The following is a 57309-nucleotide window of genomic DNA, read 5'->3' as shown; positions in this document are numbered from 1 at the left end:
GCGACAACGCAGCGCGAAGAAGCGCTCGCCATCGCTGCCCGGTTTCGGAAAGCCGCAGACGAAGGCCTGACCTGTGCTCTTATCACACCTGACCGGATGCTATCCAGGCAAGTCACCGCCGCCTTGGATCGGTGGGACATTGTACCGGACGACAGCGCTGGGCAACCCCTTCAGCTTTCGCCGCCAGGCCGATTTTTGCGCCATGTTGTGGCTCTATTTCACCAGAAACTGACCTCTGAAGCCCTCCTGACGCTCCTGAAACACCCCCTCGCCCACAGCGGCGAAAATCGTGGTGATCATCTCAAATACACGCGCGATTTGGAACTCTGGATACGAAGACTGGGCGTTACGTACCCTAACGCCGATGACATGCGTGCATGGGCCGCTGCTCGTGACGATAAAATGGCCGAGTGGATGACATGGCTTACCAGCAACTTCTGCGCCGCAATCCAACCAAACGACGATGTGACCACCCTCTTGGAGACCCACATTACGCTTGCCGAAAGGATTGCACAGGGATCGGGAGAAGGCAGCGGCGGACTTTGGGATCAAGCTGCAGGGCGATCTGCGGCGCGACTCGTCGCAGAGGTCAGAGATCACGCGCAAGTGGTCGGCACGATTTCGCCTTCAGACTATGCTGATCTGTTTGGAGCTATTCTTTCCCGCGCCGAAGTCCGTGACCGCGACACAGGTCATCCAAACCTTCTAATTTGGGGAACGCTGGAAGCTCGGGTCCAAGGGGCAGACCTTGTGATCCTCGGTGGACTAAATGAAGCAAGCTGGCCGGAATCTCCGAGCCCAGACCCTTGGCTCAACCGCAAACTCAGACATGATGCTGGTCTTTTGTTGCCAGAACGTCGCATCGGCTTGTCCGCACATGACTTTCAGCAGGCCATTGGTGCACCTGAGGTTTGGATCACCCGTTCGGTGCGGTCCGACGAAGCTGAAACCGTGCCATCGCGCTGGATCAACCGCCTGACCAATCTGCTCAGCGGTTTGCCGGACCAACATGGCCCCGAAGCATTACAGGACATGAAGGCGCGCGGGGACACATGGTTGTCCTACGTGCGTGCCATAGAAACTGTTCCATTGGTGCCCGCTGCCACGCGCCCCTCACCAACGCCCCCTCCAGAAGCGCGCCCACGCCAACTGTCCGTGACTGAAATCAAACGCCTGATCCGGGATCCTTATGCGATTTACGCCAAACACGTGCTGCGCCTACGTCCGCTCAATCCTTTGATGCGCACACCAGACGCCTTACTACGCGGCATTGTTATACACGACGTATTGGAGCAGTTGATCAAAACCTCTGTGGCCGAGGACACTCCGGTTACCCGAGAGCAGATACTCGCTGTGTCAGAGACTGTTCTTGCCAAAAACGTGCCTTGGGCAACCGCCCGTGCCTTGTGGCAAGCGCGTCTCGATCGCGTGGCCGATCACATCGTTCATGGAGAGGAAGCCCGACGCAAACGTGGCAAACCCCTGGCATTTGAAACCTCTGCCGAGGGCCTGATCCCGGAGCTTGGGTTCCGACTGACTGCCAAAGCGGATCGAATTGACCAAACAGACTCCGGTGCTCTGATCCTGTACGACTACAAAACCGGGTCGCCGCCGTCCAAAGACGAACAAACCTATTTTGACAAACAGCTGTTGTTGGAAGCGGCGATGGCGGAACAGGGCGGTTTCAAAGACATTGACCCCTCCGACGTGGCAGATGCCATCTACATTGGCCTTGGCACATCACCCAAGGACCAACCAGCGCCACTCTTGGAAACGCCTCCCACGACAGTGTGGGAAGAGTTCACCACGTTGATCCAACACTATGTCGCTGACGGAAAAGGTTTCACCTCCCGCCGAGCGATGCGCGCAGAGCGAGACGAGGGTGATTTTGATCAGCTGGCTCGATTTGGCGAATGGGATGCCACAGACGAACCTGCGCCGGAGACCCTGTCATGACCCAACCGATAAATGACGCCACCCGCCGCCAAATTGCGGCCGCCCGTCCGAATGCCAGCACGTGGCTGTCTGCAAACGCTGGCTCTGGCAAAACCCGCGTGTTGACCGATCGCGTTGCGCGCCTTTTGCTTGAAGGCGTTCTGCCACAACACATCTTGTGCCTGACCTATACCAAGGCCGCCGCCAGCGAGATGCAGAACCGACTGTTCCAACGTTTGGGCAGCTGGGCCATGAAATCTGACGACGCATTGCAAACCGAACTCAATGACCTCGGCGTTGTCGGTAAATCCGCCTCTGAAGACCTCAAGAACGCTCGCACGCTCTTTGCCCGCGCCATTGAAACCCCTGGTGGGTTAAAAATCCAAACCATCCACTCGTTTTGCGCCTCCATGCTGCGCCGCTTCCCCTTAGAAGCCGGTGTTTCGCCGCTGTTCCGCGAGATGGAAGATCGCGCCGCAGTCCTTTTGCGTGAAGAAATTGTCGAGCAGATGGCAGAAGGATCGGACGCGCAATTGATCCACGATTTGGCAGTGCATTTCACGGGGGCATCTCTGGAAGATCTGACAGCGGACATCTGCCGCAATGCCGACAAACTGCGCCAGCCAATGTCCGAAATCGAGTTATGCGCGCTGCTTGACCTGCCGGAAGGGTATGATCATTCCACCGTGCAAACAGATGTGTTTCTCGGCGGTGAATGGGACCTCATCCAACAGTTGATTTCTGTTCTGCTGACCGGCGGAAAAACCGACGCTGGTGCGGCGGCCAAACTGGGCCGCATCTCTTCGATGGACAGTGCCGCATTGCCAGTTCTGGAATCCGTGTTTCTCACTGGTAAGGGTGCAAAAGAGCCGTTTTGCGCCAAGTTAGACACTTTCCCCACCAAAGCACTGCGCGTTGCCCATGCAGATCTCATAGAGCGTCTAAGGCCCTTTATGCTGCGAGTTGAGGACACACGTGCCCGCCGCTTAGCGTTGCAAGCAAAAGACCGCAGTTCCGCGCTACATGCCTTTGCCTCAAATTTCCTCACCCGCTACGACGTCGCCAAACAACATCGCGGGTGGCTCGATTTTGACGACCTGATCCTGCGCGCGCGTAACCTGCTTAACGAACCGTCAGTGGCAGAATGGGTGCTCTATCGCCTGGACGGCGGGATTGACCATATCCTTGTGGACGAAGCACAGGACACCAGTCCGGTACAGTGGCAGGTGATTGAACGACTGGCCCAAGAATTCACCTCTGGCTCTGGCGCACGGGATGATGACACGCGCACCATATTTGTTGTGGGCGATAAAAAGCAGTCGATTTACAGCTTCCAAGGTGCCGATCCAGCAGAGTTTGATCGTATGCGCGATGAGTTTGCCGCGCGATTAATGCCCACCGAACGCCAGCTGCAAGATCTGAGCTTGGAGTATTCCTTCCGCTCTTCACCTGCCGTTCTCGACCTTGTCGACACGTGCTTTGAAAACCACTCCGATGCGGGTTTCCCAACGGGCAATCGCCACATCGCGTTTAATGACGACATGCCAGGCCGCGTCGACCTCTGGCCTGTTGTGGAACCCGTTGCCAAAGCAGAAAAAGACGAATGGTTTGATCCTGTGGACCGGCTAGGAGACACCCACCAGACAGTTATTCTGGCAGACCGGATCGCTGCACAAATTGCGCGCATGATCAAACAGGACACCATTGCTGACAAACGCGGCCCGGATGGTGCTTATAGGCAGCGCAAAATTGAGCCCGGTGATTTTCTTATACTTGTTCAACGCCGCTCGGACCTGTTTCATGAAATCATCCGCGCCTGTAAATTACACGGCTTGCCTATCGCCGGTGCAGACCGCTTGAAGGTGGGTGGCGAAATGGCTGTGCGTGACCTTGGGGCGCTGCTGTCTTTCCTCGCCACGCCTGAAGATGACCTATCTCTGGCAACGATCTTACGATCACCGCTGTTTGGATGGTCTGAACAGGCGTTGTTCGATTTGGCGCACAGACGTGCACCAAAGACCTACCTTTGGGCCACGCTACGCGAACGTGGCGAGGAATACCCCAAAACCATGACTATCCTGAATGACCTGCGCGCCAATACGGATTTCTTGCGCCCCTATGATCTCATTGAAAGGGTACTCACCCGTCACAACGGCCGCCATGCCTTTCTCGCCCGCCTAGGAGCGGAAGCGGAAGACGGCATCAACGCGCTGCTGTCTCAGGCCTTGGCTTACGAAAAATCCTCCGTGCCTAGCCTCACCGGCTTCTTACAGTGGATGCAAACTGACGATCTGGAAATCAAGCGCCAGATGGACAACGCGACCAACCGTATCCGTGTGATGACGGTGCATGGCTCCAAAGGTCTCGAAGCCCCCATCGTCATCATGCCGGATACCGGAAAGCGACTGATCAAAACGGATGCGCCTATTATTCCCGTTGGAAGCACCGCGCTTTGGAATATGCCCGCAGATACTGCCCCCGTGCCACTGGCCTCCGCACGGGAAGCCATGGCTGAAGCACAAGCTGCGGAGCGGATGCGCCTGCTTTATGTGGCCATGACCCGCGCCGAGAAATGGCTGATCGTTGCGGCAGCGGGTGATTTGGGCAAAGACGGCAAAAGCTGGTATGACACCATCCGCGCAGCCATGATCGCTTCAGACGCTGCGCCGTGTCAGTTTGAAGGTGGCGAAGGTCTGCGTATCGACCACGGCAATTGGGCTGGAACCGTCACTAATTCACCAAAAACCGCAAGTTCACCCAAAACAAACGTCCCAGAATTTCTCAAAACCTCAACCACGGCACCACTTCCTCACTCCACCACGCTAAGCCCGTCGGATTTGGGTGGTGCCAAAGCTCTTGGCGGTGCGCAGGGGTTGGACCAAGACGCCGCCATGCAACGCGGCACATGGCTGCATCTGCTTCTCGAACACCTGCCAACCTATCCACAATCCAAATGGGAAGACATTGCCACATCCTTATTGCAGGACGATCTTGTCGATATGCCCGTTGGTCAACTTTCAGACCTTCTAGCCGAAGCCACACACGCCCTAACCAAACCAGAACTTACGTGGATATTTGATCCGACAGCGCTTGCCGAAGTTCCTGTCACCGCTGATCTTGGCGCGAGCCGTCTTCATGGCATCATCGACCGCTTGGTCGTTCAGGACGATTGCGTCTGGGCAATTGATTTCAAAACAAATGCCACGGTTCCAAGCTCTGCAACAGCAACACCAGACGGCATTCTGCGGCAAATGGGGGCATACACCCATGCTTTGGAACAGATTTTTGACACGCCCATCAGAACCGCCATCCTTTGGACGGCCACAGCTGAGTTGATGGAACTGCCACACGATCTTGTGACAAAATCGCTTGCAGCCACACCATATCTTGACGACCCCGCTTCGCAAACCTAGGTTCCCTCGAACCAACACTTACCAGCACCCTCTTTCAGGAGACCTCCAAATGGCAACCGTCGCTGTCACCGATGCCACCTTTGACGAAGAAGTAAAAAACGCCGACGTGCCTGTCGTCGTGGATTTCTGGGCCGAATGGTGTGGCCCTTGTAAACAAATCGGCCCAGCGCTCGAAGAGCTCTCCGCCGAAATGGACGGCAAGATCAAAATTGCCAAAGTTGATGTGGACAGCAACCCGGGCGCAGCCGCTGCTCTGGGTGTGCGTGGCATTCCTGCGCTGTTCATCTTCAAAGACGGTCAGGTGATCTCCAACCGTGCAGGCGCCGCCCCTAAGGCTGCTCTGCAAAGCTGGATCGAAGACGCCCTCTGATCCGGTCAAAATACCGATTTCGAAAGGCGCTCCAATGGGGGCGCCTTTTTTGCTCTAAAGGTCAAGACACAGGCCACCCAAGCCCTGCCAATCGCGCCCTGATTTTGTCTTCTGCTTCCGGCCGTCCCGCATTGATCGACATCTGCTGAAGGAACCACCACAGATATTGAGGGTAGGGTGGTTTCATACCGCGCACTGCCTCGAAAGCTCTGTCGACACCCAAAACACCAACATTGGCCGCAATGTGGTGGAAATCGATGCCAGCAAACAGCACACTTGGTTTTTTCAGGAAATACCCGGCAAAAGCCACGCTGGAATTCATCGTCACCACGTAGGCGCATTTTGGCAAAAGCTCTTCCATGCCGCCGGCACGCAAAGACAGGCGCGCATACTTCGCAACCATGTTATCCAAAACTAACAGCTCTTCATCTGAGTAGCTCTCCCCAGGGTGCAGTGTGAGACAAATCTCCCGATCAGGCTCCTGTTCCAAGACGTGCTGCACCATCTCAACCGGGCTGCAGTGCTGAAAATAGCGTTTCTCAAGCAACTTCCCCTGCAGCGGCACATAGACAAAATCACCTTTCTCAACGGACTTCAGCAAAGGCTCATAAATCCGTCGTCGCCAAGCCTGAAAGAATTTTCGCGCTTCCGCTTCATCAATCTTTGACGGATCAAAAGCCGTTTGCGCAACTTCCCAGTGCCACCGTTCATTGGTGTGCTCGATATGCCAAAACGGGTAGTGGTAGGCTTTCCTCAAAGTCACCGAATTGCGCACAAACGGATCGCGCATATAGAACACGGAATATCCGCCAAGACGTGGGTCAGCCTCCTTAGGATCGACATAACTGACCTGCATGCCCGCAGAGCGGGCCACATCGGCCACCTTGTTGATAAAATTGTGATCCCCGGCTTCCGCGCGCTGTCTATGTGGCCACGGAATGTAAAAACGGGCCTGTGTTTCACTGCTCATAGGGCGGACGCTAAGCCCTTGCAATCACGCCCGCAAGCCATACCCTTGTGCCTTTCTTGCCGCAGGCTCATATAGAGCGAAGGATAGAAGGAGCATTTGGATGTCTGAGGACCAATTCCCCGGCTGGCACGGCACTACCATCATTGGTGTGAAGAAGGGTGACGAAGTTGTGATTGCCGGAGACGGACAGGTCTCTCTGGGCCAAACAGTGATCAAAGGCACCGCGCGCAAGGTCCGCCGTCTGAGTCCAGGTGGATATGACATCGTTGCTGGATTTGCAGGCTCCACCGCCGACGCCTTCACGCTTCTGGAGCGCCTAGAAGCCAAGCTCGAAGCCACCCCAGGCCAGCTGGCCCGCGCTTCTGTCGAACTCGCCAAAGACTGGCGCACAGACAAATACCTGCAAAAGCTCGAAGCAATGCTGATTGTCTCCGACGGCACCGATATCTTTGTGATCACCGGGGCAGGGGACGTGCTGGAACCTGAGCACGACGTCACCGCCATCGGCTCGGGCGGCAACTACGCTTTGGCCGCAGGGCGCGCGCTCATGGACACTGACTTGTCCGCTGAGGAAGTAGCCCGCAAGGCCATGGCCATCGCAAGCGATATTTGCGTCTATACCAATGGCAATCTCACCGTGGAGAAAATCTCCAAATGAGTGATATGACCTATACACGCATGGGCAACTCCGGGCTTGTGGTGTCCCGCTTGGCGCTTGGCACCATGACCTTCACCCACGGCTCCGACTGGATCCCCGGTGTCGCCAAAGTCGGTCTGGAAGATGCCCAGAACATGGTTGATCTAGCGCTTGACTGTGGCATCAACTTCTTTGATGCGGCAGATGGATATTCCAGTGGCGAAGCTGAAGACATCCTTGGCAAAACCCTCAAAGGCAAGCGCAACGATGCGGTGATCTGCACTAAACTTGGGTTCCGCCAAAGCGATCGCGTCACTGACGCAGGCCTGTCACGAGGCCATATTCTGTCGTCCGTCGACAGCTGCCTAAAACGGCTGAACACTGATTGGATCGACCTTCTGGTTCTGCACAAAACCGACTTCACCACCCCGATGGAAGAGACCTTGGCAACCCTGCAAACCGTGATCGACGCGGGCAAGGTCCGCCACATCGGTGTCTCCAACTGGCCCGCATGGAAAGTTGCGCAAGCGGTGCAATTCCAGCGTGACAACAGAATGAGCCAGTTTGTGGCAGGACAATATCTCTACAACGCTGTAGGCCGTGACATCGAAATGGATGTCCTGCGCATGAGTGAAGAGTTTGGCCTCGGTTTGATGGCGTGGTCCCCGCTCGCTGGCGGTCTTTTGACGGGCAAATACGACCTCAACAAGCTGGAAGACAGCGATGGTCGTCTGGCTGAAGGTGACTTCCTGCAAGTCTCCAAGGATCAAGCCATCGCCGCGATCTCTGCGCTGACATCAGCCGCTGAGACGCACAACGCCACACCGGCCCAAATTGCCCAAGCCTGGATCTTGAACAAACGCCGCGATCACACTGTCATCATCGGCGCGTCCAAGCTGAGCCAGCTTGAAAGTGGCATCGCCGCCGCCAATATCGCGCTCAGCGAAGATGAGATGGCCGCGCTGGATGACGCAGCAGTCCCAGGCCGTCGTTATCCCGAGTGGTTTGATGACATGATGAAAGACGAGTTGTTTAGCAAAGTGCTCGCGTAACGAGAGACCCACACGTCATGATTAACAAAGATGATCTTCGCGCCGCGGTTGGCTCTGGCCTGCTGAATGAACAACAGGCCGCGTCCCTGGCTGCGCTAGCAGACAGTCGCCGTGGCGCACGTGAAGAGCTCGCCGTTGGCGACGAACCGTTTGAGCTGTTCAAAGGCTTCAACGAGATTTTTATCGTTGTTGGCCTGTTGATCCTCGCCAGCGGATGGGCCGCGGTGAACGGTATCGCCATGGCCACTGAGATTGTAAATTACAAAGCCAAAATTGTAAGCATGACTGCCATCTCGGCTGGGGTCATCTGGGTGTTGTCAGAGTACTTCATCCGCCGCCGCCGCATGGTGGCCCCGGCCATCGCCCTATCCATCCTCTGGGCCATCAACGCAGGCTCCGGCATCACCGCTTATTTCGCGCAGCCATTCATGCTGGCTCAGGAAGACTTCTCAAGCCTGCCGCTGCCGCTCGCGCTCACCACCCTGGCGACGCTCATCTTCTGGCTGCGCTTCCGCGTGCCTTTTGCCATGGCGCTGATCGCGCTTGGCGTTTTTGGCATCGCGCTGATGCTTGGCGCCAACCAATCCGGCACCCCGACCAGCCCTCAAGACCTGTTCTTGCTCTCTGCAGGCGGACCTTTTGCCTTTATCACGTTGGGCGTTGGCATTGCCGTGTTCGCCGTCGCCATGTTTTTCGACATGTCCGACCCGCACCGTGTCACCCGTCGCAGTGCGCAAGGCTTCTGGCTACACGTTGTCGCCGCACCAGCCCTGATCAATACAGTCGCTCTGACGCTTCTCGAAGCTGGCGGCAACAGCGCCCACATGGCACTCATGCTCTTCCTGCTTGGCTTTGCCGCCATCGCTATCATCATCGACCGCCGCTCCTTCCTGATTGCGGCCATCGGCTACACCGTTGCCCTGGCCAGCATCGTCTTTGACGGCGAGGGCGCAGCGTTCACCATCCTCTTCCTCGGCATCTTCTTGGTGGTGCTCGGCGCGTTCTGGTCCCGCTTCCGCGCGGCCCTTCTTGCGCCTTTGTCCGGCATTCTGCCGCTGCACCGCCTACCGCCCTCTCACTGATTGGACACCCCTATGACTGATCTCACGCCTCGTGAAATTGTTTCCGAACTTGACCGATTCATCATTGGCCAAAACGACGCAAAACGCGCCGTGGCCGTGGCTCTGCGCAATCGCTGGCGCCGCAAACAGCTGTCTGATGACATCCGTGATGAAGTCTATCCCAAGAACATCCTGATGATTGGCCCCACCGGAGTGGGCAAAACCGAGATCTCCCGCCGTCTGGCCAAACTCGCCCGCGCCCCATTTATCAAAGTTGAGGCCACCAAGTTCACTGAGGTCGGCTACGTCGGCCGCGATGTGGAGCAAATCATCCGTGATCTGGTCGATGCCGCCATCATCCAAACCCGAGAACACATGCGCGAAGACGTGAAGGTCAAAGCCCACGCCGCCGCCGAAGAGCGCGTGATCGAGGCCATTGCTGGCACAGAGGCCCGCGAAGCCACCCGGGAAATGTTCCGGAAAAAACTCAAAGACGGTCTGCTGGATGATACGATCATTGAACTTGAAGTTGCGGACAGCTCCAACCCATTGGGCGGCATGTTCGACGTGCCCGGCCAACCCGGTGGGCAGATGGGTATGATGAACCTCGGTGATATCTTTGGCAAAGCCATGGGCGGCCGTACCACCAAGAAACGCATGACCGTTTCTGAAAGCTACGAAGTGTTGATCTCTGACGAAGCAGACAAACTTCTGGACGATGAAACCGTCAACGCGGCTGCGCTTCAATCCGTGGAGCAAAACGGTATCGTGTTCTTGGACGAAATCGACAAGGTCTGTGCCCGTCAGGAAGCCCGGGGTGGTGACGTGTCCCGCGAAGGTGTGCAACGCGATCTGCTGCCCCTGATCGAAGGCACCACAGTCTCCACCAAACACGGCCCTGTAAAAACTGACCACATCCTCTTCATTGCCTCCGGCGCTTTCCACATCGCCAAACCATCTGACCTTCTGCCAGAATTGCAAGGTCGCTTGCCAATCCGAGTAGAATTGCGCGCGCTGACCGAAGAAGACTTCGTGCGCATCCTCACCGAAACTGACAATGCCCTGACCCGCCAATACACTGCACTGATGGGCACCGAAGAAGTTACCGTCACCTTCACCGAAGATGGCATCGCAGCCCTGGCCAAAATTGCAGCAGACGTAAACCAATCGATTGAAAACATCGGTGCGCGCCGCCTTTACACAGTTATGGAACGCGTTTTTGAGGAGTTGAGCTTCACCGCCCCGGACCGCTCTGGCGATGAAATCACAGTCGATTCCGCCTTTGTAGACACGAATCTGGGCGAGCTTTCAAAATCTATGGACGTCAGCCGCTACGTGCTCTGATTTCCCCTAGCAGCTTTTATCGTTCCTCGGCATAGTCCCGGCAACTTAGCATTGCCGGGATTTTTTTGTGCGCCGCCTTATTATCATACTCACGTGTTGCCTTGTGTCCGCCTGCGCAGATCGTATCACGGCGCCAGTTCAACCTGAGGCATTAGCTTCCCCCAACACACGCCAGATTTTTGTTGTCACCAACCGACAGCAAAACGCGCAGGGGTATCTGGCAAACACGCGTAATTCAGAGCTGACTTTCCTGGACACAACAGTGTCTATTCCACCTGAACACTCAGCCGGCGAAGCGCCTACGTTCCATGCCCGCCCGGATCCACAAAAGCACTTTGTAATCGCAAAAGAAGCTCAAATTGCCTCCCTGCCTGAGCTGGCAAAGAGGGTGTCTTCCAGCCTATCGGACCAACTCCGGCGCAATCGCGAAGTCACCGTTTTTGTGCATGGGTACTACAACACCTACCAAGATAGCCTGTTCCGCATTGCCCAGCTTCAGACCGATTTTAATATGCCTGGCACCGTGGTAAATTTCGCCTGGGCCAGCGCGGGCAGTCCCTTGGGATATGCGCACGACCGGGAAAGCGCCTTGTTCTCACGCGACGATCTTGAGCGCACGCTGCGTGCCCTTGCAAAATCCAAATCTGATCGCCTTTTACTCGTTGGACATTCCCTTGGCACGTTTTTGATCACTGAAACGCTGAGGCAGATCGAGCTCAAGGAGCCCGGCTGGACCGCACGCAACATCGATGCGCTGGCACTGATTTCACCGGACATGCCTGTTGATTTGTTCCTGCGTAACCTGGAGCCCATAAAATCACTACCTGAATCGACCGTGATTTTGACTTCGACAGAAGACAGCGCCCTACGCCTCTCCAGTCGGATCAACCGCTCAACGCAACGATTGGGGCAGCTCTCAAACCCAGACCTGCTCGCGGACTTACCGGTGATTGTGTTTGATGTCTCCAGTTTCTCTGACGGCAGCAGCAACCACATGACGTTTGCCGAAAGCCCTGCGTTGATTGCACTGCTGCGTGATGCGCGCACATTTGATGAACTGCTTGCACCAGACGATCCAAATTTCCTTCTGCGACAAGCTGAAAAAGTCCGCGTTTCCAATCAGGCAATCGCCATTCAGGTCTCCGGCCCACCCGGCGGATCATGATTTCGACAGGCACATTTCTTCGGCAAAATGGCCGCTACCTTTTGCCCGGCGCAATGCTGATGTTCCTGTCCTGTTTTGGCCAAACCTTTTTTATTGGCACGTTTGCCGCTGACATCCGGGCTTCCTTTGAACTGTCCCATAGCCAATGGGGGGCAATCTATATGCTTGGCACCGGCACCTCAGCACTCCTTATGCTGTGGGCTGGGACGCTGGCAGATCATGTTCGTGTGCGCATTCTTGGCCCAATCATGTTGATATGCCTTGCCGGTGCCTGTGTCGCCTTGGCTTTTCTGTCTTGGGTCTGGGCACTTCCCTTTGTCATTCTCGCATTGCGTTTCACTGCACAAGGCATGCTGCCGCATATTTCTGCCGTTGCGATGGCCCGCTGGTTTGCCGTCTCTCGCGGTCGCGCATTGGCCTTTGCCACCATGGGGTTCATGCTTGCAGAGGCCACGATGCCAATCACTGTTGTCTGGCTGAAAAGCAGAATGGACTGGCATCTCATTTGGGTGACGGCAGCGTGTTTCTGCCTCCTGATGGCCCCTGTGATCTACGTGTTACTGCGACAGGAACGCGACCCTCAACACATAGCCACAGAGCACAGCACTTTGGGCATGGACTGCCGGTCGTGGACGCGCTGGGAGGCCATCCGGCACCCTGTCTTTCTCTCGGCTATTCCCGCAATGATGGTCTTTCCCGCATTCTCTACAGTGTTTTTCTTTCAACAGACCTATTTTGCGGAGATCAAAGGCTGGTCGCATCTCGCTCTTGTGTCCGTCTTTCCGCTGGGAACCCTGTCTTTCGCTCTATCCACATTGACGTTTGGCTGGCTGATTGACCGAGTCGGTGCATCTCGATTGATGCCCTTTTACCTCCTGCCTTTGGTGGCTGCTTTTGCATTGCACGCCTGGGCTCCGTCTGTTGGGTGGGTTGCGTTTGGCGTGGTGCTCATGGGCTTGGCAGGCGGCGGACAAGCAACTCTGCCAGCTTCGGTATGGTCAGAGTTTTTCGGTACGCAACACCTCGGCGCAATCAAAGCCACTGTTGCGGCTTTCGCAGTCCTGGGATCCGCACTTGGGCCAGGTCTTTCAGGTTGGATGATCGACAGCGGCGTACTGTACGAAACTCAGCTCGCCGCCTTTGCCATCTGTTTTGCCTTTGCCAGCGCTACCATGGTGATCCCTTTCGCCCGCGCACGCAGATCTTTAGCGGCGTAAATAGACGTAGTACGCCCCGGTACCACCGTGACGGATATGCGCTTCAGCCACTTGAAGGATGCACGCTTTCAAGGGAGGCAGTGCAAACCATTGCGGGACTTGATGTTTCAAAACGCCACGACGAGTTGGAATTGGCCCTTCATCGCGCCTCGTTTTGCCTTTGCCAGTGATCACAAGAACCAACCGTTTTCCTTCACCATGGGCGCGTAGAATATAGCCGGTCAAGGCCCCATGTGCCTGATCCGCCGTCATGCCATGCAGGTCGATTTTACCTTCCGGCTTAAGCTTGCCACGCTTCATCCGACCAAAGGCTTTTTTGTCCATGTGCACTGGTTGCCGTGCAACCCGATCCGACACGCTGCCCATTAAGTCATGGCCAGACCGTCCAACAGGTGCTTTGGCCCCAACTTCAAAACTTGGCAGAGCAGGGGAAAGATGTGGGCGAGTCTTTTTGGTCGGTTTTGGCTTGGGTTTCGGTAACTCGTGGGAACTTGCGCCGGGATGCAACCGCTCAGCCGTATCCGCCACCTTCCGCCAGAGGGTGACTTCATCTTCACTCAATTTCCGCCGTGTCACAGAACCGACTCCGGCAGCATCGCATACGCCCGCTGTATCGGAAGCAGCACCACCATGCGTCCCGGATCCTTGAGCGTTCCCGCCGCCTTGCCCGCCGCATCGCCGGTACCAAAGAAAATATCCGCCCGTTGTGCACCTTTGATGGCCGAGCCAGTGTCCTGGGCAATCATCAATCGGCGCAAAGGACCTGCGCCGTCTTTCTCAACCCACACGGGCGCACCAAGTGGTGTAAATTTAGGGTCCACCGCCACCGACCGCATTGCCGTGATCGACCGGTTCATGGCCCCAAGCGGACCTTTGTGGGCTGGCACACGACTTACTTCACGAAAGAACACAAAACTGTCGTTGTGACGCAGCAACTCAGCCCCATCCACCGGATTGCGCTTCACCCAATTTTTGATGACCTGCGCACTAACCTGATGCGCATTGTAAACACCACGCCGCACCAACTCGGCCCCAATGGAGCGATACTTATGCCCATTGGCACCACCATAGCCCACACGGATGTAGGACCCATTGGGCAAACGAATGCGCCCGGACCCCTGAATTTGCAGGAAAAACAACTCCACCGAGTCATCCACCCAGGCAATTTCCAAACCACGCCCTTTGAGCGCCCCAGTGGTTTCGATTTCCCGCCGCGAAATCCACTTTCCATCTCGTGCCTCAGTTGGCAAACGATAGATAGGAAAACGATATCGGCCACTTGGCGTCAAAGACCCGTCCAATTCAGGCTCGAAATATCCCGTGAATAGCGCGCCTTTTTTCGCTTCCTCAATCAGAACCGGCCGGAACAGAAGCTCAAAAAACTTACGCGCATCTTCAATGCCTGTGGCCGCCGCACAAAGCGTTTGCCAATCCGGCGCATCAAAGTCATTGCAAGTGTTCAAAAACACTTCACGGGCGGCCTCGTGATCATCCGCGGCCCACCCGTCAAGGTCTTCAAAAGACAATATTTTCATATGAGTTTCGGACATAGCTGCCCCTCCGGTCAAAACAAAGACCGCGGCCAATGCCGCCCGAAACGCCCGGATCATTCGCCCGTGGCAACAAGCTGCCAGTTTGGATCGTTTGATCCCATCGCGCGTGCAAAGGTCCAAACGTCCTTTTGGCGCTTAATCTGGCTTTCGTTGCCCTCAACAATGTCGCCGCCGTTGTCGCGCACAACATGCGTCAGTTCGCCAACATAGCGCACAGTGATTTCGCCTTCTTTGGTGGTCTCATCAAAATGCGCCGCTTGGAGCGCCATTTCGCGGACGCCGATAAACTCGCTCTCAACGGTCAAACCTTTGTCGGCCCGCATCTCTACAACCTGAGCAAAGCTTTCATAAACTTCGTCACCCAAGAAAGTCTTGATTTCACCAAGATCGCCTTTTTCAAACGCCATCAGGATCATCTCATAGGCGCCGCGTGCCCCGCCAAGGAAATCGCTCACACCAAACTGCGGATCAATCGACTTCATTTTAGCAAGAGCAAGAGCGGTCACGCTGCCTTCTTCCGCATGATCCAGAATGTCTTGATCCGGTCCACCTTCGATCACTTCGAGGTCAGGGCCTTTGCGACGCGCGGGGGATACACCCTCTTGACGAGGCTCTTCGTATCCCTCTCGAGTCCCCAAAACATTGCGCAAACGCAAGATCAGAAACACGGCAATACCGGCAAGAACCAGAAGTTGAATTAGGGAGGAGTTCATTTGAACCTCATGTTGGGCATGGAAACACTGTTCTCTCGCACTTATGTAAGTCACGCGCGGGGTCAAGTCCACCTCGCCAAAAGAAGCATTGGAGTAAAGCTAAGATGTGGCTCTTGTTGGCCTTTGTTGCGATCCCCATGATCGAAATTGCCCTGTTCATCAGCGTTGGTGGCGCTATTGGTCTTTGGCCAACGCTTGCCATTGTATTGCTCACCGCCATCCTTGGCACGCATTTGGTCCGCTCTCAGGGACTTGCGGCCATTGGAAATGTGCAAAAATCCTTCAATGAATTGAATGATCCGACGGAACCTTTGGCCCACGGCGCAATGATCCTCATCGCTGGCGTTCTGCTTTTGACCCCGGGCTTTTTCACAGATGCTGTGGGATTTGCCCTGCTGACACCACTATTCCGAAAAATGATGTTCAATTTTGCGCGCAGCCGTGTTCGCGTCCAAGGTTTCACAATGGGCAGCACTCAGTCTGCGACCTTTCATGCGGGCCCAGGAAATCACGGCCGTCATCCTGCGGAGTCAGACGTGATCGATGGCGAATTTTCCGAGGTTGATCCCGCCAAAAACGGCGCGGCACAGCAGCTGGACAGCGCCAAAAATCACACGCATAAGCCATCCGGTTGGACTAAACATTGAGACACCTAATTTGACCTGTTAAAGCAGGGCAAACGAATATTTTGGAGACTCCCATGGCGGAAAACGAAAACGGTGCTGCCCAAGCGCCGCAGCTGAAAATGAACGTACTGACCCAATTCGTACGCGACATGTCGTTCGAAAACATTTTGGCTCAAAAAGGCTCTGCGGGTAACCCGCAGCCGGACGTTCAGGTTCAAGTCAATTTGGATGCCAAAAAGCGCAACGCTGATCATCAGTTTGAAGTGGCGATGAAGCTCAACATCACCGCCAAAAACAAAGATGACGGCGCTGAGATGTTCATTTTGGAGATGGATTACGCCGGCGTGTTCCACGTGGAAGGTGTACCAGAAGATCAGCTGCACCCGTTCCTGCTGATCGAATGCCCGCGCATGCTGTTCCCATTTGTACGTCGCATCGTTTCTGATGTCACACGTGACGGTGGCTTCCCGCCGCTGAACCTCGAAACTATCGACTTTGTGGCGCTGTACCGCTCCGAATTGCAGCGTCGTGCACAGGAAGAGCAGCCTGTCGCAAACTAAGCGGCCCGGTCTTGAGATTTCAGGCGCTGCCTTTTCAGGCGGCGCCTTTTTTTATGTCTAGCCTAGTTTAGTCCACAGAGCATTTTCACCCATCTTCTGCACAAACTCGTCATGTGCCGCCGCCTCTCCTTCAGTCAAACGGGAGGGCAGGGGTGTGGCCCGCTTACTTGGGCGCCAATCATCTGCTTGCACAGACTTGGATTTCCCACCGCCACCGGATGCGAGCACCAAATCCGGTTGTCGTCCACCAATCAATTCCAGATAGACTTCCGCCAGGATTTCGGAGTCAAGCAACGCGCCGTGCAACGTCCGCGAGGTGTTGTCGATTCCAAACCGGCGACACAACGCATCCAATGTCGCTGGCGACCCGGGAAACTTCTTACGTGCGATCGCCAAGGTGTCCAATGCCCGATCCATCGGGATCTCTGGCAGGTTCATCCAGCCAAGCTCAGCATTCAGAAACTTCATGTCAAATTTGGCGTTGTGAATGACAAGTTTGCTTTCTGGACCAATGAAATCCAAAAATGCCTGACCATGTGCCGAAAACAGCTTTTTATCTTTTAGCGTGACTTCGCCAGGCTGCGCATCACGCGGCACATCCAACAAATCCGGGCCAATCCCATGCACCCCAAACGCCTCTTCCGGCATCCCACGCTCCGGGTTGATGTAAACGTGAAACGTCTCCCCCGTTGGCAGATGGTTGTAGAGTTCCAGCGCCCCAATTTCGACAATCCGGTCGCCGGAGAATGGATCGAACCCGGTGGTTTCCGTATCGAGTACGATTTCACGCATTGGTCATCTGCCCTCTGATGGTGGTCACGATCTTCTCCACCTGCACACGTGCATGGTCAAGCGTATCGGTGATCACAACATAATCTGATTTGAAAACTTTTTCATCGTTTGGCATCTGCTTGGCGCGGATATTCTCAAACTGCGCCTCAGTCATCGTGCCCCGCGCCAAAACACGTTCTCGCTGAATTTCAGCTGAAATAGAGACGCACACAACCGCATCCATGGCCTCATTCCCGCCGGTTTCAAACAGCAAAGGAATGTCAAAGACCAAGATGTCAGCGGTGGCAGATGCAATAAACGCCGCGCGATCCTCCGCCACCAAAGGATGCACAATCTCTTCAATAACCTTCAAAGCAGATGAATCTCGTCCTATCGCCTCCTTCAGTTTGTCTCGCGACACCGACCCATCAATGACTGCCTCAGGAAACGCAGCCTGCATGGGCGAAACTGCTGCACCGCCGACGTCATACAGCCGATGTACCGCCGCATCTGCATCCCAAAGCCCGCAGCCCACTTCAACAAACAGCTGCGCCGTAGTCGACTTTCCCATGCCAATCGATCCGGTCAGCCCCAGCTTAAAGCTCATCCCAAAACAACCCGACGTGTTTCGTCATCTACAATGGGCCGACGCCCAAACCAGCGCTCAAACCCTGGGACAGCTTGATGCAACAACATGCCCAAACCATCCACGGTCACACAGCCAGCTTCATTTGCGGTCCGCAAGAAATTTGTGGTCAGTGGCGTATAAACCAAATCCGTCACAACAGTTTCCTTGCGCAGACCATCCATCGGCACGCGAAGCTCCGATTTTCCAACCATGCCAAGCGACGTGGTGTTCACCAATGTGGCAGCTTTTTCCAAAATATTACCTGCTTGCACCCACTCCACCACTTTTACCCGCGCACCAAAATCTTCACGAAGTTTGTCCGCACGCACCCGTGTTCGGTTGGTCAGCAATATCTCCGGCACGCCAGCATCCAATAAGGACGCCACAACCGCCCGCGCGGCGCCTCCTGCACCAAGAACAACAGCTGGCCCAGCAGGAGCATCCCATTCTGGGGCACCCTGACGCAGGTTTTCGATAAAGCCATAGCCATCTGTATTGTCACCCAAGATGCTGCCGTCATTGAGAAATATCAGCGTGTTCACCGCCCCGATCAGCGTCGCGCGATCGGTGATCTGATCGACAAACTGCATCACCCGCTCTTTATGAGGAATGGTCACGTTGCAACCAACAAACCCCATCTTTGGCATGGCCTTCAAAACATCGCCCAAAGCATCTGCTTCGACTTCGAGCGGCACATAATGTCCCGCGATGTCGTAGGTCTTGAGCCAATGCCCATGCAGGAGCGGCGACTTGGAGTGCGCGATCGGATTTCCGATCACCCCCGCCAAAGGAATGGACGGCAATGTCATTGTGGCAATTCTCCCCGTGTCGTCAGGAACGACAGAATTTCTACAAGCGGCATGCCAAGTACGGTGAAATAGTCCCCGTCGATTTTGTCAAACAGGCGCACGCCTTCTTCTTCCAACTTATACCCACCAACGGAATGACGGATGCTGTCAAAGTTGCGAAACAAGTAGCCCTCAAGAAAGTCGTTGCTGAATTGCCGCATGAACAGGCGTACGACGCCCACATGACGCCAAAGCGGTTCGCCATTCTGATAGATCACAGATGCAGACAACAACATATGACGCTGACCACGCAACAACAGCAGCTGATTGCGCGCATACTCGACACTTTCGGGCTTTGAGAAAATTGTGCCCTGAAAATCAAGAACCTGATCACAACCCAAAACCAACGCCTCTGGCCGCTTCAAGCTCACCTTACGGGCTTTTGCCTCGGCCAGAGCATCCGCCACATCACGTGGCGTAGCCCCCTCTGCCTGCAATGATCGCTTAATCAACTCCTCATCTACGCGCGGTTTAACAGTTTCGTAACCAACATTGGCTTTAGATAGGAGCTGAGCCCGTATCTCGGAGCCTGAGGCAAGGATCAAGGGTGCGGTCATGTGGATAATTCCGTGGAGAAAGGAAGGAACTTCTTTGGAGTCCTTTCTGGAAATTTCTGTGGGATTTTGCAAGCTGGGGAAACTCACCCCCGCTTCAAGGAAATCTCCCGATTTTCTGCACGGTGGACAGGGAAAACTTTGCCTGTGGGAGGAATCACCCGCATACCGGTATCTCCACGCAGTTACCCACAGTCATACAGCTGTCACTTTTCTCTCAAGCCACTGAAATTGTTTACTCCTTTTAACTTTCTCACCAGATGTTGATACAGATCAGAGCGAACCATTCAGATGTGGGTAAGTCCTAGGGAAACTCAATAATCCACAGGATTGGACCTCCCTACTTAATCATCATCCTTTTCTATATATATTTATTTATTATAGAGAGGGCCCGGCTTCGATCAGGATCAAACCATCATGAGTTACTTTCTCGTCGATATTTACCCTTACGTGCTTTCTCTGCACATCATCGCAGTGATCAGCTGGATGGCAGGTATTTTTTATCTACCTCGACTCTTCGTCTATCACGCAGAACGAGCGCAGCAGGGCGATCAACTCGACGAAACTTTGAAGGTTATGGAATATAAGCTTCAGCGCTACATCATGGCACCCGCCAGCATTGTTGCTTGGATCGCAGGTCTCACGCTGGTGTTCACCCCTGGTGTGGTCGATTGGTCGGCAATCTGGCCCTACACCAAAGCTTTTGGCGTGCTCTCCATGACAGTGTTTGATCACTGGCTGATGATTATGCGAAAGAAGTTTGGCCGAGATGAAAACAAACTCTCCGGCCGCCAGTATCGCTTGATGAATGAAGTTCCGACGGTTTTGATGGTTCTGATTGTGGTCTCAGTTGTTGTAAAGTTCTGAAGCGTTTGACTCAGGCGAAGAAAGTGGCGTAGAACTGCCGCCAACTGGCCCGTCCGGGCTAAGTGTCTTCCAGATACAGAGTACATGATCTGCCCCGCATTCGGGCAGCACAGGATATTTTCATGACACAAGAAAAGCTTGCTCTTGGCACGTTGAAAGCCAAAAGCCCCAAAGATCTCTTGGCAATGGCCGAAGAGCTGGAGATCGAAAACGCCTCCACTATGCGCAAAGGCGAGATGATGTTCCAAATTCTGCGGGAACGCGCAGATGATGGATGGGAAATCTCCGGCGATGGTGTGCTCGAGGTGCTGCAAGACGGCTTCGGTTTCTTGCGCTCTCCAGAGGCAAACTACTTGCCGGGTCCCGATGACATCTACGTCTCCCCTGAAATGATCCGTAAGTACTCTCTGCGCACCGGTGACACCGTGAATGGGGTTATGACCGCCCCAGGTGACACAGAACGCTATTTCGCGCTCACAGGCGTGTCTCAGATCAACTTTGAGGCGCCTGAGAAAGCCAAACACAAAATCGCGTTTGATAACCTCACGCCGCTGTATCCTGATGAGCGTTTGAAGATGGAGATCGAAGATCCGACCATCAAGGATCGTTCCGCTCGGATCATTGACCTTGTTGCGCCAATCGGTAAGGGGCAGCGTTCCCTAATCGTCGCGCCGCCACGTACAGGTAAAACCGTACTGTTGCAGAATATTGCACACAGCATCGAGGCCAACCACCCAGAGTGTTACCTGATCGTTCTGCTAATTGATGAACGTCCCGAAGAGGTGACGGACATGCAGCGCAACGTCAAAGGCGAAGTTGTTTCTTCGACCTTTGATGAGCCGGCCACACGTCACGTGGCGGTTTCTGAAATGGTGATTGAAAAAGCCAAGCGTCTTGTTGAACATAAACGAGATGTTGTGATCCTTCTGGACTCGATCACAAGACTTGGTCGCGCCTTCAACACTGTAGTGCCGTCCTCGGGTAAAGTTTTGACCGGTGGTGTGGATGCCAACGCGCTGCAACGCCCCAAACGTTTCTTTGGTGCGGCCCGTAACATCGAAGAGGGTGGCTCACTCACCATCATTTCCACAGCGCTGATCGACACCGGCTCACGCATGGACGAAGTGATCTTCGAAGAATTCAAAGGCACCGGTAACTCTGAGATCGTGCTGGACCGCAAAGTGGCAGACAAACGTGTCTTCCCAGCGATCGACATTCTCAAATCCGGCACGCGGAAGGAAGATCTGCTCATCGAAAAAGGGGATTTGGCCAAGACATACGTCCTGCGCCGCATTCTCAACCCGATGGGCACCACCGATGCTGTGGAGTTCTTGCTTGGCAAGCTTAAGCAAACCAAGAGCAATAGCGATTTCTTTGACTCGATGAACACCTAAAGGATGCGTGATGGCCTATGTGGCTGACACAATTTTCGCTCTAGCAACGGCCCCCGGTAAAGCGGGGGTCGCTGTCGTTCGTGTGTCCGGTTCGCAGGTTGTTGAAGCGGGCAGGGCGCTTTTTGGCGCGCTTCCAAAGCCGCGTTTGGCTGCGCTCAAGCTGCTGAAAGACCGCGAGGGGCGTCGCCTGGACAAGGCTTTGGTGCTTTATTTCGAAGAGAGCGCCAGTTTCACCGGAGAAGACGTACTGGAACTGCACCTGCATGGCTCCACCGCTGTGGTGAATGCGGTTTTGCGTGAACTTTCAGAAATGGATGGACTGCGGCTGGCAGAAGCCGGGGAGTTTACCCGTCGGGCTCTGGAAAATGGATGCCTCGACCTGGCTCAGGTCGAAGGTCTCGCCGACCTGATTGATGCGGAGACAGAGGCCCAGCGACGGCAAGCCTTGCGTGTTCTTTCAGGTGATCTTGGAAATCTTGCCGGAAAATGGCGCACTGATCTTATTCGCGCTGCGGCCTTGATCGAAGCCACGATTGATTTTGCAGACGAAGACGTGCCGGTTGATGTGACGCCAGAAGTGACAGACCTTCTGGCTAGTGTGCGCGCTGAGCTCGATAAAGAAATTGCAGGTGTCGATAGCGCCGAGCGCATTCGCACCGGTTTTGAAGTTGCCATCCTCGGCGCTCCCAATGTTGGAAAATCCACGCTTCTCAACGCGCTTGCCGGGCGTGAAGCGGCCATCACATCAGAATATGCCGGCACCACGCGTGACGTGATCGAAGTGCGTATGGAATTGAACGGCCTGCCTGTGACATTGCTGGACACGGCGGGTTTGCGCGAAACCGATGATCACGTCGAAGGCATTGGTATTCAACGGGCCCGTGAAAGGGCAGGCGCGGCTGATCTTCGGGTTTTTCTGACGTCTGAAGGCGAAGATCCAGACTTTGCGCCTCTGTCAAATGATGTGATCCGGTCTGCCAAGGCAGACACACTGGATAACCCGCAAAATGCTATATCGGGGAAAACCGGATTTGGTGTGTCCGAATTGGTCGCGGAGATCACTACCAAGCTTTCTGAACTAGCCGGGCGATCCGGCGTAGCAACGCGGGAACGTCATCGGATTGCAATGAAGCGGGCCTCGGAGTCCCTGGAGGCTGCGCGCACGGTTATCGCCTTGGGGCCGGATCACTATGATATAGGCGCCGAAGAACTGCGCACGGCGATTCGTGCCCTTGATTCCCTTGTTGGTCATGTCGATGTAGAGAACTTGCTGGACGAAATCTTTTCGAGCTTTTGTATCGGAAAGTGAATCAAATTTGAGGAGTGTTTCACGTGAAACATTTTGACGTCATTGTAGTTGGAGGCGGTCACGCCGGCGTCGATGCCGCCGCGGCCTCTGCCCGTATGGGTGCGAACACCGCGCTCATAACTTTGAAAAAGTCTGGCATTGGCGTCATGTCTTGCAACCCGGCGATTGGCGGGCTGGGAAAGGGGCATCTTGTTCGGGAAGTTGACGCGCTTGATGGGGTCATGGGCCGCATTGCAGACAAGGCTGGTATACAATTTCGACTTTTGAACCGACGTAAGGGTCCAGCAGTGCAAGGGCCGCGTGCGCAATCTGACCGCAAAATCTACCGTACGGAAATGTTGGCAGAGATCGAAGCCACACCAAACCTGAAAATTGTAGAAGGTGAGGCCATCGACTTTCGTATGAAGGATAATGCTGTTCGTGGTGTTGTCCTTGCTGATGGCTCTGAAATCAGGGCACATGCGGTTGTATTGACCACAGGTACCTTCCTGCGCGGTGTGATCCATATCGGGGACGTCTCACATTCAGGCGGTCGCATGGGTGACAATGCCTCGGTCAAACTGGCAGAGCGAATCGATAGCTTTAACCTCCCCTTAGGCCGCCTCAAAACAGGTACACCGCCTCGTTTGGACGGTAAGACCATCAAGTGGGATTTGCTCGATAGCCAACCAGGTGATGACGCCCCGGTGATGTTCTCTTTCATGAACAAGAAACCGGCTGCCCGTCAGGTCGCATGTGGCATCACGCATACAAATGCCAAAACACATGACATTATTCGCGAGAATCTGGCGCGCTCCGCAATGTATGGCGGCCACATTGATGGGGTTGGGCCACGCTATTGTCCATCGATCGAAGATAAGATTGTGCGGTTTGCCGACAAGGATTCACATCAGGTCTTCTTGGAGCCGGAAGGATTGGATGATGACACCGTGTATCCCAATGGCATATCGACCTCGCTGCCGGTTGATGTCCAAGAAGCTTACGTCCGGTCCATCTATGGGCTGGAACAAGTTGAGATCCTTCAGCCCGGTTATGCCATCGAATACGACTATGTTGACCCGCGTGCTTTGAACGCTGAATTGGGTGTTAAGAACGTTCCAGGACTGTATCTCGCTGGGCAAATCAACGGCACCACGGGTTATGAGGAGGCGGCTGCACAGGGATTGGTGGCTGGATTAAATGCCGCTTTGTCTGCCCAAGGCAAAGACCCACACCATTTTAGTCGTTCCGACAGCTACATTGGTGTGATGGTAGATGACCTGATCACTCGGGGCGTGACGGAACCTTACCGCATGTTCACCTCTCGAGCTGAGTTCCGCCTGTCTCTGCGCGCGGACAATGCGGACCAACGGCTAACACCAGTTGCCATGCAACTTGGCTTGATTGGGGAGGTGCGAAAGGCCAGCTTTTCCGACAAACAGGATCAGCTTGTGGCCGGAAAAGCTTTGCTGGAAGGTACGAGCTACACCCCAAAAGAGCTCAACGCGGTTGGTATCATGGTGAATCAAGACGGAAATCGCCGTACAGCTTTCCAAGTTCTGTCGTTTCCGGAGGTTGGGTTCTCGGATCTCATTGCGCTTGAAGAGCGCCTTGGAACGGCCCAGCCAGAAATACAGGAACAATTGGAGCGCGATGCCCTTTATGCAAACTACATTGAACGTCAAAAGCGTGATGTGGAAGCGATGCGCCGAGATGAGACGAAAATCATTCCATCTGATTTTGATTTCGACGATATTGAAGGTCTGAGCAACGAACTCAAGACGAAGCTCAATGCGGTACGTCCGTCAAATTTGGGACAGGCGGGTCGTATCGATGGAATGACACCAGCGGCACTGACACTTTTGATGGCCAAGTTGCGTCAAGCCAAGAAGGCGAGATCTGCATAATGCCTTGTCCAGAACACCTCAAAAATGATCTGAATGTTTCACGTGAAACACTGCAGCGGCTGGAAATCCTTGCAGATCTCCTGGTGAAATGGAATCCACGCATTAATTTGGTGTCAAAATCGACAATTGATGATCTCTGGAACCGGCACATATTGGATTCTGTTCAAACACTACGGTGTGCTCCACTCAGCGCCGAGCATTGGGTGGATATTGGCAGCGGCGGTGGTTTCCCAGGCCTTGTCATTGCCTTGGCTACTGGCGAGGCTGTCGCGCCAAAGAACGTCACTCTGATCGAAAGTGATCAGAGAAAGTGCGCTTTTCTCCGCACGGTCCTTCGCGAGACAGGCGTATCGGCAACTGTTGTCACTGATCGTATTGAGAAAGCAGCTGTTCAGAACGCAGATGTGCTCTCCGCCCGGGCCTTGGCTGATCTCACTCTTCTCTTGGAATTTTCAGATCGGCATCTAGCGGCAACTGGTACCGCTGTGTTCCTAAAGGGCGCGCGGTGGGAAAAAGAACTGCAATCCGCACAGAAATCGTGGTCATTTGATTGCGAAGTGGTAAAAAGTATCACGGACCCAGAAGCGGTCATTCTGAAGATCGGAGAGCTCAAACGTGTCGGATCCCACACGCCCTAAAGGGCCAAAAATCATCGCAGTGGCCAACCAAAAAGGTGGCGTGGGCAAAACCACAACGACAATCAACCTTGCTGCTGCCTTGGCAGAAGAGGGGTTTAAGGTGCTCTTGGTGGACCTCGATCCTCAAGGCAATGCATCCACAGGCCTAGGTGTGGACGTAGAAGACCGGATCCACACCACATACGATCTTTTGACAGGTGAAGTGGAGTTGGACGATGTGATCCAAACCACAGAGTCCTCAAACATGTCTATTGTCCCGGCAACTGTTGATCTCAGCTCGGCTGATATTGAGCTGATGTCCAATGAAAAACGCAGTTTTCTGTTGCATGATGCTCTGCGCCAAACAGCCATGGACAAATATGATCTGGATTACATCCTAATTGATTGCCCGCCGTCGCTGAACTTGCTGACGGTGAATGCGATGATTGCGGCGCATTCAGTGCTAATCCCCCTGCAAAGCGAGTTTTTTGCGTTGGAAGGCCTGTCGCAACTCATGCTGACGGTACGCGAGGTCCGTCAAACTGCAAATGCAGGTCTTCGGATTGAGGGCATTGTCCTCACGATGTTTGATGCGCGTAACAACTTGTCACAGCAGGTGGAGCAAGACGCACGTGATAACCTCGGTGATTTGGTGTTTGAAACCAAAATTCCCCGCAATGTCCGTGTGTCTGAGGCGCCGTCGTTTGCACAGGCTGTATTGGACTATGATTCAAGTTCCAAAGGTGCTGTGGCTTACCGCGCGCTGGCCAAAGAATTGCTTGCCAAAAATCTCAAAATCGCCGCTTAAGGGAGGCCCACAATGGCAGATAAGAAAAAACAGCGTGGCCTGGGCCGTGGCCTCAGCGCTCTTATGGCAGATGTAACGGAGGACACAACCCGTCCAGAAACTGGCACCACTGCCCGCCGTGCGGACTTGGTGGTTCCAATCGAGCGCATTGAACCGAACCCGGATCAACCACGCCGTGATTTTACACCCGAACAATTGGAAGACTTGTCCAATTCCATTCGGGAGAAAGGCGTTATTCAACCGCTGATCGTGCGGAAGAAGGCTGGTGACCGGTATGAAATTGTTGCTGGTGAACGGCGCTGGCGTGCCTCTCAAATGGCGCAGTTGCACGAGTTGCCCGTCCTTGTGCGTGATTATGATGACACGGAAGTGTTGGAAATTGCGATTATTGAGAACATTCAGCGTGCCGACCTGAACCCAGTTGAGGAGGCGATGGGTTACCGTCAGCTGATGCAAAAATTTGGCCACACGCAAGAGAAGGTTTCTGAGGCGCTTGGCAAAAGCCGGAGCCATATCGCCAACTTGATGCGGCTGCTTAACCTGCCGGATGACGTGCAAGGTATGCTGCGTGAGGGGCAATTGTCGGCTGGCCACGCACGTGCCTTGGTGACCACTCAGAACGCGTCCGAGCTGGCGCGCAAGGTGGTGAAGGATGGTTTGTCCGTGCGCCAAACAGAAAAGTTGGCCAAAAAAACAGGCTCTCTCGTTGAGCAAAATCGAAAACCACGCCCAAAGACCCGTAAGGACGCCGATACAGTTGCTCTAGAAGGTGATCTTTCGGCAAATTTGGGTATGAAAGTTTCGGTCGATCACATTTCTGGCGGCGAAAACGGAAAAATTACCATTAGTTATCAGACGCTTGATGATCTGGACGAGTTGTGCAGGATTTTGTCGTCTACGAATTAGGTCGCGACCAGATGAAAAAAAGTACCGCGCTCAAAACCACCATTTGAATGACAACCACGGTGGTTTTGACTCCAGCCAGCAACGAAAATCCAAAAACAACAGCAATGGACAGGGTTGCTGCCCTTTTTGCCGGGAGGCGAATTGCGCCGTTGCTGTTCCAGTCTTCAATCATTGGGCCGAATGTTTTGTGAGACAGAAGCCAGCTGTGTAACCGCTCAGAAGATCGGGCAAAGCAAAAGGCGGCAAGCAAAAGAAAAGGCACAGTAGGAAGAAGTGGCAACACAACACCAATTAATGCGAGCGCAACACAGGTCAGTCCACAGATAAGCCAAAGCACGCGCATTTAGTCCACCAACAATTCCGATAAAACCGAGTTAAGCACCATGCGTCCCTGCGGCAAGACACGCAATCTTGATTTCTCAATTTCAATCATGCCGATGTCTCGTAAGGTTTCAACACGTGCGCCCTCAAGTGGCTTGCCGGCAAGTGCTTCATAACGGGCTAAGTCAACGCCCTCATTCAGCCGAAGCCCCATCAGCAACAATTCAGTTGCCTGGCCTTCTTGGGAAACGGCTTCTCGCAGGTTTTCTCCATTGCCGGTCTCTGCCGCCTCCAACCACTTCGTTGGATTACGCCAGTTTTCGATGGCGTGCCGTTGACCGTTGAGGGTCACGCGAGCATGGGCTCCAGGGCCGATGCCGGCATAGTCCCCATAGCGCCAATAGATTTGGTTGTGGCGAGATTCAGAGCCCATTGCAGCGTAATTTGATACTTCGTAAGGCAGCATCCCGGCTTCGGCACAGATGTTTTGCGTGACTTCATACATATCCGCCGCAAGATCATCTTCAGGCAAGCCGCGCAGTTTGCCACGGTTGTATCGGTCGCCAAACGCCGTGCCTTGCTCAACGGTCAGCTGGTACAACGACAGATGGTCAATGGCCATGGAAAGCGCTTCACGCAGTTCTGACTGCCAATCATCCAGCGTCTGATCTTGACGCGCATAGATCAGATCAAAACTCACCCGATCAAAAGTTTTCCGTGCAATTTCAAATGCCTGTTTGGCCTCGTCTACTGAGTGGATACGTCCAAGGCGCTGAAGGTCGCGATCATTTAAGGCCTGAATGCCCATCGAAATCCGGTTCACACCGCCGTCACGAAACGCAACAAAGCGGGCCGCGTCGACCGATCCCGGGTTTGCTTCCAGGGTGATTTCCATGTCATTGGAGGTGGGCCAAAGCTTGCGGACCCGCTCTAAAATGGTCGCAACCACCTCTGGGTCCATCATACTAGGCGTGCCACCGCCAAAGAAGATGGTGTTCAAAACGCGACCGGAGGTCTCCGCTGCAACACGGTCCAGCTCGCTCAAATAGGTTCTAAGCCAGCGGAATTGGTCAATTTCACGGCTTACATGACTGTTGAAGTCGCAATAGGGGCATTTGGCCTGACAAAACGGCCAATGAATGTAGAGGCCAAAGCCCCCGTTTTGCCAGTCCTCAGCCAAAACAGCCTGCCACAAAAGCTTGCAGCGCGCGTCCGCGGTGGCTGATTTGGTTCTTTTCTTCTTTTGGCATCTCAGCGCAGGTCACGTCATAGCCGTCTGGCATGAACATAGGGTCATAGCCAAACCCACCTTCACCTCGGATCGGCCAGACCAGATCACCGGGCATGACACCTTCAAACACCTCGTCGTGTCCGTCAGGCCACGCCAAGACCAGCGTGCAACGGAACTGCGCAGAACGCGGTGCACCCGATCCTTTGGCGGTGATTTCGTCATTGGCGCGGGTCATGGCTTTCATGAAGTCGCGGCCAGTGTCGGTCTCCGCCCAATCCGCGGTGTAAACGCCTGGCGCTCCGCCCAGCGCATCGATGGTGATGCCGCTGTCGTCGGACAGGGCAGGGAGACCCGTTGCCTTGGCTGCCGCATGTGCTTTGATACGGGCGTTGCCGACAAATGTGTCTTCGGTTTCGTCAGGTTCCGGTAGATCCATATCGCCAGCCCCCACCACGGACACCCCGTGTGGGGCCAAGATCTCGGTGATCTCGGCCAATTTGCCCGCGTTGTGGGTGGCGACCAATAAGCGGTCGCCTTCAAATTTGCGGGTCATGCGGTGGCTGCCAGCTGTGCTTCAACCAACTCCGCCACGCCTTTTTCCGCCAGATCCAGCAGTTCATTCATCTGCGCACGGGAATAGGTGGAGCCTTCAGCAGACATCTGTGTTTCGATCATCTGACCATTGGCCAACATGATGAAGTTGCCATCCACACCGGCTTCGCTGTCTTCCGGGTAATCCAGGTCGAGCACAGGCTGACCGGCGTAAATGCCGCAAGACACAGCTGCCACAGGAGAAATCAGCGGATCAGTTGTTACGTCACCTGTTTTCATCAGTTTGTTCACCGCCAAACGCAGCGCAACCCAGCCACCGGTGATCGACGCACAGCGTGTGCCGCCGTCCGCTTGGATCACGTCACAGTCCACAGTGATCTGGCGCTCGCCCAAAGCCACACGATCAACGCCGGCACGCAAAGAACGGCCAATCAAGCGTTGGATTTCCACGGTGCGACCCCCTTGCTTGCCCGCAGTCGCCTCGCGACGCATGCGCGACGATGTCGAACGTGGCAGCATGCCATATTCAGCAGTGACCCAACCCAGACCGGAACCTTTGATAAAGGGCGGCACACGTGCTTCCAAAGAGGCGGTACACAGCACATGGGTGTCGCCCATCTTGATCAAACAGGAGCCTTCGGCGTGTTTGGTCACATTGGTTTCAATCGAGACTTCACGCATTTCGTTAAGCTGACGGCCGGAAGGGCGCATGGCAAATATCCTTTTCTGGGTTTGGGCTGGGGATAACCGCGGGATAAGGTTGGACGCAACCCCGATTGACCTTTGCCTTTGAGGCTATTTTATTAGGGACACAAAGGCACGGGCGAATGACAGACAGCAGCAAAATTCTCGAAGAAATGAATGATCGCAGCCGCGAGGTGTTCCGCCGCGTGGTTGAAGGGTATCTTGAAACCGGTGATCCGGTGGGGTCACGCACCCTGACCAGATCGCTATCTGAAAAGGTCAGCGCCGCAACAATTCGCAATGTGATGCAGGATTTGGAGTATCTAGGCCTTCTGGACAGCCCGCATGTTTCCGCTGGCCGCATTCCAACCCAGCAAGGCTTGCGCATGTTTGTGGATGGCTTGCTGGAAGTCGGCGATCTGGATCAGGGAGACCGTCAAAAAATCGATGCCACGTTGGGCGATACAGGTGCGGATGTGGGCAATATGCTCGATCGCGTGTCCACAGCCCTGTCAGGTGTCACTCAGGGCGCGTCGCTTGTGTTGGCCCCAAAACACGAAGCACCGATCAAACATATTGAGTTTGTCAGCCTTGGGGCGGACCGCGCTTTGGTGGTGCTTGTGTTTGCAGATGGCCATGTTGAAAATCGCCTGTTCACACCGCCGGTTGGTCAAACACCAAGCTCCATGCGGGAGGCGGCTAATTTCCTCAATGCCGTCGCCGAGGGCCGTACGTTGAGCGAATTGGGTAATGCTGTTCAGGAAGAAATCAAAAAACGACGCCAAGAAATCGACAGCCTGGCGGCTGATATGGTGGAAAATGGCCTCGCGCTCTGGTCGGATGAGGGGGAACAACAGGAGCGCCTGATTGTACGCGGCCGCTCGAATCTGTTGGGTAAAGACGAGGAAGAACAGGACCTCGAACGCATCCGTACGTTGTTTGATGACCTCGAACGTAAACGAGACATTGCCGATTTCCTCGAATTGGCGGAGCAGGGCGATGGTGTGCGCATTTTTATTGGCTCTGAGAACAAACTTTTTTCACTTTCGGGTTCCTCTTTGGTGGTGTCTCCCTATATGAACGCTGATCGTAAGATCGTGGGTGCTGTCGGGGTCATCGGACCCAAGCGCCTGAACTATGGACGCATCGTGCCGATTGTGGATTACACGGCACAACTGGTCGGGAAGCTGATTACCGACCGCGGTTAGAGGTGAAAAATGGCTGAGCCGAAAGAAAACGAATTTCTGGACGACATCGCAGATGCCGAGGCCGAAGAATTTGCTCAAAGCTTGGATGAGCTGGATGACGAGGCCATCGAAATTGATGAGCTGCGCGCCGAACGTGACGAGCTGAAAGACCGCTGGATGCGCGCGTTGGCTGATGCCGAAAACGCCCGCAAACGTGGCGACAAAGCTCGCCGTGAGGCGGAGCAATATGGTGGCTCCAAGCTGGCGCGTGATATGTTGCCGGTGTTTGACAACATGAAACGTGCTGTTGAAACCATCACAGATGAGCAGAAAGAGGCCTCTGCTGCGTTGATCGAAGGCATCGAGCTGACCATGCGCGGTTTGCTCAAGACTTTCGCCAAACACGGCATGGAGGTTATTTCGCCTGAAGTTGGCGACAAGTTTGACCCCAATGTGCACGAAGCCATGTTTGAGGCGCCGGTGCCAGGCACCAAATCTGGCGAGATCATTCAGGTCTCTGCCCAAGGCTTTATGCTGCACGATCGCCTGTTGCGCCCTGCGCAAGTAGGTGTGAGCTCCAACCCGGGCTAAAATTGTCTCCAATGACCTTTTAGAGGCTCCCGATTTACGGGAGCCTTTTTTGTTTTCACTTCCGTGGGTTGATATGCTTTCTGAACCGTGAGGACGCTGCGGCAAAGCTCAAACCCACAATTTCCTTAAGAGTTCGTTAAAGATTTTTCTGGTTTCCCCAACCTATGAACGTTATCCAAGTTGTGCGGAAAAGCGCGGTGAATACTCGTAACGATTTGATCGGAGAGTTGTTGGTGTGGTCATGGTCTTCGATATGTTTGATTTTGAGTGTTGGGCTTCTGACGGTTTCGACAGCAATGGGTAGCGCTCAACGCAATACACCCCCCCCTTTTTTTCTGAGCTGCAAGAGTTTGGAGACCGGCTTGGTTCAGAAGGACGTGCGTAATCTGTGTGACGTGCTTCAGATGAAGCTGCAAAATCATTTCCCCAACCACGCCGTAAAACAAGTTGAGGGTCCGCCCCATCCTGTAGGTGAGGGGATCTATGGGAAACTGGTTGTTCAGGCCCTTCGGTCTGATCATGTGAGCGGGTTTTTGATGTGGCGAAACCTCGAAACGGGACAAAACTACGAAGGTCCATCTATCCAGGTGGACGGAATGGATGACGCGCCAAAACAGCGTTTGTACGAGGGGTTTGCCGACGGAATGCTAAAAGTCAGCACGCCGCCTTGGGAAAAATAATTTTAGAGTGTCCGCTCTGTTTTGTGTTGTGAAGCCAGCACCAGCGCGGAGAGACAGGAGATTTTCAGAATGCCAATTCAAAACACACCTTTCGCGACTGTTGATGCCCCCATTTTCCATGAGGGCCACGGAGATGGTCACGATGATGGTCCAATCACCACTCCTGTTGTTGGGGATCCAAATGGCGCAATAGTGCCCGAAACCGTTGACGCTCCAAGCGACATAACCACGCCTTACTCAATCTCCGTTGGTGACACCTTCCAGGGGACAATTAACAACACTGATCTGGACTACATCGCCATCGATTTGGTCGCTGGTGAGTTTTATCAAGTTGCCGTGAGCGGCGATGATCCCAGGCTCTGGGTCCTTGATAGCAACGGTGACGCTTTTGAGTACAACGATGATATTGATTACAACGGTGGAAATTTTGACTCGTTCCTGACGTTTGAAGCGACCTACAGCGGTACCTATTATTTCGCGGTCAACGGCTACAACGCAGTTGCCTCCAGTTATAGTCTTTCGGTTGATACCTTCACGCCAATTGCAGACGGCTCGGTTCAGGATATGGCTGATTATCTCACGTCTGGGTATTGGACGGATAATGGAGGCACATCGCGCTCTTTTGACACGTCAGTGAGCAATGTCATCACTGTCAACATTACGTCTCTAAGTGCAGCAGGCCAGCAGTTGGCGCGCTGGGCTTTTGAAGCCTGGGAGCTTGTGGCCGACATTGATTTCCAAGAGGTTGCCGGAGCAGCCAATATCAGTTTCCAGAATACTGATGCTGGCGCGTGGTCAAATTCCTCCGTGTCGGGTGGAACAATTCTCAGTTCGACGGTTAATGTGTCCACGGATTGGTTGACCCAATTTGGCACAACATTGAACAGCTATTCGTTCCAAACTTACATTCATGAAATTGGCCACGCCTTGGGCCTGGGCCATCAGGGTGGCTACAACGGTTCGGCAGAATATGGCACAGATGAAAACTTTGGCAACGACAGTTGGCAAATGTCCATCATGTCGTATTTTGATCAGGTCGATAGCTTGGGCACAGACGCGAGTTGGGCCAACATCATGTCCGCCATGATGGTGGATATCGTGGCGATCCAAGACCTCTATGGCGCTGCCGGTGCAGGAAGCGCAACTGCAGGCAACACGGTCTGGGGTATGAACTCAAATCTCGGCGGCTACCTCGGTGATTTTTTCAACGGGGTCATCACTGTAAATAGTGCTGTTGCCATGACAATTTATGATTTGAACGGCACGGACTTGATGGACTTTCGGTCCTACACTGACGATTCACGTATCGACATGCGTGCAGGACAATTCTCTGACGTTGGTGGGTTGATTGGCAATCTTGGCATCGCTGTGGGCACTGTTATCGAGAATGTTTACACTGGTGTAGGTAACGACCACGTTACAGGCAACGACGTGGCGAATTTGATCAAAACCAATGAAGGGGATGATTGGACGAATGCAGGAGGTGGGTCGGACACGGTTTGGGGAGGTTTCGGACATGACACCATCTATGGTGGTGACGGCGGGGACCTTCTAGGTGGGTCAAACGGCGCTGATTTGCTTTTCGGTGAGAAGGGGTTCGACACGATGTCTGGTGGCTACGGCAATGACACGTTGTCAGGTGGCACTGGTGCCGACAATTTGAGTGGCGGAGGCGGCAACGACGTCTTGAAAGGTGGGAATGGATCCGACAGCCTTTTTGGCGGACTCGGTGATGATAGTGTATCGGGCGGATTTGGAGATGACAGTCTATATGGCGCTCAAGGCGAAGACACATTGAACGGTGGTGGCGGTCAAGACCGGTTGTTTGGTGGGGATGACTCTGATGTGCTCCGTGGTGGTAACGGAGAAGACACTCTTCATGGCGACATTGGCGGCGACACACTAAATGGTGGCGATGGCAATGACCTACTGGACGGCGGTAATGGCTGGGATTTCCTGAATGGCGGTGCCAACAACGACACGCTTTTAGGAGGGTATGGCTCTGACACCCTGATAGGTGGTTCAGGAGACGACTCTCTCGTTGGTGGAGGCGGCAATGATGCGCTCAATTTTGGCGCAGGCAACGACGTCGGAGACGGTGGTCTCGGTGCTGACACATTTGTCTTCTCGACAGGTGTCGGATCCAGCAACATGGTGAACAACTTTAGCTCAACAGAAGGCGATATGCTGTCATTGGATGACGCGCTGTGGGGCGGTGCGGTGTTGTCCGCAGCAGATGTTCTTAACACCTATGGGGCTGATTCGGCTGGCAACTACGTTCTAACGTTTGGAACAGATGTGATCACAATCACAGGCTGGGCTGCACAATTTGATGCCAGTATGATTGATATCATCTGATCTTGGGTGTCTGAGCAACTTGTAAAACCAGCGATGGTGACGTCGCTGGTTTTTGTATTGTGATCGTACGCATTGGTGAATTCGAGACATCAAACCGCTGTCTTCTTGATACGCATCAGGCGCAACATTTGTTGCTTCGTTGACAGCCCCTCTTGTCACGCTCATTAAAAGGGCACCACGGGCAGCAATTAGAGGGTGGCAAAAATGAAAATTGCGATGATCGGCACAGGCTATGTCGGATTGGTTTCCGGAGTCTGTTTCTCCGATTTTGGGCATGAGGTTGTATGTGTTGACAAAGACCCTGCCAAAATTGAGATGCTCGAGCGTGGCGACGTTCCCATTTATGAACCTGGCTTACATGCGCTGATGGAAAAAAACGTTGAGGCTGGCCGTCTCAGCTTCACGCTGGATCTCGAGAAAGCCATGGACGGCGCCCAGGCGGTGTTTATTGCGGTTGGCACCCCAACACGTCGTGGCGATGGTCACGCAGATCTGTCCTATGTGATGGCGGCAGCTGAAGAAATTGCCCGCACTGCCACAGATTATTTGGTGATTGTCACCAAATCCACCGTGCCAGTGGGCACCAACCGCCAGGTCAAGCAAGTTGTGCGCAAAGCCAACCCGAGCTTGGATTTTGATGTGGCCAGCAATCCGGAATTCTTGCGTGAAGGCGCCGCCATTGAAGATTTTATGAAACCGGATCGTGTTGTGATTGGCGTGCACAATGACCGCGCTGGTGAAGTTATGAATGACATCTATCGCCCGCTCTATTTGCGGGACTTCCCAATCGTCACAACTGATTTGGAAAGCGCGGAGATGATCAAATACGCCGCCAATGCTTTCCTGGCCACCAAGATCACGTTCATCAACGAAATTGCCGCCCTGTGTGAGCGTGTTGGCGCGGATGTGAAGCAGGTCTCCAAAGGCATGGGCATGGATGGTCGCATCGGGAATAAGTTTCTGCATGCCGGTCCGGGATATGGCGGCTCTTGTTTTCCAAAAGATACCAAAGCGTTGGCCCGCATAGGTCAGGACAACGCCGTGCCGATGCAAATTACGGAAGCTGTCATCCAGGTCAACGAAGAGATCAAACGACGTATGGTGGATAAGTTGCTGGACATGTGCGGCGGCAGCTTCAACGGAAAAACTGTTGGTGTTCTGGGTGTCACTTTCAAACCGAACACAGATGATATGCGCGATGCGCCAAGTCTGACGGTCATTCCTGCGCTTGTTGGCGGGGGCGCCAAAGTGAAAGTGACAGACCCGCAGGGACGGCACGAAGGCGAGGCGCTCCTGCCCGGTGTGATCTGGGTGGAAGATGCATATAAGGCGGCGCAGAACGCCGATGTCTTGGTGATCATGACAGAGTGGAATGAGTTCCGGGCGTTGGACCTGAAGAAAATTGCCCGCAAAATGGCGACACCGCGCCTGGCAGATTTGCGCAATATCTATTCTGTCCGGGATGCCAAACGGGCTGGCTTTGAAGCGTATGACAGCATTGGACGGGCCGGGTTTTCACGCGTGGATGATTGACCACACACCGCCGCCAATGGATCCCGTAGCCGGAAAGGCGACATCTTATGACTTGGAAAACGCTGTCGACAAAAAGCCTGCTCAATCGGCCGCCTTTTGTGGAAGTGCAGCAAGAGCAAGTTGAGATCAAACCTGGGCATGTGGTGGATGACTTCTATCAGATACGGTTGATGGATTTTGCGGTGGTTATTCCATTTTTGGAGGATGGGCGCGTGGAAATGATCCGGCAGTACAAACATGGCCCGGCCCGCGAAGTCTTGGGGTTTCCGGCTGGGCATGTGGATCCAGGCGAAAATCCTGAAACTGCCGCACGGCGCGAGCTCTTGGAGGAAACAGGGCTGAAGGCGGACTCGTTGGTGCAACTGGGTTCGTTTGTGGATCATGGCAATCAACGTGTGTGTCAGGGACATTACTTTGTCGCGCCTCTCTGCCATCGTGTCACAGAGCCCAACCCAGGGGATTTGGAAGAGTTTGCTTACGAAGCGCTGTTGCCCAGTCAAATTGAGGCGGCAATCCTGTCGGGTGAAGTTGGCGTGATGCACCACGTTGCAGCTTGGGGGCTGTGGAAACTACACTCGCAAGCCTAGTTAGAGACTGTTTTGGCGTGAATTGCTCCCCGCTTGCGCCTGAGCCCCATTGGGCGCTCTGTAATCGCGCGTAGCGATGTTGTCACACTTAGGTGCCACACGGCGTACTGCCTGTGGAAAACTGTGTGGAAAAGAGTGCAATCTGTCGGCACATCCGCTATAAAGCCCCAAAGAGGCAAGGCGGCTTAGGTTCGATCAACGGATCAGGCGACAGCCCGTGACAAGAGAGCAGGTCATGAAACTATTTGCACGCCTAAGCCCGTGTCGGGCTGTGGCATCGGCGATGGTCGGTGTGGTTGTCAGTGTTTTTGCATGTTTTACTATTGGGGTTGGCACGGCCCAAGCGCAGGTTTCACTTGATCTGCGCGATGCTGATCTGCGTAGTTTTGTCGAGATCGTGTCAGAGAACACCGGCCGCAGCTTTGTCGTGGACCCAGCTGTTCGGGGCAATGTGACCGTCCTGGCACCCAATCAACTTACTGCGGATGAGTTGTATGAGGTCTTTCTGTCTGTTCTGGAACTCAATCGCCTGACTGTCATCGAAGGTGCTGGCGCGGACCGTATTGTGCAAATGAACACTGCCCGAGAGTTGTCGTCTGGCGATGCATCGGGCGTGTCTTCGGGTTATGAAACCCGCGTTATTCCTGTGCGCCACGTGCCGTTGCAGGAGGTAATAGAGGTTGTGCGTCCTCTTCTGCCTTCAGAGGCGGTGATCACCCCAGTGCCAGGCGCAAATTTGCTCATTCTGTCGGACCGTGGCGCAAACCATGCCCGTATCACGCGCTTGATCAAACGGCTGGATCAACCTCGTCAAGCGGACCCAATCGAGATGATTCAACTGCAAAACGCGCAAGCTGGAGATGTTATGCAAGTGGTGCAGTCCATGGGTATTGTGCCCGATGGGGCCTCAGTAAGCATCGATCGTCGCTCCAATGCGCTTCTGGTGTCTGGTCCTGATGAAATGCGCCAGCGGGTACGGCTTTTGGCCAGCCGGCTTGATACCCAGCGCGAAAGCGTAAGCAGCCGGACAATCGCTTTGAACTACGCTGACGCTGCTGCAATTGCCGATGTTGTTTTGCGAACCGTAAATGCCAGCGGGGACGCCGCGCAGGCAAAAGTGCGGATTGTGCCAGAACCTCAGACCAACACGTTGTTGGTTTTTGCGCCACAAGACCGGATGTCTGAAATTGTCCGGATCGTGAAGTATCTGGATCAACGCCCCACTCAAGTCCTTGTTGAAGCTGTCATTTTTGAGATGACCGTGGACGGGTTTTCGGACCTTTCTGTTCAATTTGCGGCCGTTCTCAATGATGCACTGGTGGGGGGCGTCCAGTTTGCGCTCCCGGGACGCACCAGCCTGATCAATCTGGTGTCTGCTGTGTCAAATGGCAACGCGCCAGATCTGGGGCCTGCCGGCGTATTGGGTGGCAGCACCTACAATTCGAGCACTGGCAACGGCATTGCTGGATTGATCACGGCCATTGCCTCGGTCAACTCAACGCGCCTGCTATCAACGCCATCGATTTTGACACTCAACAATCAAGAAGCAGAGATTGTTGTTGCCCAAAACGTGCCCTTTGTTACCGGCAGTTACACCTCCACGGGTGATGGCTCAAACCCAGAAAACCCATTTCAGACCATCGAGCGTCAAGACGTGGGGTTGACCCTCAACGTCACACCTCAGATCAACGCCGACCGCACTGTGCGCATGGTGATCAAGCAGGAGGTGTCCAACCTTACCAACTCAACGTCCACTTCCGGCGGAGAAATCACCGCCCGCCGCGCGTTGTCGACCACCGCATTGGTGCGCGATGGCAACGTGATTATGTTGGGTGGTTTGCTTGAAGATGGGTCTGGCGCGGTCAATCAGCGTGTGCCTGGAATCTCCAATTTGCCCGTTGTGGGAGGCCTGTTCCGCGGTAAGAACTCCACCAAAAACCAGCGCGTTCTGCTGGTGTTGCTCCGCCCACAGGTTGTCTCCAATGACGCCGAGGCGCGCCGCATCACCAAAAACCTGACGGACAAAGCCTATGCAACCAGTGCTTCCATTCAGCCGCTGGATGAGGGAGGCTATCCACGGGCTGATCAACGCCTGCTGCCTTATGACGGGGCGGACCTGAACCAACCTTTTGATGCTGGATTTATCGATGCGCTTGCGCAAAGCCGGAATTTCCCACCGCTTCCGAGCCGCCTGCGGTTCAACGGCAACTGACCTAGGCGTGTGCATGCGTGTGATGGTGGGGTCGGAGCAAGACTATTATGGGTGATCCTCTCAACCGCCTGCCGTTTACCTTTGCCCGTGACAATCAAGTGCTCTTGAACGGCACCCATGTGTCTGCGGGGCCCACCGTGACCGCGGTGGGGCTGCGCGAAGCACAAAGACGTGCGGGTCTCACAGATGTGATCTTCACTCAGCTGTCCCAGCCGGAGTTTGAGGCCCAGTTGGCAAAACTCTACGACGGCTCAGACACTGGTCAAGACGCCACAAACGACCAAGAGTTGAGTTTTGATCTCGAAGAAGCGGCCTTTGCCTCGCGTCAGCGTGATTTGCTGGACGAGCCAGGGGATGCCCCGGTGATTCAGTTGGTCAACCGGTTGCTGCGCAAAGCGGTGCTGGCCAATGCATCGGACCTGCATGTGGAGCCGCACGAGTACGGCCTTCGGGTGCGGATGCGGGTAGATGGCTTTTTGCAGGAAGTAATGGACCGCGCCGATGTGCCGGTAAAACGTATTGTGTCGCGCCTCAAGGTCATGGCCGGTTTGGACATATCCGAAACACGCCTGCCGCAAGACGGGCGTATCGCGCTCTCTTTGGGGGGGCGTATGATCGACACCCGCGTGTCCTCGCTGCCCGGTCACTATGGCGAACGCATCGTGCTGCGTATTCTGGATCGTTCCGCCGGGCTGATGCCTCTTATGGATCTTGGTTTGTCCGAGGCGCAGCAGGCATTGTTGCAGCGACTTGCCTCTCTGCCAAATGGCATCATTTTGGCGACGGGCCCTACTGGGGCTGGCAAAACCACCACGCTTTACTCCCTGCTGCAACTGGCGGACCGGGACGAGCACAATATCGTCACCGTCGAAGATCCGATTGAATATGATCTGCCCGGCGTGAGCCAATCTCAGATCAACGCAGACATCGGTATGACCTTTGCTGCGGGTTTGCGGGCCACGTTGCGCCAAGACCCAGACGTTATTCTTGTTGGCGAGATCCGCGATCCGGAAACTGCTTCAACCGCCGCGCAAGCAGCCCTCACCGGGCATTTGGTGTTTTCCTCTCTGCACGCAAATAGCTCCGTTGGTGCCATTGTCCGCTTGCGTGATTTGGGTGTGGATAACTTTCTCATCGCCGCCACTTTACGCGGTGTGATTGCGCAGCGTCTTCTGCGCCGTTTGTGCCAAAACTGTTGTGCCGAACACCTGCCGACAAGTGAAGAAACATCCCATTTCACCCGCCACGGTTTGCCAATCCCTGAAAAGCTCTTTGAACCAGTAGGTTGCGAGGCCTGTTCCGGAACGGGCCATGCTGGTCGGATGGGTATCTTTGAGATGGTAGAAATTGGCGAAACACTCCGGGCAGCGATTGATCGTGGGGCAACGGAAACTGAAATGGCCTCCATGTCGCTGTCAGCTGGGGAAACCCTGATTGGTCAGGGCTTGATGGCGGCTACCGCAGGCAATGTGAGCTTGACTGAAACACTGCGTGTTGTTGGAGACGTGGCGTGAAGGCCTACGCCTATACCGCCTATACCGGCAGCGGTCGGCGCAAAACAGGCACTATTGTTGCCGAAACCGAGGCAGATGTTGCCGCGCAACTGGCGCAGCAGGACCTCTTTGTCTCCGAGGTTCGAGAGACCACTACGCAGCTTCCCAAGGGCAACGTGCGTCTTTCACGTCGGTCGCGTCTCAATGCGGATCTGCAATCGGTGTTCACCCGACAAATGGCGGTATTACTTGGCGCAGAACTCACCGCAGAAGCTGCGTTGGAGGCGGTTCGAAGTGAAAGCCAAACTGCGCTGGATACCGTTGCCGCGCAAGCGCGCGCCTCACTTATGGAGGGCGCCACCCTGTCAGATGCCCTCGCTGAAACTGGTGCAGGTTTTCCACCCTATTATTTAGCCGCGCTCAGAGCGGGTGAAGATGCCGGTGAATTGGCAACCGTGTTTCAAGAGTTGGCGGATCACCTGGAGCAACTCGGCACGGAAAAGGCAGACATTGCCACCGCCCTGATCTACCCAGGTTTTGTCGCTGCCGTGGCACTCTTGGTCTGTGGCATCCTGATGACCAGCGTTGCCCCCGAAATTGTCTCCATGTTTGAACTCTCAGGGCGCCCACTACCGCCACTCACGCTGTACGTGCTTTCAATCAGCGATTGGATACAGGCCAATGCACTCCCCATTGCCGTGATCTTGGGTCTGCTTGTCGGTTTGGCTGTGCTTACGCCGCGTGTCCCTGCCTTGCGCGATCTGCGGGACCGGACACTTCTGCGTTTGCCTGTGACAGGACGCCTCCTGCGACTGTCCGCCGCCGTGCAATACATGCGCACATTGGCCTTGGTGCTCGGCGCGCGCCACGCAGTCCTTAGCGCTGCGGTCAACGCCAAAGACGTCCTGGTGGTGGCACAGTTTGAAAGCGAGGGTGACGCGGTTGCAACGGCTGTGCGACAAGGTGAAAGCCTCTCGTCCGCCCTGGCCCAGTTGTCCTTTTTGCCCCCCGTCGCGCGTCAATTGATTGCCGCTGGCGAAGCCTCCGCTCGCCTTGCCCGCATGACGGATCGTGCGGCCACGCTGGTGGAACACCGCCTTACAACGGAGCGCAAGCGCATCGCCGCGCTGCTGGAGCCATTGCTCATGATGCTGGTTGGCGCCTTGGTGCTCACAATTGTGCTTGCCGTATTGCTGCCGATCTTCGATTTGCAAGCGGTGGTCGCTGGTTAAAAAACCCCAACAGAACCTATTCGGGGAAAGCCATCAATTCGGGGTCATCTTCGTCCCGAGACACCCAAAGCCCCTGCGCGTCAATAATGGCAACACGCACGTTTGGCTCCAACATATCGCCAACGCGCAACAGGCGATCCCCCGTAGGATGGCCGACAATGGCCCAGGACGACGCCCCATCCCGTACCATGCCTTTCAAAGTGTATCCGAGGCTGGACAAAGGCGGTTTAGCCGCTTTTGGAGGTTGCGGCTCTTCTTTTGGCTGAGACAACGCTGCTTGAGGAGTTGGAGGCTGGCGTTCGCCAAACAAAGCGGTCCATCGGCGCGGTTGCCGGGCAGTTTGTGGTGGCGTTGCTTCCTCGGAAAGCGCCGCATTGTTTGGCAACGTAAGCGGATCTTGCGACGCGCGCAGTTCCTCGGCAAGTTGCCACCCTGCCCAGGCAGCACCCCCAAGACACACCAACGTGCAGAATCCAGCGATTAGTCGCATAAATGCCCACCCTCCCTTGACCAAACCGCTGCAAGATAGACGCAGGGTCGCGATTATGCTAAGCTATTACAAATAAGAAAAAACGACAATCTTGAGCAGGTACAAACCATGTCTTCCATTCTCCGAACCGGTCTCGCCGGTCTGGTGTTTATTGGGGTAGGCAGTTGCGGCGATGAAATGGTGTCGCGCAACAGCTTTGAAAGCCAATACGCCGTGGCCAGAAACGCGCTTGAAGGCGGGCAATATGACCGCGCGCGCCGCAGCTATCAGAAAATGTTACAGCAGGCAGGCCCACTCGCCCCGCGTTTGCAACTTGAATATGCGCATACTGAGCTGCGGGCAGGCAACTTCGAACAAGCCGCAAAAATCGCCTCTGCATTGGCCGGCAGCCAAACCGGCTTGGCGCGTAGCGCTGCCTTGTCGGTACAGGGCACTGCACAACATGAGTTGGGCATGAAACAGCTTTCCGAAGGCAACACCGCCGCTGGTCGTCAAAACCTCAGTGCCGCAAATGCCGCTCTTGAGGAGGTGCTCAAATCAAACCCTGATTTGGATCCTCTTGGTGCGATGGCGGGACGCCAAGCCAAAATTTCTTCGCGGCTAAAACGTCTCTAACTATACCCAAAACGCCTATTTCTTAGGTGGTCGAAGATCGAGCCAGGTGGACACCACGCCTGGCTCATTCGTTGCTTCAAGCCGGAACGCGACGATGTCGTAACCCCATTCAGGATGTGTCGATCTGAGCCAAGATGCCAGTTTGAGAAAATCCACGCGCTCAAACTGAAGTTCGATTCCATCTTCGCCATCCGCGTCCAACACAGTGACGGACTGGCGCAGTTGCGCCTTTATCAATCCCTGTTCGATCCCGCCGGATCCAATGGGGTTTCCAATCTCAGTTTGAGGTGCGGTTTGGGACAAAACCGTCTGTTCTCTGGCTTGGCTGGACACCCAGCGCTGCAGTGCCACAGCTTCCTTTTGCGCCAGTTCAGCAGCGTTTCTTTGATCCTGAAGCGGAAGGATCAGTCCAAAAATCACGGCCAAAGGCACCACAATGACACCCATACTGGCCAACAACATCCGCTCCCGGCGGGTCAGCTGCAGTAGAAAATCCAAGAACCGGCCCCTCATTGGTTTGGCTCCTTGGGCGAAATCCGAATTTCAGTGCGGACACCAACCTGTCCATCGCTGACCCGGCTTTCTTCCAATTCGGCACTCATGTGGTCGGTTTGTAGCGCCGCCGTCAGCCGTTCGGCACTGCCAAAATCCGGCATCCGCACAACAATTAGAAGCCCGTTGTCCCTTGTGTAGCTGACCATCTCTGGCACGGAATCTGCGGCGTCCAGCACAGCACCAACCTCTGCGGTTAGGTCCAAAACGTCCAGCGTTGCGCCTCCGCCAGCATGGGATTGCCGCAAATCTAACAGCACGCGGCTGACTTGGGATCGCACATCCAAAATGGGCCCGGTCGGTACAAAGTGCTCTTTGACAATCTCTTGGGTCTGGACGCTGATTTTGGCGGTCTGGTCTTCAATGCGCCCAATGGCAACAAGTTGACTGACGATCCACAAAGTGACACCCAACGCAGCGGCTAAAACTGTCCATCTCCAAGGCAAAACCTGTTGTGCCAATCGTGTCCGTGCCGCCATTGGGTCCGTGCGCAGATCACAAGCCAACTCGCCGTGTGTCAAAACCGAAGGATGGTCTACGTCCAACTCTTTTAGCAAATCTGGATCGGTGACAACTGGCACATCCCGCGCGCTCATCAAGGCGTCAATGTTCGTGAGGCTTTCGCCTTGCCAAAGCACCGCCTTGGGTTTGGAGCCGTTGTTTAACGCCTGTGACACCACGGCCTCAGCCATTTCGATAGATGTGCTGGCCCCATCGCTTGGACCAAACCGCATCATGACAATGGTAGTCTCGCCCACCTTGACTTGTGAAAACGTCCAAAGACCTTCTGATGTTGGCAAGGACAGGTAGTCCGGAAGCACCGCGCGGCAGTCATAGCCCCGCCACTCAGCCATTTGGGCGTGATCTGCAACAAACACACGGGACCAATCTTCTCCCTTGGTGCCAAGGACACAGGGCCGCATCTGCACCGTGTCATTCAGACCCATTCGGTCAGTCAACTGCCGTTGTGCGACCTGTTCTCTTGCTTGTCCACGCAACGACTTGGGGAGGTCCAGCTGGATCAGTGGCACAGCATGACCAGGCGCCAATACAATATGTCGGGCAGTCTGCGTTCCGTCACCCGCCCGCGCAAAAACTGCGGAGGACTCTCCGGTCTTCGCAGGGTTGGCAGTTTTTGCGACTTGTAGCACCGGCGCTCCTGTCAAATTCACATATCAGCAAAATGCAGACCTCTGGCACAGAGTGCAATCCTGCTTTTGTTTCATGGCCTTGTCGTGATCCGCCAGTGGGTCGTTACACCAACTGGAAAGCTTTGTCTCTGAAACACAACGCTGCGCTGGGCGAAGTGGCCGTCAATAGAAGCTGATATCTCTGCCCGAAACCATTGCGACCCGACTGATAAATGCTCTGGCAACAATAGGGGCGGCGGCCCGTCTGGATTATCTGCATCCGCGATCGAAACACCAACCGCAGCCAAAAAAGCATCTACAGATGAAAACGGTTGAGCTGTGCGGTCACGAAAAACTTGGTTGTAGGCGGCGGCAGACAGGTTTGGCAAAAACGCGCGCAACACTTCCTCTGACACCGTGTTGACGTTCAAGGTGCTGTCCCCGGGAAGCGCTGCCACAAAAGGCAGCAACCGCGCCAAGTGTTGCTCTGAAATCCCGGGTACATGGGCCAACTGATCCGCCATCAGCATTGGTCCAGAAACAGGCGCCTCAGCGGGGGTTTTTCTATGCCAGGTGGCTGGGTCAGTGGGACCATCCACGCTCAGAAGTACTTGTATCTGCTGAGCGGTCCGCTGCGGTACGCCTTGTTGTGTTAACAGGCGCTCAAACGCTTGATGGGCTGTCTCATAGTCCGGATTGGACAGCCAGTTCAGGTTAAACAGTCCCTGTTGATCCACTGTACGCCCGGTCACACGGCCTCGTCCCAAAGGCATGTCGATTACCGGATTGGCCCAGCTTTCACCGTTGTGATCAACCGCGCCTGTGTCCCGTTCCAATAGAGTTTTGGCAAGCGCTTCATACGCATCCAGATTCAAAGACACCTGTGCTGCCGTCAGGCCTGCGTCCAGTCGGATGCGGCCCGCATCTGCCCGCGCCAAAAGAAAAACCGCCACCGCGGACAATGCCGCCACCAGCACCAGAGCATTTACCAGCACATAGCCGCTTTCAGTGCTCTGATGCCCGCTCATTTCAGCGACTCCAACAGCACCAATTCACCGTGTTTCTCTGTGACCAGCGTGATCTCCACCCCGTCTGGCAGGCCGCTGGAATAGGCAACCGTGGCATTTGAGCCGCTGTCTTCGTCTTGGTTGGGCGCGCTTTGCACTGCTTGCAACGGCGGACGCAGACCGTTGACCCAGCCAAGTTCCCCCCAATAACTACGCATTCTTATGCTTATTACGCCGTTCAACACGGGGACTTCCGGGCCAAGCGCCGTGCTGTTGAGTGGAGTGAGTGTCGACCATCTTTGCCGAGAGAACAGACCCGAACGTGGCTGAATTCGCCAAGATACCCGATGGAAAACTGGCTGTAGCCGCCCAGATGTTTGCAACGTTGGCTGTCCACCAACCGATACGGAAAACCCTTGGGTGTCTTCGATGAGAGCGGACAGTATCGGCCCGTTGTCGGGCGAAAAGAACGGCATTGGAACCGCCGAAGACATATCTCGTCGCAAAAGACTGATCGCTTGTGCCAGATCAGCGGACGCCTCACTACGGGCGTGCAAGTTATCGCGCAACCGCAACATGCCAGACAGGCCTTGCGCCCCCATGATCGCCACCAAAGCAAACAGCGCCATGGCCACCACAAGCTCGATCAAGCTAAGCCCGCGATCCCTATGCGCGGAGTTGGTCGGAGTCGGTAAATGGCGCATCACAACCCGCCTTTCAGGTAAGCGTTCAATTGCGCTCCCTCACCGGATTGACCTCTTGCTGTCACTTGGACGCGGACCAACCCCGCTTCGGTAACAGCAACATCTTCTTCAATCGCAAAATCCTGTGCACCCATCAAAACCGTGGCAGGCAAGGGCACCGAAGTCCCATATAACTTGCGCTCTTCTATCCGATTGTGCGCCACAATACGTGCCAGTAATCGGGGCGTCTCTCCCCCAATGGCCACGCGCGATTGATCTGCCGTACGGGTGGCGGCAATGGTGCCTATCGCGAGCACAAAAATCGCGATGGCCAGCTCAATCAGCGTCAGACCCGAATCTTCTGGCGATCTTTGATGTCTGATCACTTGCATGTCAGCCCCAGAAAGCCGTCTGATTGGCATCGGCTCATGTCGCCTTTTCTGCTGAATACAATGGAGAATGGGGTGGTCTCTCCACTGGCCAAAAACTCCACATCGGGTGCATTGGAAGCCGTTGGAGGCACTGTGGCTGTCACCTTGCCGCGCCACGCCAAAACCTGTTCTGAAATCCGCCAGCCTTGCGGGGTTTGCATGGCCACTTGCAGGCCCTTGGTTGTTATCTGCAAGCCTCGGCTTTGTCCGCTGGTGATGGCCAGCTCTTTCAAACTGTCAAAGTTACGCTGAAACAGAGCCTGATCTTGAGGTGTGCCAGATTGCATTCGACCAATGGATAAGCTTGCGCCCACGGCCAAAACAGCCATGATCGCCACGGCAATCAGAAGCTCGATCAATGAGAAACCGGCAGAATTGTCTGAGGTTATTGCGCGGCCCATGACCCGATATCCGCGTCCGCCCCTGTGCCACCGGAGACAGCGTTTGCGCCATAGCTGAACACATCAAAATCACCGTGCACACCGGGTGACAAATATTGGTATGGTTGCCCCCATGGATCGATCGGCAGACGGTCCATATACCCGTTGGTGGCCCAATTTGTTGGGATGGGATCACTGGTTGGCCGTGTGACCAATGCGTTGAGCCCCTGTTCCGTTGTTGGGTAGCGGAAATTGTCGAGCCGGTACAAATTCACGGCGCTGACAACCGCAGCGATGTCAGTCTGGGCGCGTGCGGCCCGGGCTTGGTCCGGGCGGTCAATCACGCGCGGTACAATCACCAGTGCCAAAACCGAAAGGATCACAACTACAACCATCAATTCCAGCAGGGAAAACCCGGCGTCGTTCTTGGATTGTTCGGTATTTGCGGAAGAAGTGGGTGACATTAACTGGCTCGCTCTGTTCGGAGGCCATGGTAATGGCAGCCGGGACGGTTTGTCCATTCTCCCCATACGCGAGCCTGTCACAGGCAAGCAATGGACAATACAACCTGAAGCGCGCAAAACTGAGTTGTCCAAACTGTCTGAGCTTGCCTGTGACCGATCCAACCTCTTTGTTTCTTTTGCTTGTCAGCCCGGCCATTGGCTCATTTCTTGGCGTTTTGGTGGATCGACTCCCGCGCGGCGAAAATGTGGTGTCCCGCCGATCCTTCTGCCGCTCCTGTGGGGAACAACTGAACATCGGCGACCTCGTGCCCGTTTTGAGCTTTGTTTGGTCAAAAGGGCGGTGTCGCCATTGTGACAGCAGCATTCCCCCCTGGGTACTCTACTTGGAAATCTCAGCGATTGCAGTGGCTGGGTTCGCCGTTATTGCCAGCGACACCGAGGCCACCATGCTGCTCACGGCGGTTTTTCTCTGGCTCCTTTTGGGTTTGGCGGTATCGGACCTACTCTGGATGCGTCTGCCAGATCTCCTAACCGTGCTTCTGTTTGTTTTTGGGTTGATTGCGTCAATGGGTCCGGGCGGATCAGGGGTGGAGATGGCCTTGCTGGGTGCGGCGTTGGGTGCCGGCAGCTTCTTGGTGCTGCGCATCATCTACCACGCTCTGCGGGGGGGGGAGGGCTTGGGGTTGGGCGACGTCAAATTGATGGCGGGACTCGGGGCTTTTGCGGGGCCATTTGATCTACCCCTTCTGGTTTTCGGCGGGGCCCTTTTGGGCATCTTGTGGGGGGCGATCCGGCACCGGCGCGGTGACAACCTCGGCCAACAGTCCATTCCTTTTGGTACGGCCCTTTGTCTTGCTGCCGTGCTTCTGTGGTTGGGCCGTGTAACGGGATTGCTGAACTAGCGCCGCGAAGCTAGGGTGCAAAGGGCGTTCTCAGCCGCGGCAACCCATTGGTCGCGAAGACACTAATCTGGATGGCCATATGCATTTCCCGCTCCGCGTTTTCCCCCCTTTGCTGCTTAGTTTTGCAATGATGACACCTGCAGCAATGTCTCAGCAGGCGCCTACCTTCAAGCCCGTTGCCAACGATGCGGAGGTGTCAGCGGGCGAGCAAGCTGCGCCACGCCCCTCAATGGCGGAAATCGAGGCGGCATGGGCGGATAAAAACTATGCCTTTGTGCGTGACGGCTTGCGCAGGCATGTGGAAGAAACAGACCAACCTTTGGTCCAATTCCGCTATGGTCGCGTTCTCTTGGAAGCGTTGGGCGGGCCGCGAGACCTGGAGGGCGCCGTATTTTGGCTGGAAAAGGCAGCGGCACAGAGATTTGTTGCTGCGGAAAACCTATTGGCACGTCTGTATCTTTCGGCGCCACAAGATGGTGATCTTTATCAGCCTGAACGCGCGATTAAGCTATTTGCCAGTGCGGCGGCGCGTGGTGTTTCGGAGTCCCAATATTACATGGGGCTTATCCACCGGGACGGCATTGCCGTTGAAACCAACTATGAAACTGCGTTCAATTGGCTTTTGGCCGCCGCAGAGCAGGATCATCAAGAAGCGCAATTTGCGATCAGCCGCGCATACTCACGTGGCCAAGGCGTTGCAAAAGACACAGACGCGGCTGTGCACTGGCTGACGCTCGCCGCAGAGAATGGTCACACCTCCGCACAGTTCAATCTCGCGCGGGCCTATGACGAAGGGCGTGGTGTGCCTTTGGACCGTGACCAGTCTTTGGTGTGGTTGAAACACGCTGCGGAAGCTGGACACGTTCTGTCGCAACGCGCACTTGGGCGACGTTATCTGACCGGTGATGAGGTTGCGGCGAACCCAACTGAAGCCATGACGTGGCTTTCAACCGCAGCCAAGCGTGGCGATGCGGTGGCCATGACCCTTCTCGGAGACGCTTTTGGCGGCGGCTACGGCATTGCCAAAGATCCCGAAAACGCATGGGCATGGTACAACCAAGCTTCTAACAGTGAGTATGGTCGTGCCACAGCTGAGATTGCCGGGATGCTTGTGCTCGGGGACGGTCGGCCAGTTGACCTGGAAGCTGCTTTGAAAACATATCGGACTGCGCTCGATCAGGGGTACACCCCCGCTCAAGTTGCGTTGGGACAGATGGCAGGCAGTGGCAAACTTGATGGTTTGGTGGCCCCTCACACCGTTGTGCCCTGGGCGGTTGCCGCCTCTGCTGAGGGAGACAATGCGGCGCGGGATTGGTTGAAAAAACAGGCGGAAAATGGCATTCGCCCTGCGCAAACGGCATGGGCAATTTGGCTGACGGAGCAAGACAACGTGCCTCAAGACGCGGTTCCCTTTTTTGAACAGGCCGCGCAAGCTGGGGATGTTGAGGCACAATTTCGGCTGGGCCAAATGCTGACGCGTGGCGAAGGTGGCATCCAGGACTACGTGCTGGCTCACGCTTGGCTCAACATTGCGGCCACGGGAGGTCACTCAAAGGCAGCTGAACTGCGTGGCACAGTCACAGACTTGATGACCGCAGAACAAATTGCTGAAGCGCAGACCATGGCCCGCCAATTCTTTGAGGATGCGGCCAATCAATTGCCAATCGGTGCGTCTCAATGAGGCGGTGCAGTTTTCTTTTCTGTCTCAGTATAGTGTCCGCCGTTGCGGTTATGGGAACACCGGCTGTCTCGCAGTCGGGTGAGACGACCCTCACGGAAACCTCTAACGCTGGTCAGGAGTATACTCCGGAAGAGCAATATGACCTTGGCATGAGATTTCATGCCGGTGAAGGCGTGCTCCAAAACTTTGCAACCGCAGCAGCGTGGTTTGAACGCGCTGCACAACAAGGTCATGTGGCGGCTCAAAACCAATTGGGCCAATATCTCTTCACGGGATACGGCGGCAAGGCCGATCCGGAGGCAGGCCTGCTCTGGCTGGAAACCGCGGCCAAGTCTGGCGACCCTGATCACATGTTTGACTATGCAAGCGCCTTGGAAAGCGCGCCGGATATTCTGGCGGATATTGGTTTGGCGGCGCAAATATACGCCCGGGCCGCTGAGCAGGGGCATTTGGAGGCCATGGTGAGCCTTGGCGTCTTGTTTCAGAACGGCACCGGCGTGCCAAAAGATGTAGCGCGGGCAAAGCAGCTTTATGAACTTGCCGTTTCCGAAAACCATCCGCGCGCACAAAACAATCTTGGATTGCTTTTTGTGCGTGGCGAAGGTGTGTCGCAGGACTATGCGCGAGCCGCCGAACTTTTTGCCGCAGCAAGTGAGCAAGGGCTGGATGTGGCCAAGGCGAATTTGGGTGTCATGTATGAAAACGGCTTTGGTGTGCCTCTTGATGAGGCCAGAGCGGCAGAGCTTTACCGCGAAGGGGCTGGCCAAGCTACTCCCGCCGCCTCTGGTGTACCTCCAGGCCCTGTCTACGATCCGCGCTTGAGCCAACCTGATACAAGCGAAGCTGGACTAAAATTGCTCCGGGATCACGCCAACCTTGGTGATCCAATTGCCCAGTTTCAGCTTGGGTGGTTGATTTTGTCGCAATCCGAAAGGTCGCCAAACCATCAGATACAAGCAGCCACTCTTATGGAGGCCGCCGCTGAGGCTGGCATGGCGCCTGCAATGATCAACTTGGCAGGCCTGTTTGCGCGCGGAGAAGGCGTGCCTCAGGACTACGTGCTTGCGCATATGTGGCTGATCAGGGGCGCTCGGTTTGGCCACCCCGGTGACCCCGACCTAGCGCGATTTCTTGCCTCCCAAATGACGGTTGAGCAAGTCACCGAAGCTCAAGAACGCGCTCTGCAGTTCAAATGACGCCTGACTGAAAATGTTAACGCACGCTGTCAAAATGTTGGTTTTTTGGCCGCACTTCCCGCTCAGAGGCCTGATAAAGGTCGGGAAAACCATAAAATCGTTCCATCTTTTGTGAATTTGTATTAACGTAATTGGATGGCAGGGTTGGGAGACTTTGCCTATTCCTCATGACCAAAGTCTTGGTGTTTTAATGCGACGATTCTTTGCTGGCGCAGCAATACTATGTTTTTCCTTTCAAGTTGCCGTTGCGGCAACCCCCGAACCGGTTCAGCTGCACAACTCGAACGCAGTATGGTTTGAAAACTGGATTGGGTTGAGCAACGCAACGCTGTCTGTAACAGCGCCTAACGGAGAAACAATCGAGGTGTTTGCGGCCTCGGGAACACCTGTGTTCCAATTGTCTGGCCGCGACATTCAAGATGGCTATTACCGGTACGAGTTACGTGCTGCGACTGAGGAACAGAAGAAAATTGTCAACGCCACGAACCAGGGTCGTGGCGATGCACAGCGAGACACTGCTGCTGTGCCCTATTACTCCACCGGCAATTTTCTGGTGGAGCGCGGGGTCATCGTGATCCCGGAAGACATCAAGGAGGAGTGACCAACGGTTATCAAGCCGGTTGGTCCTAGCGAATAGGAATCTAGTTATGAAACAATCATCAAAATTACTCGTAAGTGTGGCAGCGCTGGGTTTGGCAAGTACCGCCTACGCTGACCAAGTTATTCTCGACGATCTGATCGTGGACGGCAGCGCCTGCATCGGTATGGATTGTGTTAACGGCGAATCCTTTGGATTCGACACCCTTCGGCTAAAAGAGAATAATCTCCGGATTAAGTTTCAGGATACGTCGGCCACTGCCAGTTTTCCTGGCAACGATTGGCAATTGACCGCCAATGACAGCACCAACGGAGGCGCTAACAAATTCTCTATCGATGATATCGATGGGGGCCGTACCCCTTTCACCGTAGAAGCTGGCGCACCAACCAACGCACTTTATGTCGAAGCCGATGGTGACGTTGGTGTTGGCACCAACAATCCGGTTGTGGAGGCGCACATCGTTGACGGTGACTCGCCAACGCTGCGCTTAGAGCAAAACGGCTCGTCTGGCTTCACCCCCCAAACGTGGGATATGGCCGGCAACGAGACCAACTTCTTTGTACGTGACGTGACCAATGGCAGCGCCCTGTCCTTCCGCATTTTCCCGGGCAGTGAAAATGATGATGGCTTGGTGATCCGCAGCGGTCGCGTGGGTGTGTCTACAGACAATCCAAGCAAGGCTTTGCACGTGCGGAAAACGGACGGCACAGCATCTCTGTTTGTAGAGGAGGCTAGCGCCACCGCCGCGGCGCGTACTCTTATGACTCTCAGCAACAACGGTAGCGCCAACTTCGAGTTGACTGATACAAGCGTGGCTGATGCCAGCAACTCTGGTCGCACGTGGAAAATGAAAAACACCTCGGGTAAATTCCTGATGACCACCTTCCCTGGCGGCCCTGGCGAGACTGAACTGACGCTTGATCAGGATGGCAACCTGACGATTTCTGGAAACTTCTTTGCGTCCAGCGGCACCCAACTCAATGTGCCAGACTACGTGTTTGAAGATGAATATGATCTCATGCCGCTCAGCGAAGTCCGTGCATTTATCGATGAAAACGGTCACCTTCCCAATGTTCCATCCGCGGGAGAGATCAACGCCACTGGTCTGAACATGACTGAAATGCAGCTGAACCTTCTGGAAAAAGTCGAAGAGCTGACCTTGTACACATTGGAGCAGGATCAGATTATTCGTGACCTGAGTGAGCGCCTAAATGACCTGGAAGGGTAATAAGTCTCTCTAAAAGAGACACAGTCTAAAGCGAGAAGCGGGCCAATGGCCCGCTTCTTTTCACTAAATATTGGGCATAGAGGATCAGGCCTTGTGATCTCAACGAGCCATCGTTTCATCTATCTGCACGTGCCTAAAACGGGTGGCAACTCAATTCAAACCGCTCTTTTGCCAATCAGCGAAGACGCGCAGTCGGTTACAGGTCACCAAGATGGGCATAATCGGTTCGGGGTTACCGGTCCGCGAACGCGTCGAAAACATGCAGGATTGTCGGACTACAAGCACAGTCTTGGAGAGCCGTTGGAAAACTACAGCGTGGTGGTTTCCGTAAGACATCCCTTTCCGAGAGCATTGTCGATGTATTTTTCACCGGGCCGTTGGCTCAAAAAAACATCTCTGGGAAGCTGGGAATCGCAAACACCAGTGTGGAGTGAGGAGAGTTTCTTATCGCTCATAACGGATGGGCAAAAACTTAGACCTATTGTCGACTTTCTAAAACTGGACGGCGTGCCATACGCACCAGCCATAGTTCTGAGACATGAAAGGTTGAGAAGCGACTACCGAAATTTGTGCATTCAACTTCAACTGCCATCGCAAGTCGCATGTTTGCCAATAGTGAACCGCTCAGCAGCAAGCAGCGAAACACTAAGTCGCCTTCTTGCTAGTCAAAGCTTAAGAGACGCCACAGAGATGGTCTTTAAGGACGATATGTCTTACTTCGGATACGATATCTTCGCTGTTTAGGGACGAAAAATTGGCAATTGTAAGCTTTGAGCATAATTTCATATTTCTAAAAACCACAAAGACGGCCGGTACAAGTATTGAAGTAGATCTGAGTAAAATTGCAGGCGACGATGCTATAGTGACGCCGATCATTCCCTCGGAACCCGGTCATGTACCACGCAATTTTAGTGATCCTGATGGAGAGCAGCTCTACTACAATCATATGACAGCGGCAGTGATGCGTAAGACACTGGGGCCCAAGCATTTCGACTCGATGTTCAAATTCTGCGTTGAACGCGAGCCGGTTTCAAAGTGTATCAGTCAATATCACATGCTCCGAAATTCGCCGCATCATAATGCCGACGGGGCTTACAATTTGAGTTGGGCGGAGTTTGTAAGAGAGGGTCGTTTCCCGATTGACACCCGCAAATTCGCAATTGCCGGGATCAAAGTTGTCGATCGAGTATTGCGCTACGATGAATTGCCCTGCGCCTTGCAAAACCTGATGAATGACTTGGGTGTTTCTGACTTTCAGTTGACTGCGAAGGCCAAGTCTGACTACTCCCGAAAAGCTTTGGTCAGGCCAGATATGGTCAAAAACTGGCATAAAGCCACTATCAAAAAACGGTTCGCCAAAAGTACAAAACTATCGGGAATTGATTGGGAAAAGCCCGCGCAAATTGATGAATAACCACAAATGTCCAGGCCAAGTAACCAAGCACCATGAAAACTATAGTCCAGCATCCTTATCAAAAACGCTTCTTCCTAGCAGCACTTATCGTGGCCCTGTTGGCATACCTGTTCTGGACCGGGTCGCGGTACCCAGCGTTGGACGAGAAGGCAATGATGTCCGGCGCCATTCAGCTCGAAGACCCGTTAGGGTTTGAGGCGCTCTTCCCCCTGACAGCTGACATGAGCACGCTGGAGCGGATCTTCTTCACCACCATCAATTGGATCAACACCAATAAAAAGGGCATGACTTTTGGCGTTATGTTTGCCGCAGCCTTCCTGACAGCAGCCGGCTATCTCAAACAGCGCAGCTTTCGCGGGGGCTTTGCCAATTCTCTGTTGGGCCTCGCCATCGGCACTCCGCTTGGCGTCTGTGTGAACTGCGCCGCCCCGATAGCGCGCGGCATGTATTCCGCCGGCATGCGGGCCGAAACCACGTTGTCTGCCATGATTGCCTCGCCAACGCTGAACATCATTGTCCTGACCATGCTGTTTTCCCTTCTGCCGTTTTATATGGCTGTGGCCAAGATTGCGCTCAGTCTGGTGGTGATCCTGATTGCGGTGCCTCTAATCTGTCGTTTGTTGCCTCAAACGGAAATTGCCCAACCCACCTTGCAAGAGGCCAAGCCTTGGAGTGTCGACGAACTCTCTCAGGGACACGCCACCCACGACCCCCTCAGCACCGCCATCCTGGCTGTGGGGCAGGGGTTCCTCAAAAACCTGTGGTACATTGTGAAAATGACCGTGCCGCTGATGCTACTGGCTGGATTTCTTGGAGCGCTTGTTGCTGTGCTCTTGCCGCAAGACCTGATCACAGGGCTGGCCTTTGGCATCGTTGCGCTGATCGCAATTGTCATCGTAGGGCTGTTTCTGCCAGTCCCCATCGCGTTTGATGTGGTCGTTACTGGCGCTCTTCTTTCTGCCGGTCTGGCGCATGGCTATGTCATGGGGCTTCTCTTCACTTTGGGGATATTTAGTGTCTATTCCGGCCTGATTGTTGTGCAGTCGGTGGGCACACGTGCCGCTTGGATGTTGTCAGCCACCATCGCTGTGCTCGGTGTTGTCGCAGGCTTGGGCGCGCAAGGGTATCACGACTGGCAAAGCCGCCGGGCACTTGAAATGCTGCTAGAGAGCCGCGCGCCGGAGCTAGCACCCCCAATGTGGTCCGTCGCTGCCTCAGAGGCCCCCTCGATCACTGTTAGCAGCTCAGCTTTGGCTCCCGCTTCACCTGCCGCTGAACGCCCCTTCACGCGTGTAGAAGCAGGCACCATTGGCATCGACAAACCGGTTGAGTTTTCCTTCCGAGACATGTGGCCACCCTTCTGGGAAGGGCGCAGCCTGTCCAGCGCGGATTTTGACCGCGATGGTGATCTTGACCTGGCCATCGCGTCCACTGAAGTCGGCCTTTATCTCTATTCTAATGACGGCGCTGGGCAATTTGTGACGACATCGGCACCGTTGGGCGACCTTGCCACCGCTCCTATCTTCAATGCCGTTTTTGCAGACATTGACAACGACGGCTGGCCGGATCTGTTCATGACCACATACCTGCAAGGCAACTATTGGTGGCGTAATGTGGAGGGTAGTTTCGGCTCTGAACCGCCCAAACCCGTGCCAAACAACCCGCAATCACCTCTGTCCCTTGCGGTGGCGCTTGCCGACGTGGATGCCAACGGAACGTTGGATGTGGCGCTGGGCAATTGGGCGGCGGGCTGGTACCGCCGCATTCCGGGTGAAGAGAGCCGCAACCGCTTGATCCTCAACACCGACGGTGCCCTCACCGGCGAAACTTATGCGGATATGCCCGGCATCCCTGGCGAAACCTTATCCATCCTGTTCTCGGATTTTGACGATGACGGTGCCACAGATCTGATTGTGGGCAATGACTTCGACATCCCAGACTACTTCTACCGCGGAGATGGCTCTGGTGGATTTGCCATGCTTACACAACCGCAGGGCCTGATCCCGCATACCACAACCACCACGATGGCCATCAAGACGGCTGATTTGGCCAACGACGGCTCCACTGACATATATTTCGCACAGATTGCGGGACGTTCGTCTGGGGTGTCAGAAACTCTGAAAATGCAACCGCTTGGTCAATACTGTGATGGCATCCAGAATGTGGACGCAAAAGACCGCTGCCAGAAGAACATGGACATCAAATCCTGGTACAAGTCTGGCAACAATTTCGACCCTACTTATGCCAAAAACTGCCAAAAACTGACTGGGCGGGATCAAGTGGAATGCAAGGCGATGCTGGTCAAAGATCTGGCCATTCAAAAGCGTGATCCATCTATCTGTGAACTGATCCGTGCCGACCAACCTATTCCCCGCGCCTATTGTGACTGGCATTTCCAGCCAACGCGCACCGCCACGGCCGAGGAAATTGCGCTTACGCACCCGCAAATCTTGCGCTCCAACGTCCTGCTTGCTCGCGCTGGCGCAGGTTGGGAAGATCAGGCCGAGGCCCGCGGCTTGGACGTCGGCGGCTGGAGCTGGGACACCAAGATTGCCGACTTTGACCTGGACGGCTGGCAAGACGTCTACATCGTAAACGGCACATGGGTGCCAAACGAAGTCTCGCCCTCTAACCTCTTCTTCCACAACCGCGGCGACGGTACCTTTGCTGAAG

The 57309-nt window shown here is 54.8% G+C and carries 56 protein-coding genes (2 of these 56 only partly in view); 36 read left to right on the top strand and 20 right to left on the bottom strand.

The genetic code is table 11. The features are described from left to right. The 3 genes in view from addB to trxA are tightly spaced (at most 49 nt apart) and all read left to right on the top strand, a layout consistent with a single transcriptional unit that may run on beyond the window. Positions 1-1956, top strand: the 3' portion of a protein-coding gene (gene addB / locus QOL67_RS03160; RefSeq protein ID WP_283424487.1) for a double-strand break repair protein AddB. It extends 969 nt beyond the left edge of the window; the window shows 1956 of its 2925 coding nt (coding positions 970-2925); its start codon lies beyond the left edge, outside the window; its stop codon occupies positions 1954-1956. After that, the gene (gene addA / locus QOL67_RS03155) at positions 1953-5348 is read left to right on the top strand and encodes a double-strand break repair helicase AddA (protein ID WP_283424486.1); all 3396 of its coding nucleotides are present in this window, start codon (positions 1953-1955) and stop codon (positions 5346-5348) included. Before addB ends, addA begins: the two co-directional genes overlap by 4 nt. A gap of 49 nt (positions 5349-5397) precedes the next feature. After that, on the top strand, positions 5398-5718 hold the full coding sequence (trxA, locus tag QOL67_RS03150) for a thioredoxin (protein WP_283424485.1): 321 nt from the start codon (positions 5398-5400) through the stop codon (positions 5716-5718). Positions 5719-5779: 61 nt separating this feature from the next. Here trxA and QOL67_RS03145 read toward each other — a convergent pair whose 3' ends face one another. Continuing rightward, positions 5780-6688 carry a hypothetical protein gene (locus QOL67_RS03145; protein WP_283424484.1) on the bottom strand — a complete coding sequence of 303 codons (909 nt, stop codon included), beginning with the start codon at positions 6686-6688 and terminating at the stop codon, positions 5780-5782. Between the two features lie 100 nt (positions 6689-6788). Between QOL67_RS03145 and hslV the strand changes: the two genes are divergently transcribed. The 6 genes from hslV (at position 6789) to QOL67_RS03115 (ending at position 13164) form a co-directional block, all read left to right on the top strand. Next, positions 6789-7346 carry an ATP-dependent protease subunit HslV gene (gene hslV, locus QOL67_RS03140; protein ID WP_283424483.1) on the top strand — a complete coding sequence of 186 codons (558 nt, stop codon included), beginning with the start codon at positions 6789-6791 and terminating at the stop codon, positions 7344-7346. Then, entirely contained in the window at positions 7343-8377 is a 1035-nt protein-coding gene (locus tag QOL67_RS03135; protein ID WP_283424482.1) for an aldo/keto reductase, read from the top strand. Before hslV ends, QOL67_RS03135 begins: the two co-directional genes overlap by 4 nt. Before the next feature lie 17 nt (positions 8378-8394). Further along, positions 8395-9459: a hypothetical protein gene (locus tag QOL67_RS03130; RefSeq protein ID WP_283424481.1), complete on the top strand. Its 1065-nt coding sequence runs from the start codon at positions 8395-8397 to the stop codon at positions 9457-9459. A gap of 12 nt (positions 9460-9471) precedes the next feature. Next, positions 9472-10782 carry an ATP-dependent protease ATPase subunit HslU gene (gene hslU, locus QOL67_RS03125; RefSeq protein WP_283424480.1) on the top strand — a complete coding sequence of 437 codons (1311 nt, stop codon included), beginning with the start codon at positions 9472-9474 and terminating at the stop codon, positions 10780-10782. A gap of 262 nt (positions 10783-11044) precedes the next feature. Then, positions 11045-11947: an alpha/beta hydrolase gene (locus tag QOL67_RS03120; protein ID WP_283424479.1), complete on the top strand. Its 903-nt coding sequence runs from the start codon at positions 11045-11047 to the stop codon at positions 11945-11947. Further along, positions 11944-13164, top strand: coding sequence for an MFS transporter (locus QOL67_RS03115; RefSeq protein ID WP_283424478.1), 1221 nt, complete (start codon positions 11944-11946; stop codon positions 13162-13164). The genes QOL67_RS03120 and QOL67_RS03115 overlap by 4 nt, the downstream gene beginning before the upstream one ends. Here the strand turns inward: QOL67_RS03115 and QOL67_RS03110 are convergent. The 3 genes from QOL67_RS03110 to QOL67_RS03100 are packed head-to-tail and all read right to left on the bottom strand — an operon-like array spanning position 13153 to position 15430. Further along, the gene (locus QOL67_RS03110) at positions 13153-13740 is read right to left on the bottom strand and encodes a Smr/MutS family protein (RefSeq protein ID WP_283424477.1); all 588 of its coding nucleotides are present in this window, start codon (positions 13738-13740) and stop codon (positions 13153-13155) included. The two genes, QOL67_RS03115 and QOL67_RS03110, sit on opposite strands and share 12 nt — an antisense overlap. Beyond that, entirely contained in the window at positions 13737-14774 is a 1038-nt protein-coding gene (gene mltA, locus QOL67_RS03105) for a murein transglycosylase A (protein ID WP_283424476.1), read from the bottom strand. The genes QOL67_RS03110 and mltA overlap by 4 nt, the downstream gene beginning before the upstream one ends. Further along, a complete protein-coding gene (locus QOL67_RS03100; protein WP_283424475.1) occupies positions 14771-15430 on the bottom strand; it encodes a Tim44/TimA family putative adaptor protein in 660 nt (219 codons plus the stop codon). Before QOL67_RS03100 ends, mltA begins: the two co-directional genes overlap by 4 nt. Before the next feature lie 104 nt (positions 15431-15534). On the opposite strand from QOL67_RS03100, the gene QOL67_RS03095 reads away from it, so the two are divergent. Together QOL67_RS03095 and secB are read left to right on the top strand one after the other, a co-directional pair. After that, the gene (locus QOL67_RS03095; protein WP_283424474.1) at positions 15535-16077 is read left to right on the top strand and encodes an FxsA family protein; all 543 of its coding nucleotides are present in this window, start codon (positions 15535-15537) and stop codon (positions 16075-16077) included. 53 nt (positions 16078-16130) lie between these two features. Further along, a complete protein-coding gene (secB, locus tag QOL67_RS03090; RefSeq protein WP_283424473.1) occupies positions 16131-16616 on the top strand; it encodes a protein-export chaperone SecB in 486 nt (161 codons plus the stop codon). A gap of 57 nt (positions 16617-16673) precedes the next feature. Here secB and dnaQ read toward each other — a convergent pair whose 3' ends face one another. From dnaQ to QOL67_RS03070, 4 genes are read right to left on the bottom strand one after another with little or no spacing between them, the layout of a single operon-like run. Further along, on the bottom strand, positions 16674-17408 hold the full coding sequence (dnaQ, locus tag QOL67_RS03085) for a DNA polymerase III subunit epsilon (protein WP_283424472.1): 735 nt from the start codon (positions 17406-17408) through the stop codon (positions 16674-16676). Next, complete coding sequence (gene coaE, locus QOL67_RS03080; protein ID WP_283424471.1) at positions 17401-17994, bottom strand: dephospho-CoA kinase; 594 nt, start codon at positions 17992-17994, stop codon at positions 17401-17403. The genes dnaQ and coaE overlap by 8 nt, the downstream gene beginning before the upstream one ends. After that, a complete protein-coding gene (locus tag QOL67_RS03075; RefSeq protein WP_283424470.1) occupies positions 17991-18824 on the bottom strand; it encodes a shikimate dehydrogenase in 834 nt (277 codons plus the stop codon). The genes coaE and QOL67_RS03075 overlap by 4 nt, the downstream gene beginning before the upstream one ends. Continuing rightward, positions 18821-19420 (bottom strand): Maf family protein, encoded by a 600-nt coding sequence (locus QOL67_RS03070; protein ID WP_283424469.1) that lies wholly within the window; start codon positions 19418-19420, stop codon positions 18821-18823. The genes QOL67_RS03075 and QOL67_RS03070 overlap by 4 nt, the downstream gene beginning before the upstream one ends. 414 nt (positions 19421-19834) lie before the next feature. Between QOL67_RS03070 and QOL67_RS03065 the strand changes: the two genes are divergently transcribed. The 7 genes from QOL67_RS03065 to QOL67_RS03035 all read left to right on the top strand — a co-directional run bounded on the left by QOL67_RS03065 (position 19835) and on the right by QOL67_RS03035 (position 27204). Further along, complete coding sequence (locus QOL67_RS03065) at positions 19835-20284, top strand: CopD family protein (RefSeq protein WP_283424468.1); 450 nt, start codon at positions 19835-19837, stop codon at positions 20282-20284. A 122-nt stretch (positions 20285-20406) separates the two neighbouring features. Further along, complete coding sequence (gene rho / locus QOL67_RS03060; RefSeq protein WP_283424467.1) at positions 20407-21678, top strand: transcription termination factor Rho; 1272 nt, start codon at positions 20407-20409, stop codon at positions 21676-21678. Positions 21679-21688: 10 nt separating this feature from the next. Then, positions 21689-22987, top strand: a complete 1299-nt coding sequence (gene mnmE, locus QOL67_RS03055; RefSeq protein ID WP_283424466.1) for a tRNA uridine-5-carboxymethylaminomethyl(34) synthesis GTPase MnmE — start codon at positions 21689-21691, stop codon at positions 22985-22987. Between the two features lie 23 nt (positions 22988-23010). Next, positions 23011-24873 carry a tRNA uridine-5-carboxymethylaminomethyl(34) synthesis enzyme MnmG gene (gene mnmG / locus QOL67_RS03050; protein WP_283424465.1) on the top strand — a complete coding sequence of 621 codons (1863 nt, stop codon included), beginning with the start codon at positions 23011-23013 and terminating at the stop codon, positions 24871-24873. Then, the gene (gene rsmG / locus QOL67_RS03045; RefSeq protein ID WP_283424464.1) at positions 24873-25511 is read left to right on the top strand and encodes a 16S rRNA (guanine(527)-N(7))-methyltransferase RsmG; all 639 of its coding nucleotides are present in this window, start codon (positions 24873-24875) and stop codon (positions 25509-25511) included. Before mnmG ends, rsmG begins: the two co-directional genes overlap by 1 nt. Then, positions 25489-26298, top strand: coding sequence for a ParA family protein (locus tag QOL67_RS03040; RefSeq protein ID WP_283424463.1), 810 nt, complete (start codon positions 25489-25491; stop codon positions 26296-26298). Before rsmG ends, QOL67_RS03040 begins: the two co-directional genes overlap by 23 nt. A gap of 12 nt (positions 26299-26310) precedes the next feature. Next, entirely contained in the window at positions 26311-27204 is an 894-nt protein-coding gene (locus QOL67_RS03035) for a ParB/RepB/Spo0J family partition protein (RefSeq protein ID WP_283424462.1), read from the top strand. Here QOL67_RS03035 and QOL67_RS03030 read toward each other — a convergent pair. Genes QOL67_RS03030 through rph form a run of 4 tightly spaced genes read right to left on the bottom strand, consistent with a single transcriptional unit; the run spans position 27194 to position 30019 of the window. After that, a complete protein-coding gene (locus tag QOL67_RS03030; RefSeq protein WP_283424461.1) occupies positions 27194-27547 on the bottom strand; it encodes a YbaN family protein in 354 nt (117 codons plus the stop codon). The genes QOL67_RS03035 and QOL67_RS03030 overlap by 11 nt on opposite strands. Further along, positions 27548-28705, bottom strand: coding sequence for a radical SAM family heme chaperone HemW (gene hemW / locus QOL67_RS03025; protein ID WP_283424460.1), 1158 nt, complete (start codon positions 28703-28705; stop codon positions 27548-27550). Beyond that, positions 28698-29309, bottom strand: a complete 612-nt coding sequence (gene rdgB / locus QOL67_RS03020; RefSeq protein WP_283424459.1) for an RdgB/HAM1 family non-canonical purine NTP pyrophosphatase — start codon at positions 29307-29309, stop codon at positions 28698-28700. The genes hemW and rdgB overlap by 8 nt, the downstream gene beginning before the upstream one ends. Continuing rightward, a complete protein-coding gene (rph, locus tag QOL67_RS03015; RefSeq protein ID WP_283424458.1) occupies positions 29306-30019 on the bottom strand; it encodes a ribonuclease PH in 714 nt (237 codons plus the stop codon). Before rph ends, rdgB begins: the two co-directional genes overlap by 4 nt. Positions 30020-30135: 116 nt before the next feature. Between rph and hrcA the strand changes: the two genes are divergently transcribed. From hrcA to QOL67_RS02970, 9 genes are all read left to right on the top strand, one after another. After that, a complete protein-coding gene (hrcA, locus tag QOL67_RS03010) occupies positions 30136-31200 on the top strand; it encodes a heat-inducible transcriptional repressor HrcA (protein ID WP_283424457.1) in 1065 nt (354 codons plus the stop codon). Between the two features lie 9 nt (positions 31201-31209). Continuing rightward, positions 31210-31770 carry a nucleotide exchange factor GrpE gene (locus tag QOL67_RS03005; RefSeq protein ID WP_283424456.1) on the top strand — a complete coding sequence of 187 codons (561 nt, stop codon included), beginning with the start codon at positions 31210-31212 and terminating at the stop codon, positions 31768-31770. 362 nt (positions 31771-32132) lie between these two features. Further along, positions 32133-32450: a hypothetical protein gene (locus QOL67_RS03000; RefSeq protein WP_283424455.1), complete on the top strand. Its 318-nt coding sequence runs from the start codon at positions 32133-32135 to the stop codon at positions 32448-32450. A 69-nt stretch (positions 32451-32519) separates the two neighbouring features. Next, a complete protein-coding gene (locus QOL67_RS02995; RefSeq protein WP_283424454.1) occupies positions 32520-34808 on the top strand; it encodes a M10 family metallopeptidase in 2289 nt (762 codons plus the stop codon). A 204-nt stretch (positions 34809-35012) separates the two neighbouring features. Next, the gene (locus QOL67_RS02990; protein WP_283424453.1) at positions 35013-36341 is read left to right on the top strand and encodes a UDP-glucose dehydrogenase family protein; all 1329 of its coding nucleotides are present in this window, start codon (positions 35013-35015) and stop codon (positions 36339-36341) included. A 47-nt stretch (positions 36342-36388) separates the two neighbouring features. Then, positions 36389-36928 (top strand): NUDIX hydrolase, encoded by a 540-nt coding sequence (locus QOL67_RS02985; protein ID WP_283424452.1) that lies wholly within the window; start codon positions 36389-36391, stop codon positions 36926-36928. 235 nt (positions 36929-37163) lie between these two features. Beyond that, positions 37164-39140: a secretin N-terminal domain-containing protein gene (locus QOL67_RS02980; RefSeq protein WP_283424451.1), complete on the top strand. Its 1977-nt coding sequence runs from the start codon at positions 37164-37166 to the stop codon at positions 39138-39140. Positions 39141-39187: 47 nt separating this feature from the next. Further along, a complete protein-coding gene (locus QOL67_RS02975; protein ID WP_283424450.1) occupies positions 39188-40654 on the top strand; it encodes a GspE/PulE family protein in 1467 nt (488 codons plus the stop codon). Beyond that, the gene (locus QOL67_RS02970; protein ID WP_283424449.1) at positions 40651-41865 is read left to right on the top strand and encodes a type II secretion system F family protein; all 1215 of its coding nucleotides are present in this window, start codon (positions 40651-40653) and stop codon (positions 41863-41865) included. The genes QOL67_RS02975 and QOL67_RS02970 overlap by 4 nt, the downstream gene beginning before the upstream one ends. Before the next feature lie 16 nt (positions 41866-41881). Here QOL67_RS02970 and QOL67_RS02965 read toward each other — a convergent pair whose 3' ends face one another. Further along, positions 41882-42355: a type II secretion system protein N gene (locus tag QOL67_RS02965; protein ID WP_283424448.1), complete on the bottom strand. Its 474-nt coding sequence runs from the start codon at positions 42353-42355 to the stop codon at positions 41882-41884. A gap of 108 nt (positions 42356-42463) precedes the next feature. Between QOL67_RS02965 and QOL67_RS02960 the strand changes: the two genes are divergently transcribed. Further along, positions 42464-42970, top strand: coding sequence for a tetratricopeptide repeat protein (locus tag QOL67_RS02960; protein ID WP_283424447.1), 507 nt, complete (start codon positions 42464-42466; stop codon positions 42968-42970). A gap of 15 nt (positions 42971-42985) precedes the next feature. Here QOL67_RS02960 and QOL67_RS02955 read toward each other — a convergent pair whose 3' ends face one another. The 7 genes from QOL67_RS02955 to gspG all read right to left on the bottom strand — a co-directional run bounded on the left by QOL67_RS02955 (position 42986) and on the right by gspG (position 47617). Continuing rightward, the gene (locus QOL67_RS02955) at positions 42986-43468 is read right to left on the bottom strand and encodes a type II secretion system protein M (RefSeq protein ID WP_283424446.1); all 483 of its coding nucleotides are present in this window, start codon (positions 43466-43468) and stop codon (positions 42986-42988) included. A gap of 11 nt (positions 43469-43479) precedes the next feature. Next, entirely contained in the window at positions 43480-44673 is a 1194-nt protein-coding gene (gene gspL, locus QOL67_RS02950) for a type II secretion system protein GspL (protein ID WP_283424445.1), read from the bottom strand. Between the two features lie 71 nt (positions 44674-44744). Next, positions 44745-45680 (bottom strand): type II secretion system minor pseudopilin GspK, encoded by a 936-nt coding sequence (gspK, locus tag QOL67_RS02945; RefSeq protein ID WP_283424444.1) that lies wholly within the window; start codon positions 45678-45680, stop codon positions 44745-44747. Beyond that, positions 45677-46363 (bottom strand): type II secretion system protein GspJ, encoded by a 687-nt coding sequence (locus QOL67_RS02940; RefSeq protein ID WP_283424443.1) that lies wholly within the window; start codon positions 46361-46363, stop codon positions 45677-45679. The genes gspK and QOL67_RS02940 overlap by 4 nt, the downstream gene beginning before the upstream one ends. After that, entirely contained in the window at positions 46363-46734 is a 372-nt protein-coding gene (locus QOL67_RS02935) for a type IV pilus modification PilV family protein (RefSeq protein WP_283424442.1), read from the bottom strand. The genes QOL67_RS02940 and QOL67_RS02935 overlap by 1 nt, the downstream gene beginning before the upstream one ends. Then, entirely contained in the window at positions 46725-47174 is a 450-nt protein-coding gene (locus QOL67_RS02930) for a prepilin-type N-terminal cleavage/methylation domain-containing protein (RefSeq protein WP_283424441.1), read from the bottom strand. Before QOL67_RS02930 ends, QOL67_RS02935 begins: the two co-directional genes overlap by 10 nt. Continuing rightward, positions 47159-47617 (bottom strand): type II secretion system major pseudopilin GspG, encoded by a 459-nt coding sequence (gspG, locus tag QOL67_RS02925; protein ID WP_283424440.1) that lies wholly within the window; start codon positions 47615-47617, stop codon positions 47159-47161. Before gspG ends, QOL67_RS02930 begins: the two co-directional genes overlap by 16 nt. A gap of 149 nt (positions 47618-47766) precedes the next feature. Here gspG and QOL67_RS02920 point away from each other — a divergent pair, with 149 nt between their 5' ends. The 8 genes from QOL67_RS02920 to QOL67_RS02885 all read left to right on the top strand — a co-directional run. Further along, positions 47767-48519, top strand: a complete 753-nt coding sequence (locus tag QOL67_RS02920; protein WP_283424439.1) for a prepilin peptidase — start codon at positions 47767-47769, stop codon at positions 48517-48519. 79 nt (positions 48520-48598) lie between these two features. Next, the gene (locus QOL67_RS02915) at positions 48599-50200 is read left to right on the top strand and encodes a tetratricopeptide repeat protein (protein ID WP_283424438.1); all 1602 of its coding nucleotides are present in this window, start codon (positions 48599-48601) and stop codon (positions 50198-50200) included. Next, on the top strand, positions 50197-51396 hold the full coding sequence (locus tag QOL67_RS02910) for an SEL1-like repeat protein (RefSeq protein WP_346770595.1): 1200 nt from the start codon (positions 50197-50199) through the stop codon (positions 51394-51396). Before QOL67_RS02915 ends, QOL67_RS02910 begins: the two co-directional genes overlap by 4 nt. Before the next feature lie 190 nt (positions 51397-51586). Further along, positions 51587-51997, top strand: coding sequence for a hypothetical protein (locus QOL67_RS02905; RefSeq protein ID WP_283424436.1), 411 nt, complete (start codon positions 51587-51589; stop codon positions 51995-51997). A gap of 46 nt (positions 51998-52043) precedes the next feature. Beyond that, on the top strand, positions 52044-53222 hold the full coding sequence (locus QOL67_RS02900; protein WP_283424435.1) for a hypothetical protein: 1179 nt from the start codon (positions 52044-52046) through the stop codon (positions 53220-53222). 45 nt (positions 53223-53267) lie between these two features. Continuing rightward, on the top strand, positions 53268-53966 hold the full coding sequence (locus tag QOL67_RS02895) for a sulfotransferase family 2 domain-containing protein (RefSeq protein WP_283424434.1): 699 nt from the start codon (positions 53268-53270) through the stop codon (positions 53964-53966). Positions 53967-53976: 10 nt separating this feature from the next. Continuing rightward, positions 53977-54636: a hypothetical protein gene (locus QOL67_RS02890; protein WP_283424433.1), complete on the top strand. Its 660-nt coding sequence runs from the start codon at positions 53977-53979 to the stop codon at positions 54634-54636. 89 nt (positions 54637-54725) lie between these two features. After that, on the top strand, positions 54726-57309 hold the 5' portion of the coding sequence (locus QOL67_RS02885) for an FG-GAP-like repeat-containing protein (RefSeq protein ID WP_283424432.1). It continues 413 nt past the right edge of the window; the window shows 2584 of its 2997 coding nt (coding positions 1-2584); the start codon lies at positions 54726-54728; the stop codon falls past the right edge of the window.

It is taken from the genome of Shimia sagamensis, from assembly GCF_900182745.1.
GTDB lineage: Bacteria > Pseudomonadota > Alphaproteobacteria > Rhodobacterales > Rhodobacteraceae > Shimia > Shimia sagamensis.
This window is presented reverse-complemented; position numbering and strand designations above follow the sequence as displayed.

Bases quoted from the DNA above. Each gene is read 5' to 3' on its own strand.
- trxA (WP_283424485.1), top strand. From the start codon at position 5,398: ATGGCAACCGTCGCTGTCACCGATGCCACCTTTGACGAAGAAGTAAAA.
- QOL67_RS02985 (WP_283424452.1), top strand. From the start codon at position 36,389: ATGACTTGGAAAACGCTGTCGACAAAAAGCCTGCTCAATCGGCCGCCT.
- QOL67_RS03005 (WP_283424456.1), top strand. From the start codon at position 31,210: ATGGCTGAGCCGAAAGAAAACGAATTTCTGGACGACATCGCAGATGCC.
- gspG (WP_283424440.1), bottom strand. From the start codon at position 47,617: ATGTCACCCACTTCTTCCGCAAATACCGAACAATCCAAGAACGACGCC.
- QOL67_RS02940 (WP_283424443.1), bottom strand. From the start codon at position 46,363: ATGCGCCATTTACCGACTCCGACCAACTCCGCGCATAGGGATCGCGGG.
- QOL67_RS02960 (WP_283424447.1), top strand. From the start codon at position 42,464: ATGTCTTCCATTCTCCGAACCGGTCTCGCCGGTCTGGTGTTTATTGGG.
- QOL67_RS02975 (WP_283424450.1), top strand. From the start codon at position 39,188: ATGGGTGATCCTCTCAACCGCCTGCCGTTTACCTTTGCCCGTGACAAT.
- dnaQ (WP_283424472.1), bottom strand. From the start codon at position 17,408: ATGCGTGAAATCGTACTCGATACGGAAACCACCGGGTTCGATCCATTC.
- QOL67_RS02900 (WP_283424435.1), top strand. From the start codon at position 52,044: ATGAAACAATCATCAAAATTACTCGTAAGTGTGGCAGCGCTGGGTTTG.
- rdgB (WP_283424459.1), bottom strand. From the start codon at position 29,309: ATGACCCGCAAATTTGAAGGCGACCGCTTATTGGTCGCCACCCACAAC.
- QOL67_RS02935 (WP_283424442.1), bottom strand. From the start codon at position 46,734: ATGCAAGTGATCAGACATCAAAGATCGCCAGAAGATTCGGGTCTGACG.
- QOL67_RS02910 (WP_346770595.1), top strand. From the start codon at position 50,197: ATGAGGCGGTGCAGTTTTCTTTTCTGTCTCAGTATAGTGTCCGCCGTT.
- QOL67_RS02915 (WP_283424438.1), top strand. From the start codon at position 48,599: ATGCATTTCCCGCTCCGCGTTTTCCCCCCTTTGCTGCTTAGTTTTGCA.
- QOL67_RS03075 (WP_283424470.1), bottom strand. From the start codon at position 18,824: ATGACATTGCCGTCCATTCCTTTGGCGGGGGTGATCGGAAATCCGATC.
- QOL67_RS02995 (WP_283424454.1), top strand. From the start codon at position 32,520: ATGCCAATTCAAAACACACCTTTCGCGACTGTTGATGCCCCCATTTTC.
- hslU (WP_283424480.1), top strand. From the start codon at position 9,472: ATGACTGATCTCACGCCTCGTGAAATTGTTTCCGAACTTGACCGATTC.
- QOL67_RS02930 (WP_283424441.1), bottom strand. From the start codon at position 47,174: ATGGGCCGCGCAATAACCTCAGACAATTCTGCCGGTTTCTCATTGATC.
- secB (WP_283424473.1), top strand. From the start codon at position 16,131: ATGGCGGAAAACGAAAACGGTGCTGCCCAAGCGCCGCAGCTGAAAATG.
- rsmG (WP_283424464.1), top strand. From the start codon at position 24,873: ATGCCTTGTCCAGAACACCTCAAAAATGATCTGAATGTTTCACGTGAA.
- QOL67_RS03035 (WP_283424462.1), top strand. From the start codon at position 26,311: ATGGCAGATAAGAAAAAACAGCGTGGCCTGGGCCGTGGCCTCAGCGCT.
- mnmE (WP_283424466.1), top strand. From the start codon at position 21,689: ATGGCCTATGTGGCTGACACAATTTTCGCTCTAGCAACGGCCCCCGGT.
- QOL67_RS03065 (WP_283424468.1), top strand. From the start codon at position 19,835: ATGAGTTACTTTCTCGTCGATATTTACCCTTACGTGCTTTCTCTGCAC.
- rph (WP_283424458.1), bottom strand. From the start codon at position 30,019: ATGCGCCCTTCCGGCCGTCAGCTTAACGAAATGCGTGAAGTCTCGATT.
- QOL67_RS02895 (WP_283424434.1), top strand. From the start codon at position 53,268: ATGGCCCGCTTCTTTTCACTAAATATTGGGCATAGAGGATCAGGCCTT.
- hslV (WP_283424483.1), top strand. From the start codon at position 6,789: ATGTCTGAGGACCAATTCCCCGGCTGGCACGGCACTACCATCATTGGT.
- QOL67_RS02980 (WP_283424451.1), top strand. From the start codon at position 37,164: ATGAAACTATTTGCACGCCTAAGCCCGTGTCGGGCTGTGGCATCGGCG.
- QOL67_RS03100 (WP_283424475.1), bottom strand. From the start codon at position 15,430: ATGAACTCCTCCCTAATTCAACTTCTGGTTCTTGCCGGTATTGCCGTG.
- QOL67_RS03030 (WP_283424461.1), bottom strand. From the start codon at position 27,547: ATGCGCGTGCTTTGGCTTATCTGTGGACTGACCTGTGTTGCGCTCGCA.
- QOL67_RS03130 (WP_283424481.1), top strand. From the start codon at position 8,395: ATGATTAACAAAGATGATCTTCGCGCCGCGGTTGGCTCTGGCCTGCTG.
- QOL67_RS02990 (WP_283424453.1), top strand. From the start codon at position 35,013: ATGAAAATTGCGATGATCGGCACAGGCTATGTCGGATTGGTTTCCGGA.
- gspK (WP_283424444.1), bottom strand. From the start codon at position 45,680: ATGAGCGGGCATCAGAGCACTGAAAGCGGCTATGTGCTGGTAAATGCT.
- addA (WP_283424486.1), top strand. From the start codon at position 1,953: ATGACCCAACCGATAAATGACGCCACCCGCCGCCAAATTGCGGCCGCC.
- QOL67_RS03095 (WP_283424474.1), top strand. From the start codon at position 15,535: ATGTGGCTCTTGTTGGCCTTTGTTGCGATCCCCATGATCGAAATTGCC.
- mltA (WP_283424476.1), bottom strand. From the start codon at position 14,774: ATGATCCGGGCGTTTCGGGCGGCATTGGCCGCGGTCTTTGTTTTGACC.
- QOL67_RS03135 (WP_283424482.1), top strand. From the start codon at position 7,343: ATGAGTGATATGACCTATACACGCATGGGCAACTCCGGGCTTGTGGTG.
- QOL67_RS02905 (WP_283424436.1), top strand. From the start codon at position 51,587: ATGCGACGATTCTTTGCTGGCGCAGCAATACTATGTTTTTCCTTTCAA.
- QOL67_RS02965 (WP_283424448.1), bottom strand. From the start codon at position 42,355: ATGCGACTAATCGCTGGATTCTGCACGTTGGTGTGTCTTGGGGGTGCT.
- QOL67_RS03115 (WP_283424478.1), top strand. From the start codon at position 11,944: ATGATTTCGACAGGCACATTTCTTCGGCAAAATGGCCGCTACCTTTTG.
- QOL67_RS03145 (WP_283424484.1), bottom strand. From the start codon at position 6,688: ATGAGCAGTGAAACACAGGCCCGTTTTTACATTCCGTGGCCACATAGA.
- rho (WP_283424467.1), top strand. From the start codon at position 20,407: ATGACACAAGAAAAGCTTGCTCTTGGCACGTTGAAAGCCAAAAGCCCC.
- QOL67_RS03070 (WP_283424469.1), bottom strand. From the start codon at position 19,420: ATGACCGCACCCTTGATCCTTGCCTCAGGCTCCGAGATACGGGCTCAG.
- hrcA (WP_283424457.1), top strand. From the start codon at position 30,136: ATGACAGACAGCAGCAAAATTCTCGAAGAAATGAATGATCGCAGCCGC.
- coaE (WP_283424471.1), bottom strand. From the start codon at position 17,994: ATGAGCTTTAAGCTGGGGCTGACCGGATCGATTGGCATGGGAAAGTCG.